This is a genomic window from Cylindrospermopsis raciborskii Cr2010 (assembly GCF_003367075.2).
GTDB lineage: Bacteria > Cyanobacteriota > Cyanobacteriia > Cyanobacteriales > Nostocaceae > Raphidiopsis > Raphidiopsis raciborskii.
This window is the reverse complement of the sequence record NZ_CP065936.1, coordinates 3,285,872-3,343,542: the sequence shown is the minus strand read 5'-3', so window position 1 is coordinate 3,343,542 and position 57,671 is coordinate 3,285,872. Positions and strand designations below refer to the sequence as shown.

General features: G+C 44.0%; 20 protein-coding genes (2 of these 20 running past the window's edge). 9 read left to right on the top strand and 11 right to left on the bottom strand.

The genetic code is table 11. The annotated features are described in order from the left end of the window. The 3 genes from glf to C6N34_RS17045 form a co-directional block, all read right to left on the bottom strand. Positions 1–105: the 5' end (the start) of a UDP-galactopyranose mutase gene (gene glf / locus C6N34_RS15140; RefSeq protein ID WP_057178999.1), read on the bottom strand. It extends 1,044 nt beyond the left edge of the window; only the first 105 of its 1,149 coding nucleotides appear in the window; the start codon lies at positions 103–105; its stop codon lies off the left edge, out of view. Between the two features lie 3 nt (positions 106–108). Further along, the gene (locus tag C6N34_RS15135; protein WP_006278303.1) at positions 109–2,022 is read right to left on the bottom strand and encodes a glycosyltransferase; all 1,914 of its coding nucleotides are present in this window, start codon (positions 2,020–2,022) and stop codon (positions 109–111) included. 257 nt (positions 2,023–2,279) lie between these two features. Further along, positions 2,280–2,402, bottom strand: coding sequence for a hypothetical protein (locus C6N34_RS17045; protein WP_006278304.1), 123 nt, complete (start codon positions 2,400–2,402; stop codon positions 2,280–2,282). 166 nt (positions 2,403–2,568) lie between these two features. On the opposite strand from C6N34_RS17045, the gene C6N34_RS15130 reads away from it, so the two are divergent. Further along, a complete protein-coding gene (locus tag C6N34_RS15130; RefSeq protein ID WP_057178997.1) occupies positions 2,569–2,805 on the top strand; it encodes a hypothetical protein in 237 nt (78 codons plus the stop codon). 32 nt (positions 2,806–2,837) lie between these two features. Here the strand turns inward: C6N34_RS15130 and C6N34_RS15125 are convergent, their stop codons facing one another. The 5 genes from C6N34_RS15125 to rpmG all read right to left on the bottom strand — a co-directional run bounded on the left by C6N34_RS15125 (position 2,838) and on the right by rpmG (position 7,385). After that, positions 2,838–3,578 (bottom strand): ABC transporter ATP-binding protein, encoded by a 741-nt coding sequence (locus tag C6N34_RS15125; RefSeq protein WP_115538144.1) that lies wholly within the window; start codon positions 3,576–3,578, stop codon positions 2,838–2,840. A gap of 82 nt (positions 3,579–3,660) precedes the next feature. Continuing rightward, entirely contained in the window at positions 3,661–4,392 is a 732-nt protein-coding gene (radC, locus tag C6N34_RS15120) for a RadC family protein (protein ID WP_006278307.1), read from the bottom strand. Between the two features lie 146 nt (positions 4,393–4,538). Next, entirely contained in the window at positions 4,539–6,593 is a 2,055-nt protein-coding gene (locus tag C6N34_RS15115) for a ribonuclease catalytic domain-containing protein (RefSeq protein ID WP_057178996.1), read from the bottom strand. Positions 6,594–6,971: 378 nt separating this feature from the next. Continuing rightward, positions 6,972–7,187: a 30S ribosomal protein S18 gene (gene rpsR / locus C6N34_RS15110; protein WP_057178995.1), complete on the bottom strand. Its 216-nt coding sequence runs from the start codon at positions 7,185–7,187 to the stop codon at positions 6,972–6,974. A 3-nt stretch (positions 7,188–7,190) separates the two neighbouring features. Then, the gene (rpmG, locus tag C6N34_RS15105; RefSeq protein ID WP_071985094.1) at positions 7,191–7,385 is read right to left on the bottom strand and encodes a 50S ribosomal protein L33; all 195 of its coding nucleotides are present in this window, start codon (positions 7,383–7,385) and stop codon (positions 7,191–7,193) included. A 365-nt stretch (positions 7,386–7,750) separates the two neighbouring features. On the opposite strand from rpmG, the gene gatA reads away from it, so the two are divergent. The 3 genes from gatA to C6N34_RS15090 all read left to right on the top strand — a co-directional run bounded on the left by gatA (position 7,751) and on the right by C6N34_RS15090 (position 11,241). After that, a complete protein-coding gene (gene gatA / locus C6N34_RS15100) occupies positions 7,751–9,211 on the top strand; it encodes an Asp-tRNA(Asn)/Glu-tRNA(Gln) amidotransferase subunit GatA (RefSeq protein WP_057178994.1) in 1,461 nt (486 codons plus the stop codon). 244 nt (positions 9,212–9,455) lie between these two features. Further along, positions 9,456–10,532 carry a helix-turn-helix domain-containing protein gene (locus C6N34_RS15095; RefSeq protein WP_057178993.1) on the top strand — a complete coding sequence of 359 codons (1,077 nt, stop codon included), beginning with the start codon at positions 9,456–9,458 and terminating at the stop codon, positions 10,530–10,532. A 31-nt stretch (positions 10,533–10,563) separates the two neighbouring features. Beyond that, on the top strand, positions 10,564–11,241 hold the full coding sequence (locus C6N34_RS15090) for a uracil-DNA glycosylase (protein ID WP_057178992.1): 678 nt from the start codon (positions 10,564–10,566) through the stop codon (positions 11,239–11,241). Here C6N34_RS15090 and C6N34_RS15085 read toward each other — a convergent pair. The 3 genes from C6N34_RS15085 to dusB form a co-directional block, all read right to left on the bottom strand. Then, positions 11,230–12,468, bottom strand: a complete 1,239-nt coding sequence (locus tag C6N34_RS15085) for a glycosyltransferase family protein (RefSeq protein WP_115538143.1) — start codon at positions 12,466–12,468, stop codon at positions 11,230–11,232. The genes C6N34_RS15090 and C6N34_RS15085 overlap by 12 nt on opposite strands. 18 nt (positions 12,469–12,486) lie before the next feature. Beyond that, positions 12,487–15,180: an efflux RND transporter permease subunit gene (locus tag C6N34_RS15080; RefSeq protein WP_115538142.1), complete on the bottom strand. Its 2,694-nt coding sequence runs from the start codon at positions 15,178–15,180 to the stop codon at positions 12,487–12,489. Between the two features lie 159 nt (positions 15,181–15,339). Next, entirely contained in the window at positions 15,340–16,362 is a 1,023-nt protein-coding gene (dusB, locus tag C6N34_RS15075) for a tRNA dihydrouridine synthase DusB (RefSeq protein ID WP_006278315.1), read from the bottom strand. Between the two features lie 223 nt (positions 16,363–16,585). Here dusB and C6N34_RS15070 point away from each other — a divergent pair, with 223 nt between their 5' ends. The 5 genes from C6N34_RS15070 to C6N34_RS15050 form a co-directional block, all read left to right on the top strand. Next, positions 16,586–24,535, top strand: a complete 7,950-nt coding sequence (locus tag C6N34_RS15070; RefSeq protein WP_236107212.1) for a beta strand repeat-containing protein — start codon at positions 16,586–16,588, stop codon at positions 24,533–24,535. Positions 24,536–24,676: 141 nt separating this feature from the next. Beyond that, the gene (locus tag C6N34_RS15065; protein WP_147290734.1) at positions 24,677–24,985 is read left to right on the top strand and encodes a hypothetical protein; all 309 of its coding nucleotides are present in this window, start codon (positions 24,677–24,679) and stop codon (positions 24,983–24,985) included. Next, a complete protein-coding gene (locus C6N34_RS15060) occupies positions 24,978–42,785 on the top strand; it encodes a cadherin domain-containing protein (RefSeq protein ID WP_236107204.1) in 17,808 nt (5,935 codons plus the stop codon). The genes C6N34_RS15065 and C6N34_RS15060 overlap by 8 nt, the downstream gene beginning before the upstream one ends. A gap of 378 nt (positions 42,786–43,163) precedes the next feature. Next, positions 43,164–56,612 (top strand): cadherin domain-containing protein, encoded by a 13,449-nt coding sequence (locus C6N34_RS15055; protein ID WP_236107202.1) that lies wholly within the window; start codon positions 43,164–43,166, stop codon positions 56,610–56,612. A gap of 158 nt (positions 56,613–56,770) precedes the next feature. Further along, positions 56,771–57,671: the 5' portion of an alpha/beta fold hydrolase gene (locus C6N34_RS15050; protein WP_102939256.1), read on the top strand. It continues 11 nt past the right edge of the window; only the first 901 of its 912 coding nucleotides appear in the window; its start codon is at positions 56,771–56,773; its stop codon lies beyond the right edge, outside the window.

The window sequence follows — 57,671 nt, the reverse complement described above, 5'->3', positions numbered from 1 at the left end:
AATTACCAAAACTTTACGATCCAGCTGTGTAGCTATACAATTTGCTAGAGTGCAACCAGCAAAACCAGCTCCAACAATCAGAAAATCAAACATTCTGTCATACATAATTTATTCTCCATATTTAGATGACTGTGGGGCTATTTCTAGATAAGTTTCCCAGAAATTAGGACTGGTAAATTTAGTAAATGAGTCTATATATTGCCGTTTAGTTCTTTCTAGTTGAATCATCATTAATAATGCCAACCACAAAGCCGATATAAAAATTCTAAAAAATTCTCTCCGGCAAAATTTAACTATGAATCCTTCCTGTGTTGTTAAGTTGTAATATAAAACTTTTTTCACCCTAAAGGTATTTAAGGGTCTACCATTATTAGATGGCACAATACTATATCCCTTATCGCTCAATGTGTCATCCTCAAAAAATAACCAATCGGGTAAAAGATGACCATTAAGGGTTAAAAGTCTCCAAAACCTATGTAATTTACTTTCGGTCTTTTCTACACTTTCCCAATATTTTTTATACACAAAGCATAGGTCTGGATTTCTACTGGTTTTTTCCTCAGATTGACAGACTTGTTTATGCTTTTCTTCGGGATGGTTAGCAACTAAAGCATGGGGACCTTTGAGGAAATCTACGGTGGCTTTGATAATACTTTTTGCTGTTTCATATCTATAGCAAAATAGTTCCCTTAACAAGGGTTTTAAAAACCATTTGATTGCTTTTATTCTACTAAATTCTTGTTCAAAATATAGACTATGGTAAATCATACTATTTCGGAAATAGTAATATTCAATAGATGGATTTTTTTTATTTTCAAATGGTTCATGCCATACACTTATACCATTTAAAATGATGATTTTTTTACCAATTCTTCGACAAAATTCTACATCGTCTACCTTGATAAAAAATGGATATGGTAGTCCATGCTCTTTGATTATGTGAACCGGAAAACAAAAAAACCACCAACCACTGTAATCAATATACTCATCTACTTCATTGAACAAGGTATCTTTTAATTTCCTTAAGTCCATATTCTGCTTGACGGGTACAAAACCTTGACTTCTGTTCCAGTATGCTCCTTTTTCATGCTGTATATATTTCTTATCTAGTCTTAACATACTACTGCCAAGACAAATTTCTTTTGCATATTTTCCATGGCATAAACTCAAGAAAACCCAGACTCTGTTAAAAATTTCTGGGTGAAAGAGAATGTCATCATCCATCAGCAGAATATGAGAGAACTGATTTGAATTTTCAATTACTTCCAGCATTCCTCTGGCAAAACCACCACTCCCTCCTGCATTTTTATTAGGTATAAGGTGAATTTTTAGGTTATTATTGATATCTTTAATATCTTCTATATTTAATGTTCTACCATTATCAATGATCCATACTTCTAATTGATTTCTATATTGGGGATTTTCTGAGAGATGTGATCCTAATAATTGAATATTTTTCTGAATATACTTTTCTCTTTTGTAAGTACAAATTACCAGTGCTATTTTTACCTGTTGCTTGGGTTGCTCGGAAGTTGAAAAGTGACCGTGACTAATCTGACACATTTCTAGAGCCAGGATTTCTAAATATATCATTCCCGTATAGGATGATATATCCAGATTTTTAAAAACTAGGATTTCCTCCAATTCCTTGGTTGTGTTACTCTTGATTATTTTTTGTGCCAAGAGGGTTTTAGTTTCACCTAATCTGTCAATGTTATAAAGACTCACTTTGCCAGTACCTTGAAACTTTAAACTGACATTTATATCTACTAAACTAGTATATTCTCGCCAATTATCCACATAAAAACCATTAAAATATGTGTCTAAACTAACAAGATTACCCGGTTTTAACTCCAGGATTTGATGCTCATAGTTAAAGATTACCTGGTCATTATTCCTAAAAAATAATTCTTCAACTGTACAAATAGTAGTTGTGGGAAAAATAATATTTTGCAGATGATGGTTCTCTATTTTCTGGCGAGGAATCTGATGGAGAGAGGGCAATTCCAGTTGATTAACCATAAATTTTTTGTTCTTTATCTAAAGGATAAACACATCCTTGTGAATATCCTGTTTGTACTGTTATGGCAAATCAATAATCAAGATGCAAACCGAATAAACACTTAATTAAAAAGTCAATATTATGTATTAATCGTAATCTTTAACCATTTTTGACTCTAGTTTTCCATCATAGTGTTGAAGTACATTAATTCCCCAATTAAGTCTGTGGGGGAGACCGGGAATCAATTCCCGATCTAAAAGCGCAGTCTTATCGCAGGTCATTGTAGGTTGGGTTGAGGAACGAAACCCAACAAACCCACGGGATATATTGAGTTTTCTCTACCTAACCGGGGTGCTTGGCGATCTCCCATTAGGGAGTGCCAGATTCTGGCATTTTTCATTTATGCTTGACAAGTCGAAAGATTTTACAAAAATTATTAATTATTTTCTATAAACTACTTGCATGTCTGTTCAAATAGTTTTATAATTAGGAAAAAGTAAGGTGATCTCTATTTCTTGGCGGAAACCTCTGATCACCTTACACCCCAACATGGAGGCACATAAATTATGGCACACACCAGAAACTTTATCAGCAATGTTGATGACTCTAGGGTGGTTTCACAAGCTGGTCACCGGGAACCGCTAAAACACCTATTGATTGGCTCGAAAAAGGCGGTTATTAGTACGATTCACTATCTACACGTGCTTGGTTATGCCAATGCAACTGATTGGAGTGATCTCACGCCAACTGGTAACCCTGGGGAGGTTATGAGTATTCTGGTAAGACATATTGTGATTAATTAGTTTCCTCGCTAACTCGTGGGTCTTCCCATGAGTTACAATCCTCCTGTACCAGTTAAATAAGACTGAACAGCATGCTGTCCATCACCCATATATTTTATCTGTCCATGATCTAACCAAATTATTCTTTGACAAGAATGTTTAACAAACTCTAAATCATGGGAGACCACTAAAACTGTTGCATCCGCATTCCAAAATCTTTCAATCCGCTGTTGACATTTATGCTTAAATCTTTCATCTCCCACAGATAAGACTTCATCTAAAATTAAAATGTCTGGTTGTACATCCGTAGCAATAGCAAAACCCAACCTTGCTACCATCCCAGAGGACAATCCTTTAACGGGAACTAAAGCATAATCTTGCAATTCGGCAAATTCTAAAATTGAATATGCTCTTGCTTTCATCTCCGATCTAGAAAATCCTAATAATACTCCGTAAAGTACAATATTATCCATAACGGAAATATCAGGATCAAAACCCGCGCCTAATTCGATTAAAGGTGCTATTTTGCCATTGATACGTACCTTGCCCTGGGTGGGTCGCAAAATGCCACAAATGATTTTTAAAAGTGTTGATTTCCCAGAACCATTAGCACCAATAATTCCAATTTTCTCCCCTTGTTTTACAACTAAATTTATATTATCTAAAACTAATTTTTTCACGGGTTTACGATATTTACCTTCCACAATGGAAAGTAGGGTTCTTTTTAAATCGTAGGAAAACTCTTCTTGTGTTCTTCTCCACAGGGAAACTTGGTTAAGCTGAATTACTTCCATTACAATAAGTACATAAATTGATTTCACCTAGCTGGAAGATAAATCCACGCCAGGGATGACATAATCATATCCTAAAGACCCACTAATTCTCCTGGGGGAAATCATCCCAAAGACTAGTAATCTCTCGCAAACTTTGATGATTGCCATTACCCAATATCAGATGGTCTAATATGGGAATATTTAACAGCTGTGCGCCTGATAGCAATTGTCTGGTCAAGTCTATATCTGCTTGGCTAGGCTCTAAATTACCCGAAGGATGATTATGGGCAATGATCATACGTGTTGCACCGTGTCGAATTACCTCTCGAAAAATGTCCCGGGGAGACGCTAAGGTTTCAGTTGCAGTACCAATGGTAATTATTTTCGTTCCTAAAAACCGATTTTTCACGTCTAATAGTAAAACTGCAAATTTTTCTTGACTTTGCCACATTAAGTCTTGACTCAGGGTAGCCGCAGCTGCTATGGGACTGTCAATAATCGCTCCCTCCGCAGGACGAGATAGAAAAACTCTTTTTCCTAGTTCCACCGCAGCTAGAATCGATGTGGCCTTTGCAGATCCCACACCGTGAATTTCAGTCAACTGAGCAGGGGTAGCATCCCGCAAAGCAGCTAGGGGATCCCCTTGATCTTTTCCCAGTTCTTGTAGTATGTGTTGACCCAAACCTACGGCGGATAGTTTACCAGGACCTTGTCCTGTTCCTAGTAGAATGGCAATCAGTTCCGCAGTAGCTAAAACCTTCGCCCCATGGGTAATTAGTCTTTCCCTCGGACGCTCATTTTCTGGTAGGTCACTTATTCTCAGACAATAGGTCATATCAGTGATTGTACGGTTGTGTGACAAAAACTTAGGGCTATTTTACAACCTACTAACCCAAAATATCCATCGTCAGATTTTCTAGGGCTAATCAATCAAATTTGCATCTCCTCTACTTGGATTATACGTAATAGTATGGACAAGACTTAATTTACAACGTCTTGATACACTATTTCTTGAAACTGGATGATATCTTTTTGCGGGTCTGCAAGAGCTACCTTGACTAATACCCTTTCACCTAATTTTACAGAGCGCTTAAACATCATTGGTAGTTGTAAACCTAGATCCTCAAATAAAATCAATGCCAGATTACTATCTTCCCTTAACCACATCAAAACTATCACCTCCCATACTTGTTCTAGATGACGACGTAGGTATTCTAAGGCGTAGTATCTGTTGGTTTGCCGTTCTACCATGGTTAATTCTTGGGTGGTATTGCTCACAGTCATCATCACCTCTCTGATTTGTTCAGCAGAAAAAGGTGGTTCTTCACCCCTTAAATGGGCTTTGAGTTGAAAGTGGGTGAGTAAGTCGCTGTAACGACGAATAGGGGAAGTAGCCTGAGTATAAGTGTCTAGTCCTAAACCTGCATGACGTAGGGGGGTTGTGCTCATCTCGCTTTTTGGCATACATCGACGTAGAGCGCAAAATCTCACAAACCCTGGAGGGAGTTGCAGTAATTCCTCTTCCGGTGGTAGTTCCGGTTGGGGTTGACCACGAAAGGGTAGGGGAATATTATGGCTTTTAGCATAACGTGCTGCTACTTCTCCCGCTAAAATCATCATTTCCGCCACTAATTGTCGAGATGGGGACTCATCCAATATGTCTATGCTGATCTCATCATTTTTGACTTTGATCATCGCTTCTGGCATAGTAATACTGATTGCTCCCTGGTTGTTCCTCCAGGTTTTCCTTTTCTGTGCTAAACCGGCGATCGCTTGAATTTCTGGTTCTGCTTGCACTGCCAAATCTAGCATTTCATCTACATCTTCGTAGGTCAGGCGATAGGTAGGTTTAATTAAGCAGGGATGAATACTATACTCTGCAACCCCACCACTATCATCTAGAATTACGCTGAAGCTGAGGGAACAACAAAGCCTTCCCTGTATCAGACTCATGGGACCTGTGGCCAACACTTCTGGAAACATGGGGATCATTCCTGTGGGTAGGTAAACCGTACTACCCCGTCTCCTGGCCTCTAGATCTAGCTCGTCTTCTGGTATTAACCACCGGGTGGGATCAGCAATATGTATCCAGACCCGTTGTCTTCCATCCTCCAGCAATTCACAACTTAAACCATCATCTATTTCTGTAGTGCTTTCATCATCAATAGTGTAGACTTTAAGATGCTTGAGGTCTAACCGGTTAACATCTAAATCCGCTGGTGGGGAATCCAAAATTTCTTGCGCCACTTCTAATATTTTGCTAGGGAACTGAATGGGAATTGAGGAACGACGCAGGAATAGGTTTTCATGGGGACTCCACCACCCTAGGTCGACCAGTAATTGCAAAGCTGCTGGGGGAGTTGCAGAACGTCCCAGCATATTCATAGTTTCTAATACGGAACCTGGAGGTGGATAGTTACGCACCAAAGATTCCGAATTTACCCCCATACGTATAATATCGGCTACTAAAGTAGCATATTTTTCCAGGGCATCTAAACGTTGACGGTCAGACTTTTGCCATTCTACTGTGTCACCTTTGAGTGCCCGTTCTACTCGGAGTAAAAATTCCTGTTGTCCTTGAGCTTTTTGGGTTTCTACTTCTATCTGGTGTTTTCTTTCTGCTACCTGGGAAGCACTACGCGGTTCATAAACTTCTCCCTTTTGCTTGAAAAATAGTTTGTCATCCGATAGTAAGCAATGGGCGGCATAACACTGGTATGGTAAGGTCTCAGAAAACAGTAGATTTGCCATTTGACTGGGGGTGACACTTTCTCCCTCAGCTACCAACAATTCCCAGGCTACCTCTAGACTAGATGGATCTAAGTACGGTTCAACCTGCTCCAAAAACCTGGGAATCTGTGTTGACTTATAACCCTCTCCGTTACTAATGATATAGGTTATTTGTCGGGGTGCCAGGCTGTGGGATTGACCCCTTTCATCCACCACAAACCAACGAGTCTTACCGTCTGGACGATCTACCACTCCCAGTCGGCGATCGCCTTGAACCCTAAATTCAACCAGCGTCCCCTTCTCCACAACCTTCTTACTTTCTAGTAATTTTAAATTTTATATCTTAACACTCGATTAGGCAATTTGACTGGACTAACAGCTGCCGCTTGTTTGTTTGTGGATAAAGCTATCTAAACTTATATAACTTAGTATAACTTGACCATATTACGTTCTAACGGCTTATAAACATCTGACTAGAGGCTTGACCTTGAACTTTTAGTTAGAAACTTGCTACCTAAGTAGTCTTACGATTGCTTACCATCCGCTTAAGGTCTTGCCCACGCCTCATGCCAACTATTTATATACTATACACTGGTTCACTCAAAATAACAAGCCTGTTTCCCAGGAAAGGCCCTCCTAGAAGCACGGCTTGTATTCTCAGCGCGGTAAAATCACCCAACAGCTTTACCCTTCGGCATTGATAAATGGCAACAGGGCTAGAATGCGGGCTCGTTTAATCGCCAAAGTTAATTGCCGTTGTTGCTGAGATGTCAACCCAGTAATCCTTCTTGGTAGGATCTTACCACGTTCTGTCATGAATTTACGCAGTAACTCAACATCTTTATAGTCTATGGGTTCTCCTGGTTTAATAGGTGACAGACGACGACGATAATAGCTCATTTTTTACTTAATTTCCTTGTGAACAGTATGCTTATTACAATGGGGGCAGAACTTTTTCAGCTCTAACCGACTGGTGGTGTTCCGACGATTCTTGGTGCTAGTATAGCGAGAAACGCCTGGAGAACGCTTGTCTGGATTTGTTCGACACTCGGTGCATTCTAGTGTCACTATTATGCGGGCACCTTTGCTCTTAGCCATAATTTTACAAACAGTAAAGCCGGGAGGAATTTAACACAAATAACTATCTTCTCACATATAGCCGCATTTTTTCAACTACTCGCTCAACTTTTTCCACAAATAGCCACAATGCTTAACTAATGCCTTTTTAAATATTAATTCCTTGGTGTTCATTAGTCAAGATACAATAGCTAAAGCGAATTTATTCTATTCAATTTGTATTTAATATATTTAAATGTGATCCACACCAGGTTTGTGGAAAATTTTTGAAGAGTTACTCAACTTTGGAAAAAATATATGTTACAGTCGGGAAATTACAATGGGTCTCCAGACTGGTCAGCTTAACAAGACCAAAGAAAATTATTGATTACTTTATTTATTTATCTATGCCATCCATTCGCCAATTACACCAACAGCTAGTCAGTAAAGAACGTTCCGCTATTGAAATTGTCCAAGACTACCTGGAACGGATTCACCTTTTAGAACCAAAGCTACACAGTTTTTTGAATATTACTGCGGAACATGCTTTAGCACAAGCTGGTAATGTAGATGGTAAGATTGCTTCAGGGGAAGAAATTAGCATTTTGGCGGGCATACCTATTGGTGTGAAAGATAACCTATGTACCAAAGGTATTGTCACCACCTGCGGGTCAAAAATTCTGGAAGGGTTTATCCCCCCTTATGAGTCAACGGTAACTCAAAAGTTAAATCAGATGGGAGCAGTGACAGTAGGAAAGACTAATTTGGATGAGTTTGCCATGGGGAGTTCTACGGAAAATTCCGCCTATCAAACCACTGCTAACCCTTGGGATATATCCACAGTTCCCGGTGGTTCCTCCGGAGGTTCAGCAGCAGCAGTAGCAGCAGCAGAATGTGTGGTATCCCTGGGTTCGGACACGGGAGGATCAATCCGTCAACCAGCTTCTTTTTGCGGTGTGGTAGGGATGAAACCTACTTATGGACTGGTTTCTCGCTACGGATTGGTTGCTTATGCTTCTTCTTTGGATCAAATAGGTCCTTTTGGTAGAACCGTGGAAGATGCAGCAATTTTGTTAAATGCGATCGCCGGTTATGATCCTCATGACTCCACCAGTTTAAAAGTGGAAATTCCCGATTACACTGCCAATTTAACCCCGGATTTAAAAGAGAAAAAACTCAAAGTGGGGGTAATTAGGGAAACCTTTGGTGAGGGTCTAGATGAGGAGGTTTCCTCAGCAGTCAACCAGGCGATCGCCCAATTAAGAGATTTAGGGGTAGAAATCCAGGAAATCTCCTGTCCTCGTTTCCGCTATGGGGTTCCCAGTTACTACATCATTGCTCCGTCAGAAGCATCAGCCAACCTTGCTCGTTATGATGGTGTGAAATATGGGATTCGCGCCCAGGATCCGGATAATTTGTTATCCATGTATAACCGCACCCGTGCCATAGGATTTGGACCAGAAGTTAAACGACGAATTATGATTGGTACTTATGCTTTAAGTGCAGGCTATTATGATGCTTATTACTTAAAAGCCCAAAAGGTTCGTACTTTGATAAAGGAAGATTTTGAACAGGCATTTACTAAAGTTGATGTTCTACTAACCCCCACAGCACCAACCACAGCATTTAAAGCTGGGGAAAAAATAACAGACCCTTTAAGTATGTATCTCAATGACCTAATGACTATTCCTGTTAATCTAGCTGGATTGCCTGCAATTAGCGTGCCCTGTGGTTTTGATAGCAAGGGTTTACCAATTGGAATGCAATTAATTGGGAAGGTGCTAAGGGAGGATCAACTTTTTCAGGTAGCCTACGCCTATGAGCAGTCAAATAACTGGCATTTAAAAACTGCCATGATATCCGAATAATTACAGTCATTTTATCGGGAGTCTTAATTGACCTAAGTAGGGAGGCACAATTATTTGTAGGACGGGTTGGCGATGGCGGGTGTTGGGTTTCACACTTCAACCCAACCTACGTTCATCTTATATTTAATTCCACCCACTTACTTAACTTAAGACCCTAGGGATAAAAATCCTGATGTGACCATTAATCCCAGAATAAACAGTATAAAAGTAATGTTCTCACAAAAAAAACTAAGAGATTCAAATCATGACTACCGCATCTGCTTACTCCCTAAATGTTCCCGGGCATCCCACTGAGCCAATCAGTAAGGAAGAATTGCGATCGCTGCTTAAAGAGGTAGAATCCCAGCTGTATCATAGCCATGCTTACCGTGCGGTTGTGGATAAAGCACAGAAACTATTTGACATATCTCATGAACAGCTCACTAATTTTAATAAGTTAATACAAGCTATTAGTAGAGAAGCGATCGCGCTAACTTTTGAGCGATTTGTCACCAAACAATCCGCTACTAGCACGGACAGTAGCAAAAATGATTCTACTGATAGTAATGATATAAAAGAACTCAGCAATCAAACGGTTAAGATATCTGAACAAGTTTTGGAAAATAGATCACAGCCAAATGATCCGAGTCCAAAACCAAAAAGCGAGCAAAAACCAGACAGGGTGAAAGGCGAAAACAAACCGGATCCACAAAAAACATTCAAAAAGTGGCCATGGCAAAATCAAAAACTTTCCAAAAGTCAACTAGTTGCAAAAAAAGCGGAGGAAGAGAGATTAGAAGCCTTACGTCAAATAGGTGCACAACTGAAAAAAGCTAGGGAATCTCAAGGGTTAACCCTACATAAACTAACTATGTATACTTATATATCACCAAATCAGATGGCAGCAGTGGAAAATGGGGAGGTGGAAAAATTGCCCGAAGATGTGTTAATTCGGGGCTTCATTAGAATTATGGGTAATGCTTTGGGATTGAATGGAGCTAATTTGGCTAATTCTTTGCCCATAAGCGACAATTGTAAATCAATTCTACCATCTTGGTATAAAAATAAAAAGCCTTCTCGATCATTGAACATGGAACTTAGTTCGACTCACTTATATTTGGGGTATACAGCTCTTGTAGCTAGTGCTCTAGGTGGGTTATCCATGATGTACGAACAGGCAAATAATCAAGGGATCAAAAATTTCCAATCAATTAATCCTTCCTTGTCATCATCATGTGGGTCAGGTGAAAAAGCCACAAATGTTAATCATCAAAGTCCCATACAGCATGGTAAAATAGGAAGTTGTTTCGGTCCTCAAATTTCCCCACCCGAGGCGCTATAGAAACTACCAGGAACAGTTGAAAGCCATCTTCATGAACAGCGACACCCAACTAAGTCTATTTAACGAATCAGTCCTTGACCAAAAGGGGCTGATTCCCACTGATGCCAAAATTCCCGTTCCCGTGGGAACCTATGTAAATGTGAACGAGTTAACACTCCACTGTGAAAATTGTCATCGGTGTGGACTGGGTAAAAATCGCACTCATGCAGTGGTAGGAAGGGGAAACCCACAAGCTAAAATCATGATTATTGGCGAAGCACCAGGACAACATGAAGATGAAACTGGCTTGCCATTTGTGGGTAAATCTGGACAGTTGTTAGATAAAATCCTGGCATCCGTGAATTTGACCACAGAGCAGGATGTGTATATATGCAACATTGTCAAATGTCGTCCACCGGAAAACCGAGTTCCTACTTCAGAGGAAAGTGATGCTTGTAGACCGTACCTATTAGAACAAATCCGCCTGATTGATCCAAAAATCATTTTATTAACAGGTGCTACTGCTGTAAAAGGGGTTACAGGTAGCAAGCTGCCAATTACGAAAATTCGCGGGCAGTGGTTAGAATGGGAAGGACGCTTATGTATGCCCATTTTTCATCCTTCCTATCTATTACGTAACCCTTCTAAAGAGCAAGGGTCCCCCAAGTGGTTAATGTGGCAAGACATACAACAAATCAGAAACAGATATGATCAAATATCAAGCAGATAACAAAGTCTCTACCAGTTGAACCAAACGTTTCCCAGCGCCACTTTTACCCCTAGTTATTAGCAATTGGTGTTTCATTTGAGCCAATTTGAGAGGATTTTCTAACAGGTCTAAAACCATTTCTCCCACCGCGTGAGGTGCCAAGTTACCAACCAATTCCGGGACAATTTCTCGCCCCGCCCAAATATTAGGCCAGGCCAGTAAACCCTTATTTCGGAGGAACCACCAATTAATCAATTTTGCCAAACTGGAACCCACAACGGGTAAATTTGCCAGCAGTCCCGGTAGACCATCCCAAGAGCGCATAGCATCTAATTGTTGGGTAGGTAATAACACAATCATTGGTACACCTAAAGCTCCCAGTTCAGCAGTGTTTGCTCCCACCGTAGTTAAACAAATAGCACAGGAAGATAACAAGTGATAAGCGGGGTTTTCTTGAGTCAATTCTACCATTAACCCCTCAGAAGTTTCTAGATAATTATCCTTTAAGTATGCACCTTGAAAACCAAAGGATTGGGCAAACTTGTTTTTTTGAGGATTGGCAAAACTGGCCAAGGTCAGTAAATCTAGAGTCGGTGCTACGGGTATAAAAAACTTGGTATGGGGTCTTTTAGCATAAATATATTCGGCTATAGCTAATTCTAGGGGCACACCCTGAGTCAACTTAGCAGGTTTGGATCCGGGCAAAAGTCCAACCAAGGGGGTTCCAGTATCTAAACTAGGGGACTTTGAAGTTACATAATCCTTATTAGCAGCTTCTAACATCAAGTCGCCCACAACATGAAACTTATGAATATGCTTGGGTGAAACATTTTTCATCACCTGGGAGTTCATAACTGCAAAACAGTCAATTAGACCATGCCATCTAGCTTCCCATTCCGCATAAACTAGGGTTTTGTATCCCAACCTTCTGCCAACAATTACAGAGAAAACCTGATCTCCCCCCAGAAATATCACCACACCTTTTTTACGCCAATCCCAATTTTCCGCAGTTTTGCCCGTGAATACAAACTCCCAGAAGTGTTCAGGAGCTTGAACCCTATTCACCTGTGGATAGGACTTAGCGATCCTAGCTTCCTTACCAGTAGCATGGGGACAGGGTGATAAAATCACAGAAATTCTCACCTGAGAAATATCATTGCCCAATTGTTCTCTGAGAGCTATGACCACAGGACGTACCCAAGTTGTTACTTCTCCTGGTCCATTAGAAAGAATTAGAATATCAGTCATATCTTTAGTTCTGGTAGTTCAATTCATACTCTTCCTGGGAAACCAATCATCTAAAATGGCATAAACAACTGGTACAACAACTAGACTGAGAATAGTAGAAGTAACCAAACCTCCAGCGATCGCAATTGCCATGGGGGATCGTAACTCAGAACCTGCGCCAAAGCCCAAAGCAATAGGTAACATTCCCAAAATGGTGGAAAAAGTAGTAATCATAATTGGTCTAAGTCTGACAGGTGCTGCTTGCAAAATAGCTTGTGTGCGTTTCATTCCAGCTCGGCGTAGTTGGTTGATATAATCTACCAACAAAATTGCATTTTTATTTGCCTGTCCTAGCAAAAACACAAATCCGATTAGAGAGATCATACCAAAATCACTCTTAGTGAATAATAAGGCCAACATAGCTCCTACTAATGCCAAAGGTAAGGAAGCACCAATAACCAGAGGATCTACCCAACTTTTGAACAATAAAACCAAGACCAGAATAATACACAAAGCTGATAAGAGTAAGGTTGACACAAAACTACCCACCACCTCATTTTGTCTAGCAGAGTCTCCTCCTAAATCTAGAGTTACACCAGCAGGTAAAAGAGATTTGGCTTCCGTCACAATTCTATCAGTAGCATCACCAAGAGTTAAATTGCCACCCAGATTAGCACTGATATAGACCACTCGCTGCTGATTAAGTCGTTCGATTTGCAAAACTTGGTTCCTTGGATTGCCATCTCCCGTCACCGTCACATCAGCAAATCCGGGTAGGTTAATAATACGTTCTTTAATCTTTTTAGATACTGAACTTAAAGTTGCTAAATCGTTGCCGCGCAGGGCCACTTGTAATGGCTTATCTCCTCCAGTATCTACAAATTGAATATCTTCCACACTAGTATTTACACCAGGAATTTTAGGTAAAGTTTGTCGTAATTGATCCTGTAGTTGGGCAGTTTTCAGCTGGCGGTCTTTTTTTAATTTCACATAAAGATTGCCCTTATTGGGCTCACCTCCACGGGAACCAACTGTAGTAAATACTGTTTCTACATCTGGGTATTTTCTCACAACTGCTTCCAGTTTTTTTGCCACTGTTAGGGAATCTTGAAGCGGATTAGGGAGGGCAATTAGGGGTTCGGTAGGATCCTGAGCAGTTCTTAACTGCTGTAATGCTGACAAATCAGGGATTTTTGGTAGTGGTGCAGTATAGCTAATATTAAACTCACCTCGGTCTAACTTGGGTATAAAACCTTTGGGAATAAACGGGATAATAGCAAGACCGGCCACAAAACTCAGTATAGCCAATAGGATGACAATTTTTCGGTGATTGAGAGACCAGTACAGTAAATTGGCATAGGATTGGTTAACATAGTCCCCCACATTCGTCAAACTTGATAATAAATCCTGTTTTTTACCTCTCATTGGTCCCAGGGAGTAACTTTTTTTAGGCGGTTTAAGCCAGTAAATGGATAATACCGGTGAGAGAGTACGCGCTACCAATGTAGAAGCAATATAAGCTGCAGAAACAGTAATTCCGAACGGTTTGAAAAATTGTCCAACCACACCCCCCATTAAACCAATGGGTAAGAAAACAGCTATAGCTGTAGCAGTTGCTGCTACTACTGTTAGACCGATTTCATCAGTAGCTGAGTGTGCCGCTTCTTTTGAACTTTGACCATTTTGAATATGACGTAGTATGTTTTCTACATCAATAATAGCATCATCAATTACACTACCAATGATTAAAGCTAAAGCTAACAAGGTAATTGTTTCTAAGTTAAAGCCAAAATAGGCCATCACAATCAATGTAGCTAGTAAAGATATGGGAATTGCTAAAGCAGAAATTAAAGTAGCTCGCCAACTCCATAAAAAGGGAAAAATGACCACAACTGCTAGGATGATAGCTTCTATTAACGCATTTATAGTTGATTGGGTAGCTTCGCGAATATAGTCTGCTTGAGTAGCTGCTAGAGTGAATGTGACATTTTTCAGACTAGAGCGTAGCTTGTTGACTTCTTGTTCCACTTTATCTACTACTTCTAAGGTATTGGCGTCTCCACGTTTTACCACCTGAAATGCTAATACATCTTTGCCATTAAATCTGATTAAATTTCCATTGTCTGAAATTAAGCTGCTAGTGTTCGGTAAAGCGGATTTTGGTGCAGCGCCCAATAGTGAGACCTTGAGTACCCCCGCTAGGTTTTCAATTGTCGGTACAATTTTTGTTTTTGCCAATTGATGCAAGTCATCTAAGTTTTGAGATTCATCTTCAATGGTATAACTTACTACCGAAGACTCATTTAGATTCAAGGGAATAATTTTATAACTTGCTCCTGCTGGTAGTTTTACGCCCTTGAGTACACTTGTAGTTTTTTGAGTAGAACCTTCTAAATTTGTGCCAACTGCAAATAAAAGGCTAATAGCACTTTGTCCTGGATATGTAGAAGAACGAATATTATCAATTCCTGGTATAGATTTTAAACTTGTTTCTATTGGTTTAGTTAACTTTTCTTCTGTTTCCATAGCTGAAGTGATTGGTGCTTGAGCATTTACCACAACCACAGGGAAATTAATATCTGGGAAAAGTGCGTATTTTAGGGAACTGAAAGCTAACAGACCTGCTGCTGTTACCCCAATCCAGAAGCATACCGTCAGCCATGAAAATTTAATCGCCCACCTGGAGATATTAAAAATCTCCCGTGGGGATTTTGAGTGGTTATTTTTTACCATTAGGAGTTATGTAGCTAGGACAATTATCTAGCTATATTACATTAAACCACCGATCATTCGTTCAAAATTTATCTTAACCCGCGAGAATACCCCAGATTTATCGGGGAGTCATGCACGCTCACCCCACCTACCCAGATTGTTAAGGTCTGAGTGGTTTGGTTAGACATTAATGAGCGGTAGGATTCTGAGACCTTCTATAGCTTTATCAATTAGGTCTAACCCCTGTTGTACAGTTTCTATAGTGCTTAACTTCCCTCGTAAGTCTGCTGCTCCCATAAAATCTTTCGCATACCAGGTAAGATGTTTACGAGCTTGACGTACCCCGCGATCGCCCTTATATTCCCACAAAGCATACAAATGTTCTCTAGCACATTCTAGGCGTTGAGTGGGAGTAGGGGGAGGTAATAATTCCCCAGTTTTTAAAAAATGATCCACCTCACCTACTAGAAAGGGGTATCCCAAAGTTCCACGGGAGCACATTACACCATCTGCTCCAGTTTCTGCCAAACATTTAACAGCAGCAGCAACAGAAAAAATATCCCCATTAGCAATCACTGGAATAGAAAGTATTTGTTTAACCTTAGCTATCCATTCCCAACGAGCATTACCATTATAACCCTGGGCACGAGTTCTACCATGGACAGTAATCATTTTTGCCCCCGCATCTTCCATCCGTTTGGCAAAATCTAGAATAGTAATTTCTTTATCACTCCAGCCAATACGAGTTTTCACCGTAACCGGGACATTTACCGCTTTGACCACTTCCCTCACAATAGCTTCTGCTACCTCTGGTTGTCGTAATAAAGATGACCCGCCACCATTTTTAGTGATTTTATTCACCGGACAGCCCATATTAATATCCACAGTGTCTGCACCCTCTGCTACTGCTTTCACTGCTGCTTCTGCTAAAAAATCAGGACGACAATCAAATAACTGAATACTAATAGGGCGCTCATTAGGGTCCACCTCCATGATTTTGGGTAGTTGTTTAACATAATGTAAACCCGTAGCATTAACCATTTCAGTGTACATCATGGAATCCGGCGCATAGCGACGCACCAAGCGACGAAACACTAAATCCGTCACCCCAGACAAGGGGGACTGTAGAACCCGGCTTTTAACCTCAAAGGAGCCGATTTTTAAAGGTTGAGAAAGGCGAGATTTTAGATCAGGGGAAAGCATGGGAGGGATAGAAAATGGGAAGAGCGCATTCGTTAATCCTACAGGGTATCTTACTCCACTATATCAAAACCGCAAGCGATCGCTCTTTTTCCGGAATCATGTACAGGCGATCGCATTTCTCCTAAACTTAAGTGGGTGGAATTAAATACAAGACCAACGTAAGTTAGGTTGAAGAAACCTATTGTTGATATTTTGCAGTTTACTAGCCAGGGAGGATAAAAAAATGAGTCAGCAAAATCAGGTCAGGAACAAATTAAATAATGCGTTAACCTCACTAATTGAGACCCTGCAAGAATTTGCCGGGCAGTCCAACTTTTGGAAAATATTTGACACAGCCTTTGGGCAAACATACAATCAGCTGCGGGTAAAAGAACTGCGTACTCAATGGAGACTAGGAGATAAGGGAGCATTACCGCTAGTAGAGATAGTCAACCAGGAGGTACTGGGCATCAGTTTAGGAGCATATAGTATAGATACAGATAAAATATATATGTCAGAGCAGTTTGTGGTAGCTGCTAAACTTGCTGATTTAGTGCTAGTGCTGTTAGAAGAATATGGTCATCACATTGATGCCCAGGTGAATGCCAAAGATAGCCCCGGGGATGAGGGAGAAATTTTTGCAGCCCTGGTCTTGGGTAAAACTCTGGATGATGAGAGTTTGAGAAACCTAAGAGCAGAGGATGATTCTGCTGTTATAGCTCTAGGTGGTGAAGTGATTAAAATTGAGCAAGCAACCTTCACTGGTACTAACAGCAATGATAGGCTAGAATTGTTAGGGAGCGCATTAGTAAGTAACGATACATATGATGGTGGAGGTGGTATAGACACCCTAATTGCGGATTATAGCAGTGCTAGTTTTGGATATTTAAATTACGCTGGCTATGGGGTAACTAACATGTATACCGATAGTTTTGAAGCTTTATTGCCTAGGTTGTTGGGTTGGAACCGTGAGATATTGGTAAACTATAGCAATATAGAGATATTTGAGATTACGGGGACAGCTTATGCCGATTATATCAGAGGCTATGGTGGAGATGACAAGCTGATTGGGGGTGAGGGAAATGATGATATTGCAGGAGGAGATGGCAATGACCTCATCAGGGGTGGAGATGGCAACGACATCCTGAAAGGGGAAGGGGGAGACGATGAAATTGAGGGTGGGCATGGTAACGATACCATTGATGGTGGCACAGGTCGTCAGGTTATTAACGGGGGAACAGGGGATGACATAGTAGTCAGTGCTAAAGCTGGGGACAGTATTGACGGGGGAGAGGGTAGTGATACCCTACAAAGCCTAGACCTAACTAGTTTAGAAGTAGATTTAGTATTGGATTTAAGAGCCACAGAACAGATAAGTGGAGATAATAACACCCGCATTAACAATTTTGAGAGCATATCATCTGTGACCCTAGGCAGTGGTTATGATACTATAATAGCTACTGGTAATTTATTAGTAAGCAATGGCAGCATTAATAGTGGGGGTGGTATAGACACCCTAATTGCGGATTATAGCAGTGCTAGTTTTGGATATTTAAATTACGCTGGCTATGGGGTAACTAACATGTATACCGATAGTTTTGAAGCTTTATTGCCTAGGTTGTGGGGTTGGAACCGTGAGATATTGGTAAACTATAGCAATATAGAGATATTTGAGATTACGGGGACAGCTTATGCCGATTATATCAGAGGCTATGGTGGAGATGACAAGCTGATTGGGGGTGAGGGAAATGATGATATTGCAGGAGGAGATGGCAATGACCTCATCAGGGGTGGAGATGGCAACGACATCCTGAAAGGGGAAGGGGGAGACGATGAAATTGAGGGTGGGCATGGTAACGATACCATTGATGGTGGCACAGGTCGTCAGGTTATTAACGGGGGAACAGGGGATGACATAGTAGTCAGTGCTAAAGCTGGGGACAGTATTGACGGGGGAGAGGGTAGTGATACCCTACAAAGCCTAGACCTAACTAGTTTAGAAGTAGATTTAGTATTGGATTTAAGAGCCACAGAACAGATAAGTGGAGATAATAACACCCGCATTAACAATTTTGAGAGCATATCATCTGTGACCCTAGGCAGTGGTTATGATACTATAATAGCTACTGGTAATTTATTAGTAAGCAATGGCAGCATTAATAGTGGGGGTGGTATAGACACCCTAATTGCGGATTATAGCAGTGCTAGTTTTGGATATTTAAATTACGCTGGCTATGGGGTAACTAACATGTATACCGATAGTTTTGAAGCTTTATTGCCTAGGTTGTGGGGTTGGAACCGTGAGATATTGGTAAACTATAGCAATATAGAGATATTTGAGATTACGGGGACAGCTTATGCCGATTATATCAGAGGCTATGGTGGAGATGACAAGCTGATTGGGGGTGAGGGAAATGATGATATTGCAGGAGGAGATGGCAATGACCTCATCAGGGGTGGAGATGGCAACGACATCCTGAAAGGGGAAGGGGGAGACGATGAAATTGAGGGTGGGCATGGTAACGATACCATTGATGGTGGCACAGGTCGTCAGGTTATTAACGGGGGAACAGGGGATGACATAGTAGTCAGTGCTAAAGCTGGGGACAGTATTGACGGGGGAGAGGGTAGTGATACCCTACAAAGCCTAGACCTAACTAGTTTAGAAGTAGATTTAGTATTGGATTTAAGAGCCACAGAACAGATAAGTGGAGATAATAACACCCGCATTAACAATTTTGAGAGCATATCATCTGTGACCCTAGGCAGTGGTTATGATACTATAATAGCTACTGGTAATTTATTAGTAAGCAATGGCAGCATTAATAGTGGGGGTGGTATAGACACCCTAATTGCGGATTATAGCAGTGCTAGTTTTGGATATTTAAATTACGCTGGCTATGGGGTAACTAACATGTATACCGATAGTTTTGAAGCTTTATTGCCTAGGTTGTGGGGTTGGAACCGTGAGATATTGGTAAACTATAGCAATATAGAGATATTTGAGATTACGGGGACAGCTTATGCCGATTATATCAGAGGCTATGGTGGAGATGACAAGCTGATTGGGGGTGAGGGAAATGATGATATTGCAGGAGGAGATGGCAATGACCTCATCAGGGGTGGAGATGGCAACGACATCCTGAAAGGGGAAGGGGGAGACGATGAAATTGAGGGTGGGCATGGTAACGATACCATTGATGGTGGCACAGGTCGTCAGGTTATTAACGGGGGAACAGGGGATGACATAGTAGTCAGTGCTAAAGCTGGGGACAGTATTGACGGGGGAGAGGGTAGTGATACCCTACAAAGCCTAGACCTAACTAGTTTAGAAGTAGATTTAGTATTGGATTTAAGAGCCACAGAACAGATAAGTGGAGATAATAACACCCGCATTAACAATTTTGAGAGCATATCATCTGTGACCCTAGGCAGTGGTTATGATACTATAATAGCTATTGGTAATTTATTAGTAAGCAATGGCAGCATTAATAGTGGGGGTGGTACAGACACCCTAATTGCGGATTATAGCAGTGCTAGTTTTGGATATTTAAATTACGCTGGCTATGGGGTAACTAACATGTATACCGATAGTTTTGAAGCTTTATTGCCTAGGTTGTGGAATTGGAACCGTGAGATATTGGTAAACTATAGCAATATAGAGATATTTGAGATTACGGGGACAGCTTATGCAGACTACCTAAGGGGCTACAGTGGAGATGATAAGCTAATTGGGGGTGAAGGAAATGATGATATTGCAGGAGGAGACGGCAATGACCTGATTATATTAGTCAATCCCAATATCGCCAAACCAGGTTTAGGTACGGTAGATACGGTCACCGGGGGAGCAGGGCTGGACACTTTTATTCTGGGCGATGCCACAGGTTGGGTTGGATATGATGACTATAATCTTACCAATGCAGGTGAAATTGACTACTTGAACATCAAAGACTTTAATCCCCAGGAAGATATCATTCAGCTTTTGGGTTCCAGTAGTGATTACACGACCACAGTGTCAGGTAATAATATTAACCTCTACATCAACAAGCCTGATAGCGAACCTGATGAACTAATTGCTGTTTTAGAAAACACCCAAGGTTTAATCAATCCATCACAATTCAGCCTAAATGGTAGCTATTTCAAATATGTGACCAGCGATGTAGTTTTAGATATTACTAGTACATCTGGTATGCAAACGGAGGGTAACTCAGGTAACAAATCATTTATATTTACTGTTAATAGAACAGGAGATACCAATGATATAAGTACGGTAGATTGGTTTGTTACTGCATCTGGTGATAACCCCGTTAACTCCACGGATTTTGGTGGAGCAATTCCACCAGGAGAAACTCTGACCTTTCTACCTGGAGAAACCTCAAAAGAAATCAGATTGAGGGTCAGAGGAGACAGCACCATTGAACCCAACGAAACCTTTACAGTGTATTTGTCTACAGCTACAAGAGCTACTATTGGTACTCGCACTGCTACAGGGACGATTTTAGATGATGATGGTAGTCAACCAACAACCTTGGCAATTGCTCCTAGTAGTGCTGTTCAACTAGAGGGAGATACAGGAACCAAAGCTTTTACCTTCACTGTTACCCGCAGTGGAAACACTACTGGTACTAGCAGTGCTAATTGGGCAGTCACCGGGTCTGGCACTAACCAAGCAGATGCAACTGATTTTGGTGGAACTCTGCCAAGTGGCACAGTGAATTTTGCAGCAGGCGAAACCGGTCAAACCATCACGGTAAATGTGTCGGGAGACACCATGGTTGAATCCGATGAAGGGTTTACAGTTACGCTCTCTAACTCAAATAATGCCACTATTACCACTGTTACTGCTACAGGAACAATTACCAATGATGACATCCCCTCCATCACCCTAGCAGTTTCTCCTAGCAGTGTTGCAGAGGATGGCACTACAAATCTAGTCTACACCTTCACCCGCACTGGTCCCACAACTAACACCCTTGCGGTAAACTACACCATTGGGGGAACAGCAACTAACGGTAGTGACTACAATAATATTGGTACAATCGTCACTTTTGCAGCTGGATCATCCACCGCTACAGTTACAGTTGACCCCACCGCTGACACCACACCGGAAAGTGATGAAACAGTCATCTTCACCCTAGCATCTGGCACTGGTTACACCATTGGAACCACCAGTGGGGTCACAGGGACAATTACCAATGATGACACTCAAGTTACCTTAACTGTTTCCCCTACCAGTGTTACAGAAGACGACACACCCAATCTAGTCTACACCTTCACCCGCACTGATTCCACCACTAACACCCTTGCGGTAAACTACACCATTGGGGGAACAGCAACTAACGGTAGTGACTACAATAATATTGGTACAATCGTCACCTTTGCCGCTGGATCATCCACCGCTACAGTTACAGTTGACCCCACCGCTGACACCACACCGGAAAGTGATGAAACAGTCATCTTCACCCTAGCATCTGGCACTGGTTACACCATTGGAACCACCAGTGGAGTCACAGGGACAATTACCAATGATGACACTCAAGTTACCTTAACTGTTTCCCCTACCAGTGTTACAGAAGACGGCACACCCAATCTAGTCTACACCTTCACCCGCACTGGTTCCACCACTAACACCCTTGCGGTAAACTACACCATTGGGGGAACAGCAACTAACGGTAGTGACTACAATAATATTGGTACAAGCGTCACCTTTGCCGCTGGATCATCCACCGCTACAGTTACAGTTGACCCCACCGCTGACACCACACCGGAAAGTGATGAAACAGTCATCTTCACCCTAGCATCTGGCACTGGTTACACCATTGGAACCACCAGTGGGGTCACAGGGACAATTACCAATGATGACACTCAAGTTACCTTAACTGTTTCCCCTACCAGTGTTACAGAAGACGGCACACCCAATCTAGTCTACACCTTCACCCGCACTGATTCCACCACTAACACCCTTGCGGTAAACTACACCATTGGGGGAACAGCAACTAACGGTAGTGACTACAATAATATTGGTACAAGCGTCACCTTTGCAGCTGGGTCATCCACCGCTACAGTTACAGTTGACCCCACCGCTGACACCACACCGGAAAGTGATGAAACAGTCATCTTCACCCTAGCATCTGGCACTGGTTACACCATTGGAACCACCAGTGGAGTCACGGGGACAATTACCAACGATGACCTAGGGGATAATCAACAAATTACCAGCACATCTAACAGACTAAGAGCCACACCTAGTGCAACTCTAACCGTTCCCCTTTTATATAATACGTCTAATTCTAACAATTCTCTCAATGGCATTGGCATTCGTCTTCATTATGACTCCAGTGACCTATCTTATCAACAGGTGACGAATCTATTATCAACCAATCTATTTGGAGCTGTTAGTGATAATTTAGATAACCAAAACTTTGATAAAGATAATACTACAGACCGCTATATTCAAATCCAATACTTTGCTACCAATGGTAACTGGCCCAATAAGTCGCTTCCAGTGAAATTGGGAGATTTTGCTTTCACCACTAGCACCAATTTTCAAGAAACTCAACTCAATATTACTAGTGTTAGCGCTGCTCCTGGCTATACCCTTGAAGCTGCTCCCATAGAAATATATAAACAAAACTGGACTCTAGATGTAGATGGTAACTATACTTCAGATGCCTTATCTGATGGCATCATGATTATGCGCTACTTGTTTGGCAACTTTCCTGGAGATGCCCTGACAAGAAATGCGATCGCACCTAATGCAACCCGCACCCCCAGTGAGATTAGAACCTACCTAGGAGAAGCAGGGAGCATACTGGATATAGACGGTGATGGTGCAGTTCGCCCTCTCTCCGATGGGATTATGGCAGTACGTTACTTGTTTGGCAATTTCCCTGGAAATGCTTTAATCAATGGGGCCATATCTCCCAATGCTACTCGTAATCTCAGCCAGATTGAATCCTATCTAGCAAGTATTAGCGGTACTTCCTCAGCTTCCCCGTTGGTTCCCCAACAAACTACCTTCTTACCCCTATTTGCCCAGACCTTTAACGCTACTTCCTCCTCAAAGCAAATTATTGACCTAACTACTTCTAATTCCTCCCTTACCCCTGGCGCTCCTGTTTCTATAGGGGTTACCTATAATGTGGATAGTGGTGACAATACCCTAACAGGTATAGGAATACGTCTTCACTACAATTCTAATCAAATCTCTTACCAAGGTGCTAGTAACCTACTGTCAACAGATTTATTTGGTGATGTAACTGACAACCTGGATGAACAAGATTTGGATGGAGACACTTCTACTAACCGTTATATTCAAATTCAATATGCAGATTTTAGTGGCAATTGGCCCAATCAAAATCTGCCAGTGAAAATAGGAGATTTTGCCTTTAATACTGTTTCATCCTTCCAGCAAAGCAAGGTAAATGTGACAGCGGTAGATGTAGCACCGGGATATACCCTGGAAGCTAGACCACTGACTTTAGCAGGAGATGGTCAACCCAAGGTAATATCTGGCACAGACCAAGGAGATGATATAAATGCCACCAGGGGTCAAACCACGGTAATGCCCGGAAAAGGAGATGACATTATTAGGGTAAATAGTGCGAGTGTGGTGATTATTGAACTACCGAACGAAGGTAATGACACTGTATTTTCCAGTATTAACTATAATCTAGCTTCCCTACCACAGATAGAGAACTTAACCCTCTGGGGTACGGAGGATATCAATGGCATAGGTAACAGGAAGGACAATGTAATCACGGGAAACAGTGGTCAAAACGTGCTGACAGGACTACAAGGAAACGACACCTTTGTGTTTAACCTTGGGGATTCCGTAGTGGGTAAACCAGATAGAATAGGGGATTTTCAATTTGGCAAGGACAAGATAAGGGTGAATGGGGTGTCACCAAGTGTATTAACCCGTGCTGGCAATAGCGGTGCTAGTACATTGAGTAGTGTGGTGGATAGTGTGTTTATTGATGCGAATGGAGCAACAAGTGGCAATCAAGGTTTGGGGACTAACAGTGCAGCATTGGTGGTATCAACAGCACAAGGAATAGGTGGCACTTATTTAATAGTGAATGATGGGATAGGAGGGTTTAATACTGCTACAGATTTGGTGATTAATCTGACGGGATATAGTAGTAATTTACCGGGTTTAGGAAATATAGCAGTGGGTAGTTTGTTTGTGTAGAAATAGATCATGTGACTCACCCACATATTATTCATACAAATCTTAACCAACCTAACCCATACCAATAAAAACCAGATCATAAAATATTTTTATCATTCAATCTAAAACTGTTGCCAATTTATCTTTTGTCATGATAAACTGGTGGCATGTAATTGTAGGGTGACCCTAGCTACAGTTACAGTTGACCCCACTGCTGACAGCACAGTAGAAAATGATGAAACAGTCATCTTAACCCTAGCATCAGGTACTGGTTACACCATTGGAACCACTACTGGAGTCGCAGGGACAATTACCAATGATGACAATCAACCCAAAGTAAGATCCGGCACGGACCAAGGAGATGATATAAATGCCACCACGGGTCAAACTACGGTAATGCCAGGAAAAGGAGATGACATTATTAGAGTAAATAGTACGAGTGTGGTAATTATTGAACTACCCAATGTATGAAACGCCTACAGATGTGGGTCGCAATAATATCTATGATATCCAGGTAAGCGTATTTGATGGTCAAAATACGGTAAATCAGAACATAGCAGTTACCGTTACCGATGTAAATGACCGAACTTTACTAGGAGGCATTTTAAGCGACAACAATGACCCGGATGGGCATGGTACTCATGTATCCGGCATTATTGGAGCAACAGACCCAAATATTGGCGTAGCCAACAACGTGGATTTGATCGGACTCCGGGTACTGGGGGAAGGTCAAGATGGATCGGAAGTTGCCCAGGCATTGCAATGGGTTCTAGACCATCGATCAGAGTACAACATCGTTGCTGTCAATATGTCCCTGGGTATTCCCTCCGCGTTCTATACCCAACCCCCAGAAGGTCAGGATGATCCAGTTTACAATTCATGGGGACGTTTGATCCAAGAGCTAGAACAGGCGGGGGTTACCGTGGTTTCCGCAGCAGGTAACAGTTACGCCCAAAATCATCAAAACCCCAGTCTCCGGGAAAATGTCTCTATTCCTGCTATTGCCAGTACGGCCGCAGTTGGGGCCGTATGGCAAGATGGTACTGTTAGCAATGCTAGATGGAGTGGTAGTAGAGATAATACAACCGGTGCTGATAGGTTGGTGAGCTTCAGTCAGCGACTCAGTACATATCCTGGTATGCTTTTCGCCCCAGGGGCAATTATTGAAAGCACCTTGCCTGGAAATCAAATAGGGGGCCTTGCTGGTACTAGTATGGCCACACCTATGGTCTCTGGAGTGGTTGCCTTGATGCAAGATGCCGCCCTTACCTTCGGCGATCGCCTTTTGACACCTAATGAGATTCGTCGAATTTTACTGGATACTGCTGATAGAATTGTGGATGGCGATGATGAAGACACCAATGTTACCCCCACAGGGTCCACCTATCTACGCATTGATGTTTATGATGCCGTACAAGCAGTAGATAGTCTATTTACCTCCCCTCCTCCTCCCAGAGATGGTACCTCCCAATTTTTCCGATTTGTCTTCAACTCTAATCAACAGACTGAAGACTTCTACCAAGGCTATGGTTATGCAGCTGCTAATACTTATACATTAGGACAAAGCATTACACCCACTGGATCTCTAGGAAGTTATACAATCACAGAAGTAATTAATGATCAATCAGGTACGGTAGGAGAAGTTGCAGTCACTGATTACTACGATGGCAGCACTGGTTTTGGTTATGCCATCTATGTAGATGCTAGTGGTAGTGCAGGACTGGGCAGTGAATCTGGTTTCGCCTATAACAGTAATTTTGGGGGGCCTGATACTTCCTTTAGTAGCTCTGACACGGCCGACCTCCAAGAACTCGTGGTTACATACCAACTTTATTACTTCACCTACAATTATAATAACGACGACCCAACCACCACGAATGTCGTAGAAGGCGACTTCTACCAAGGCTATGGTTATGCCCCTACTGGTACTTACACTGTAGGTCAGCGCATCAATCAGTCATCACCCAATGAAACAGGGAATAATGGTTACTACACCATTGATTCAGTTTCCGAGGGTAACTATGGTTTGCTCGACGCCGTAAGTGTTTATTCTTACTACGACGGTGCAGATGGTAATGGAAGTGACCTTGGCGGTGCTTATGGTTATGCCTCCTACGTTTCTGGAACTGGCTACGGAGGGCTGGGAACTGAAGAAGGCTATGCCTACGACTATAATTACGCTAGTGCTGATTCCTACTTCTCCAAACATAATGAAGCAAATCTATCCGATGGAGTAGTAGTTAATCCCCCCGTTCAGCTCTACTATTTTACTTACACCTATGGTAATGGTGATTCCTATCAAGGTTGGGGTTATGCCAATGCCAATACTTATCAATCAGGACAAGTTATTGCGGCTACCGAAGTTAGATCAAGTAATTTAAATGAAGTAGGGTTGGCTGGTCAGTATGTCATAGATTCAGTTTGGGAAAGTTATGGTCTTGTTAATCAGGTGACCATTAATTCTTACTATGATGGTGCTGATGGCAATAATACTGACCCCGGCGGCAGTTATGGTTCTGCTTACTATGTTTCCGGATCCGGTTACGGCGGTCTGGGATCAGAATCGGGCTATGCCTACGACTATAACTATCAAAGTACTGATACTTACTTCGACAACTTTTACGAAGCTAACCTTATCACCCAACAACCGGGCAGCCAGCTTTATTATTTCACCTACTACTATGGCAATGGTGACTTCTATCAAGGTTATGGCTATGCTGTGGCGGGTACTTATACTCAAGATCAGCGCATTAACCAAACATCTCTAAATGAAACTGGTCAGACAGGTTACCACATCATTGATTATGTCTACGACAGTACTTATAGTTATGCCTCCGACTATGTGTATGTCACCACCTACTATGATGGTTTAAATAGCGCTGGTGATAGTGGTTATGGTTATGCCCACTACGTTTGGGGTAATGGCTATAGTGGTCTAGGTTCTGAGTCTGGTTATGCCTACGACAATGCATATCAAAGTACTGATACGTCATTTAGTACCTTTAATGAAGCCAACTTAGTTACGAGTAACAGTGGAGACAGACAACTTTACTACTTTACTTACAACTATGGTAATGGCGATTATTACAAGGGCTATGGTTATGCAGCTGCTGATACTTACACACAAGATCAAAGTATTCCTGAAACTTCAGCCAATGAAACTGGTGAGATAGGTTACTACGATATCACCGCTGTCTATAGTGATTCCTTTGGCTATCTTAACTCCGTTTTCGTCGATTACTATTATGATGCGGATACTGGCTACGGACCAGCAATCTATGCCTATGGTTCAGGCTATGATGGTCTGGGTTCTGAATCTGGTAGTGCATACGATGCTAACTATTTAAGTGCAGACACATACTTCTCCAAGTTTTACGAAGTTGATCTTGTCGTACCCAGTAATGACAAGCAGCTCTACTACTTCACATATTACTATAACGATGACCGAAACACTACGGGTGTAGAAGGTGACTATTACCAAGGGTATGGTTACGCTACTTCTGGTACTTATACTCAAGATCAGCTTATTGACCAAACTTCCCCTAATGAAACTGGTGGAACAGGTTACTACCAAATTGCCTCTATCTCTAGTGTTACATACGGCACTGTCGGTGAGGTCTCCGTTTTCCACTACAATGATGCTGATACGAACTACGGACCAGCTTACAGCGTTTGGGCTCAAGGGTATAGTGGACTAGGGTCAGAATCAGGTTATGCTTACGACTACTACTACTCCAGTCCCGATAACTACTTCAACAACTATTATGAGGCGGATCTAGGCAATTCTAGTAGAGTTGACCTGTACTACTTCACATATTACTACAACGATGACCCAAACACTACGGGTGTAGAAGGTGACTATTACCAAGGGTATGGTTACGCTACTTCTGGTACTTACACACAAGATCAGCGCATTAACCAAACTTCCCCTAATGAAACTGGTGGAATAGGTTACTACACAATTGATTCTGTATATGCCAACTCGAACTACTCCTCTGCCAACATGGTTTACGTCTATAACTACTATGACGGTGACACAGGCTATGGCTGGGCATGGAACGCTTGGGGACAAGGAACTGTTGGTCTTGGATCTGAGTACGGATATGCCTACGATTATAACTACATCACAACGGATCCAATATTTGGAAATGGCGGCTCGACCTTCTATGAAGCGGATCTTATAAGCAGTTATGGTGCGGACACCAACGCCACCTTGGCAACAGCCACCAATTTGGGTGTGATCAATCAGCGAACTTTAAGTATCCTCACCAGTCCAGATACATCGTCATTCAGTGTGGGAACTGACCCAGGTTCCAATAATCTAGTTCCAGCGGATGTGGACATGTACCGTTTTGAACTGAGCCAACCTGGTACTATTAGCCTAGAGACCTCTCGTCCGCAGAACGGTGTAGACATGGATACCATTCTGCGCTTGTTTGATGTCTACGGGAATGAACTGGGAACGGATGATGATACGGGACCTAATTTCTACTCTCGTCTCAACGCCTATTTAGAGGCAGGCACCTATTACTTTGGTGTCAGTGGTTATGCCAATTTCTCTTACTCTCCCAATAGTGCCAACAGTGGGGTTGAAGGTAGTAATGGAGATTATGCCATCAGCATTGCCTTTAATCCCAATGCCACACGCTTTGTGGGTGACCCCAATGGTACGGCGACAGGGTCACGGGATATAGGTGCTTTAAGTAATTTTGCCACTGCTGGCGGTGCTGATGTTCCTTCAATCATTGGGCTAGATACAAACCTACCGGGTGTTGACCCCACACCGGAAAATCTCATTGCGGTAGGAGACAAAGATGTGGACCTGATCAAGTTCACCGTCGATCCCGGTTTGGTTATCTTCCAAACCAGTGATTATGTCCCTGACTACATTGGGAAATTTGGACAGACACGCGGTCAAGCCTATTTAGACCTATTAGATTCCGATGGCAATGGAAGTTTTGATGACTCAATAGACACTGTGCTGCGTTTATTTGATGCCAGTGGTAATCAGTTAGCCATTGATGATGACGGTGGGGAAGGATTACTGTCTCGTCTGGAATATGTTTTCACCACAGCAGGTACATACTATTTAGGAGTGAGCGGTCATGGTAACTCCACTTACAACATCAATACCTTGCCTGATGCTGTTGACAATGACTCAAGCCGTCGCTCGGGTAGTACAGGTTCATCTCTGTTGAGCATCATTCTGCAACCCAACACTGCTCCTCAAGACCCCAACGGTGTTTTCTATGGTGCCATTCCCGTTGATCTCCTCTATGGCTCTAACTTAACCCTTTCTGAGCAGATTGGCACTGACATCTTGGCGGATACAACAATTAGTGTTACAGGCGGTGATGTAGATTTATATCGCTTTGTAGCCAATGAAAGTGGGGTAGTGCTGATTGACTTAGACACAGCCACTGGTAATAGCCTGAATACCTACCTACGGATTTTTGATGGCAATGGTATTGCCCTTCCCAGTCCCTACTTTAACGACGACAGTACGGCTCAGGGCTTTAACCGGGACTCACTTACAGAATTGGGCAACAATTCTACTGATAGTTTTGTTCGGTTAGATGTGACCGCTGGCAGTACCTATTACATTGGCGTATCCGCCAGCGGTAACCAGACCTATGATGTGAACAATTTGAATGGCCGCACAAACCCATCTGCGGGAGATTACCAAATCAATCTGCAGTATGGTGGAGGCGCCACTACTGCAACAGATGCAGATGGATATATCCACGCTAACTTACCCAGTTTTAATCTAACTCAGACTAATACTGGCAGCAGTAACCTCACTTCCCTCCAGCGCAACATTGGTAACGATGATCAGGTGGCGGTTGGTGCAACTGATGTGGATTTTGTGAAAGTCAATTTCGAGGGAACTGGCACAACAACACGTATCTTAACGGCCACAGCTCGGGGAATAGGTACAGGACAAAGTGCCCTGGTGCCTACGGTCTATGTGTTTAACGGACAGGGCGATCGCCTATCAGCCTCCACGTCTAGCAGCAGTCCTAATACGGTACAAATCTCCCTTAATCCTGGTACTGACTACTATGTAGGCGTTGCTGGCTATGGGAACGAAAACTTCAATCCTCTCATTATGGGCAGCGGAACATCCGCTAATACGGGCAACTACACCCTTGATTTGAGCCTTTCTGGTAGCGATCGCCAGTTATTAAGTGGTATTCTCAATGCTGCTAACCTGAAGGGAAGTCTTTATGGTAACTCCCTAGACTTTGACATTGATCTGTTTGGACAGGGAACTCCCCGCACTTACACTCTTGACTCTACCCCCCGCACCATCCTTGCTAGTCTGGGTGAAGATATAGACCAAGCTGGTGCCACAGCGGAAGAAAGTAATGCCTTTGGTCGTATTTACATTGAAGCTCAAGGATTAACAGGTAATGCTGCTAATGTGACAGCTACTAGCTCCGATGTGGGTGCTGATGATGTGGATATTTATCCAATTAGCATTACTGAATCTGGTGCTTATCGCTTCACTACCAGTGGCACAGGTATTGCGATCGATGATGCTCGCCCAACCTTAAAGCTTTTTGATTCTCAAGGTGCCCCAGTTACCGTAAATGACTATGGTCCACAAGGACTTGTAACGGGTAACGTGTTAGCAAATCTAACACCTGATAATTATTACTTCGTGGTAATGTCCACTGGTACTGGCACTGACCAGTTTGACTTCGGGAATGACCCAGGGTTTAGCCCCGCTTTAACTGAAGCCCAACTGCGAGAGTTTTATCAAAACACTGGCAATTATCAATTGGATATGGTCAAGGCATCTCTTGATCAACCTAATACCTGGATTGATCGAGGCACATCTTTCGCTCAAAGGTTTAGTCTTCCCCTAGATGTGGCCAGTCTGCAACTCTATGGTGCGAGTGGTATTACACCTAGCTTGAGGGTTAATGGTCCCAGTGGATCTGTGGCAGGTTCGCTAGTGTATGATGAAGATAATAACACACTGCGTTTTGTTCCCACCAATCCCATCTTGGCAGCAGGTGACTATACCATTACCTATACTGACCCATCTGATTTCAAAGCGGAAGGTGCCAATTTAACCGCTGGTAACTTGCAGTCGGCTACCTTTAATGTTCCAGCTGCTGGGCCTGTGGTCTATTTGCCTAGCTTTGCTCGTGGACCAGGTCAACCAGTAAATATTAATGGTACTGGTATACCAGTAAAAATATCCGATACTGATGGGCTGACTAATATTCGGATTACGGTGGACTACGATCCTGATGCACTAAATATTACTGATGCTCAACTTCCCGATGCCTTAAAAGATACTTGGGAAATTGTGGGTAGGCCAACTATTGCCAGTGGAAGGGTGACAGTTGATCTACGGGATAAGCTTAATGATGGGGTCAGTAGCCCTCTACCTTCTGGGGATAGAGAAGTGATTCGCCTAATTGCTGATGTTCCCACAAGTGCAGTTTTTAATTCTGCGGAAGTGTTAGAGATAAGTGCTGGTGCTCGTGCTAGCTCGCGATCTGTAACTATTTCCGATAGCACTGCTGTACAGAAAGTTGCTTTCTTTGGAGATACTAATGCCAATGGAAGAGTTAACTCCGCTGATGCTGTTAGCGTTTTACGATTAGCCGCAGGACTGAGTGATGGTTTTGATCCCTTTGATTTAGTAGATCCTAATCTGATTGCGGATACGAACAACAATGGTCGAACTAATTCAGCTGATGCGGTTAACGTACTGCGGTTTGCTGCTGGAATAAGTACCCCGTCTATTCCCATTGTCACAAATCCTTCTCTTGCTGTTCCAGGTCTGGACCCAACAATTACTGTCTCATCCACCAGTGGTAATCCGGGAGACATCGTCGGCGTCACTCTTTCAGTAACCTCAACTGAAGATGGGGCCAATGATATAGCGTCTTATGGCTTGCGAATTGTCTTTGATACCAACATCTTGGATATTACTTCCGCTACTGGTAATTCTTCAGATGTGACCCCTAATACAGCGGCAGGTTTCACCACAGTTGAGAATGTTAATGATTCCCAGGGATTTGTTATTATCACGGGAGCGAACGCTACCGGTACTAACATTAGTTCTGGGTTACCACTCAATTTGGCAACGATTAATTTCACAATTAAATCCTCCGCTTCTGCTGGAACTACTCCCCTTACTTTGAGTTTGGCTCCTAACAACGATATAACTGACTCAAGTGATAATATCCTGACTCTAACCCCAGTCAATGGAACGATAACTATTAATAGTACTACTGGTGGAGGAGACACCACCGCCCCGGTGGTAAGCGCCAACCAAACGTTCTCCTATGCAGAAGGAAAAACGGCTAACTTCCAAGTGGGAACAGTCACAGCTACGGATGCAGTAGGAGTCACAAGCTTTGCGATCGCATCTGGAAATGATTCCGGGTTCTTTGCCATTAATAACAGTGGAGTAATTACCCTCACAGCAGCAGGTGCAGCTGCATCAGCCGCGTCCAATGACTTTGAGACTACTCCAAATACGTTTACATTAGGAATAACTGCTAGTGATCCTGCTGGTAACACATCTACTTCTACCAACATTACTATTAACGTCACTGATGTAGATGAGTTTGATGTAACTGCACCAACAGACACCAATACAGCTGCCAACACCATTGCTGAAAATGCAGTTAATGGCACTGGGGTGGGTATTACTGCCAACGCTACAGATGGTGATGGTTCTAATAATACTGTTACCTACAGTCTCACAGACAATGCTGGTGGACGTTTTGCCATTGATGCCAATAGTGGGGTGGTCACCGTTGCTAACAGCTCCTTACTTGACATTGAAACCACCACTTCTCACTCCATCACGGTTCAATCCACCAGTAGTGATGGGTCTACCAATACCCAAATCTTCTCCATTGCGGTGACGGATGTAGATGAAGCACCCATCATCACCAGTGCAACTACAGCCAACTTTGCTGAAAATGGCACTGGTACTGCTTACACCGTTCTAGCTACAGACCCAGAGGGAACTGCTCTTACTTATAGTCTGTCAGGAACAGACGCAGGACTATTTAATATAAACAGCACCACGGGAGCAGTTACCTTCCAAACCGCACCCAACTTTGAAACTCCCGGTGATACTGGTGGTAACAATGTTTATGACATCACCGTTAGTGCTAGTGATGGCAGTTTAAGCGCATCCCAAGCAGTGGCAATCACAGTAACTGACGTCAATGAAGCACCCACTATTACCAGTCTAGCTGCAGCCAACTTTGCTGAAAATGGCACTGGTACTGCTTACACCGTTCTAGCTACAGACCCAGATGCTGGAACTGCTCTTACTTATAGTCTGTCAGGAACAGACGCAGGACTATTTAATATAAACAGCACCACGGGAGCAGTTACCTTCCAAACCGCACCCAACTTTGAAACTCCCGGTGATACTGGTGGTAACAATGTTTATGACATCACCGTTAGTGCTAGTGATGGCAGTTTAAGCGCATCCCAAGCAGTAGCAATTACAGTAACTGATGTCAATGAAGCACCCACATTAGCGATCGCATCTACTAATGCCAACCAAAGTGAAGGTAACTCAGGTACAAAAGCTTTCACCTTCACCGTTACCCGTAGTGGAGATACCACTGGCACTAGCAGTGCTAATTGGGCAGTAACGGGTTCTGGCACTAACCAAGCCGATGGCACTGATTTTAGTGGAACTTCTGGTACGGTGAGTTTTGCAGCGGGTGAAACCACTCAAACTATTACGGTTAATGTGTCAGGAGACAACACGGTTGAACCAGATGAAGGGTTTACAGTTACTCTCTCCAGTCCCACCAATGCCACCATTACTACAGCGACTGCTACGGGAACCATTAATAATGATGATCTTCTTCCCACAGTCAGTTTATCCCTCAGGTCACCCAGCACAGTTACCGAAGATGGACCCCAAAGCCTATTTTATGTATTTAGTCGCACCGGGGATACCACTAATTCCCTAACTGTTAACTTCAACGTGAGTGGAAGTGCCACCTTAAACGACGACTACGTGCAACGGGGAGCCACCAGTTTTGGAACGACTACTGGTAGTGTGACCTTTGCAGCAGGGTCTAGTGTGGTTATTCTCAGTTTAGACCCCAGTTCAGATGTGGTTAGTGATGGGAATGAAACTGTGGCACTGACCTTGGCAGCGGGGACGGGATATGCGGTAGGTAGTAGTAGTGCGGTGACAGGCACCATTTTGGATAACGATGTGGCGCCGGGGACTGTGGTAAGGGGGAGTATTGCAAAGAGTGTAATGTATAAAACACGGCATGAGTATCGTAATGGTACTGCATTTGCGGCGCTAAAAAGCGATGGCTCTGTTGTTACCTGGGGTGACCCTAGTAATGGAGGGAACAGCAGTAGTGTGAGCAGCAGTCTCACTTCCGGTGTCACCCAGATTTTCTCTACTCTTCTTGCATTTGCGGCGCTAAAAAGCGATGGCTCTGTTGTTACCTGGGGTGACTCTACATTTGGAGGGAACAGCAGTAGTGTGAGCAGCAGTCTCACTTCCGGTGTCACCCAGATTTTCTCTACTCTTATTGCATTTGCGGCGCTAAAAAGCGATGGCTCTGTTGTTACCTGGGGTGACTCTAGTAATGGAGGGAACAGCAGTAGTGTGAGCAGCAGTCTCACTTCCGGTGTCACCCAGATTTTCTCTACTGATACTGCATTTGCGGCGCTAAAAAGCGATGGCTCTGTTGTTACCTGGGGTGACTCTAGTAATGGAGGGAACAGCAGTAGTGTGAGCAGCAGTCTCACTTCCGGTGTCACCCAGATTTTCTCTACTGATACTGCATTTGCGGCGCTAAAAAGCGATGGCTCTGTTGTTACCTGGGGTTCCTCTAGTAATGGAGGGAACAGCAGTAGTGTGAGCAGCAGTCTCACTTCCGGTGTCACCCAGATTTTCTCTACTAATACTGCATTTGCGGCGCTAAAAAGCGATGGCTCTGTTGTTACCTGGGGTTCCTCTAGTAATGGAGGGAACAGCAGTAGTGTGAGCAGCAGTCTCACTTCCGGTGTCACCCAGATTTTCTCTACTAATACTGCATTTGCGGCGCTAAAAAGCGATGGCTCTGTTGTTACCTGGGGTTCCTCTAGTAATGGAGGGAACAGCAGTAGTGTGAGCAGCAGTCTCACTTCCGGTGTCACCCAGATTTTCTCCACTGAATTTGCATTTGCGGCGCTAAAAAGCGATGGCTCTGTTGTTACCTGGGGTTCCTCTAATTGGGGAGGGGACAGCAGTAGTGTGAGCAGCAGTCTCACTTCCGGTGTCACCCAGATTTTCTCCACATTGTATGCATTTGCGGCGCTAAAAAGCGATGGCTCTGTTGTTACCTGGGGTTCCTCTACATTGGGAGGGGACAGCAGTAGTGTGAGCAGCAGTCTCACTTCCGGTGTCACCCAGATTTTCTCTAATAATAATGCATTTGCGGCGCTAAAAAGCGATGGCTCTGTTGTTACCTGGGGTGACTCTAGTAATGGAGGGGACAGCAGTAGTGTGAGCAGTCAATTAACCAGTGGAGTGGTGTCCTTCGCTGACCCATTTAATGACGATCGCCTGGTTTGGACTGGATTAGCGATCGCATCTACTAATGCCAACCAAAGTGAAGGTAACTCAGGTACAAAAGCTTTCACCTTCACCGTTACCCGTAGTGGAGATACCACTGGCACTAGCAGTGCTAATTGGGCAGTAACGGGTTCTGGCACTAACCAAGCCGATGGCACTGATTTTAGTGGAACTTCTGGTACGGTGAGTTTTGCAGCGGGTGAAACCACTCAAACTATCACAGTAAATGTGTCAGGAGACAACACGGTTGAACCAGATGAAGGGTTTACAGTTACTCTCTCCAGTCCCACCAATGCCACCATTACTACAGCGACTGCTACGGGAACCATTAATAATGATGATCTTCTTCCCACAGTCAGTTTATCCCTCAGGTCACCCAGCACAGTTACCGAAGATGGACCCCAAAGCCTATTTTATGTATTTAGTCGCACCGGGGATACCACTAATTCCCTAACTGTTAACTTCAACGTGAGTGGAAGTGCCACCTTAAACGACGACTACGTGCAACGGGGAGCCACCAGTTTTGGAACGACTACTGGTAGTGTGACCTTTGCAGCAGGGTCTAGTGTGGTTATTCTCAGTTTAGACCCCAGTTCAGATGTGGTTAGTGATGGGAATGAAACTGTGGCACTGACCTTGGCAGCGGGGACGGGATATGCGGTAGGTAGTAGTAGTGCGGTGACAGGCACCATTTTGGATAACGATGTGGCGCCGGGGACTGTGGTAAGGGGGAGTATTGCAAAGAGTGTAATGTATAAAACACGGCATGAGTATCGTAATGGTACTGCATTTGCGGCGCTAAAAAGCGATGGCTCTGTTGTTACCTGGGGTGACTCTACATTTGGAGGGAACAGCAGTAGTGTGAGCAGCAGTCTCACTTCCGGTGTCACCCAGATTTTCTCTACTCTTCTTGCATTTGCGGCGCTAAAAAGCGATGGCTCTGTTGTTACCTGGGGTGACTCTACATTTGGAGGGAACAGCAGTAGTGTGAGCAGCAGTCTCACTTCCGGTTCCGGTGTCACCCAGATTTTCTCTACTGATACTGCATTTGCGGCGCTAAAAAGCGATGGCTCTGTTGTTACCTGGGGTTCCTCTACATCTGGAGGGAACAGCAGTAGTGTGAGCAGCAGTCTCACTTCCGGTGTCACCCAGATTTTCTCTAATAATAATGCATTTGCGGCGCTAAAAAGCGATGGCTCTGTTGTTACCTGGGGTTCCTCTACATCTGGAGGGAACAGCAGTAGTGTGAGCAGCAGTCTCACTTCCGGTGTCACCCAGATTTTCTCTACTAATAATGCATTTGCGGCGCTAAAAAGCGATGGCTCTGTTGTTACCTGGGGTTCCTCTACATCTGGAGGGAACAGCAGTAGTGTGAGCAGCAGTCTCACTTCCGGTGTCACCCAGATTTTCTCTACTAATACTGCATTTGCGGCGCTAAAAAGCGATGGCTCTGTTGTTACCTGGGGTTCCTCTAGTAATGGAGGGAACAGCAGTAGTGTGAGCAGCAGTCTCACTTCCGGTGTCACCCAGATTTTCTCTACTAATACTGCATTTGCGGCGCTAAAAAGCGATGGCTCTGTTGTTACCTGGGGTTCCTCTAGTAATGGAGGGAACAGCAGTAGTGTGAGCAGCAGTCTCACTTCCGGTGTCACCCAGATTTTCTCCACTGAATTTGCATTTGCGGCGCTAAAAAGCGATGGCTCTGTTGTTACCTGGGGTTCCTCTACATTGGGAGGGGACAGCAGTAGTGTGAGCAGCAGTCTCACTTCCGGTGTCACCCAGATTTTCTCTACTGATACTGCATTTGCGGCGCTAAAAAGCGATGGCTCTGTTGTTACCTGGGGTGACTCTACATTGGGAGGGGACAGCAGTAGTGTGAGCAGCAGTCTCACTTCCGGTGTCACCCAGATTTTCTCTACTAATACTGCATTTGCGGCGCTAAAAAGCGATGGCTCTGTTGTTACCTGGGGTGACTCTAGTAATGGAGGGGACAGCAGTAGTGTGAGCAGTCAATTAACCAGTGGAGTGGTGTCCTTCGCTGACCCATTTAATGACGATCGCTTGGTTTGGACTGGATTAGCGATCGCATCTACTAATGCCAACCAAAGTGAAGGTAACTCAGGTACAAAAGCTTTCACCTTCACCGTTACCCGTAGTGGAGATACCACTGGCACTAGCAGTGCTAATTGGGCAGTAACGGGTTCTGGCACTAACCAAGCCGATGGCACTGATTTTAGTGGAACTTCTGGTACGGTGAGTTTTGCAGCGGGTGAAACCACTCAAACTATCACAGTAAATGTGTCAGGAGACAGCACGGTTGAACCAGATGAAGGGTTTACTGTTACTCTCTCCAACCCCACTAATGCCACCATTACTACAGCGACTGCTACAGGAACCATTACCAATGATGACACTACCCCGGTGGTAAACCCCAACCAAACCTTCTCCTATGCAGAAGGAAAAACGGCTAACTTCCAAGTGGGAACAGTCACAGCTACCGATGCAGTAGGAGTCACAAGCTTTGCGATCGCATCTGGAAATAATTCCGGGTTCTTTGCCATTAGTAACAGTGGAGTAATTACCCTCACAGCAGCAGGTGCAGCTGCATCAGCCGCGTCCAATGACTTTGAGACTAATCCAAATACGTTTACACTGGGAATAACTGCTAGTGATGCTGCCAACAACACCTCTTCTCCTGTAAACGTGACCATCAACGTCACGGATGTGGATGACACCGCCCCCGTTGTAAACACCAACCAAGCGTTCTCCTATGCAGAAGGAAAAACGGCTAACTTCCAAGTGGGAACAGTCACAGCTACCGATGCAGTAGGAGTCACAAGCTTTGCGATCGCATCTGGAAATAATTCCGGGTTCTTTGCCATTAGTAACAGTGGAGTAATTACCCTCACAGCAGCAGGTGCAGCTGCATCAGCCGCGTCCAACGACTTTGAGACTACTCCAAATACGTTTACACTGGGAATAACTGCTAGTGATGCTGCCAACAACACCTCTGCTCCTGTAAACGTTACTATTAACGTCACGGATGTGGATGACACCGCCCCCGTTGTAAACGCCAACCAAGCGTTCTCCTATGCAGAAGGAAAAACGGCTAACTTCCAAGTGGGAACAGTCACAGCTACCGATGCAGTAGGAGTCACAAGCTTTGCGATCGCATCTGGAAATAATTCCGGGTTCTTTGCCATTAGTAACAGTGGAGTAATTACCCTCACCGCAGCAGGTACAGCTGCATCAGCCGCATCCAATGACTTTGAGACTACTCCAAATACGTTTACACTGGGAATAACTGCTAGTGATGCTGCCAACAACACCTCTGCTCCTGTAAACGTGACCATCAACGTCACCGATGTGGATGACACCGCCCCCGTTGTAAACGCCAACCAAACGTTCTCCTATGCAGAAGGAAAAACGGCTAACTTCCAAGTGGGAACGGTCACAGCTACCGATGCAGTAGGAGTTACAAGTTTTGCGATCGCATCTGGAAATAATTCCGGGTTCTTTGCCATTAGTAACAGTGGAGTAATTACCCTCACCGCAGCAGGTACAGCTGCATCAGCCGCATCCAATGACTTTGAGACTACTCCAAATACGTTTACACTGGGAATAACTGCTAGTGATGCTGCCAACAACACCTCTGCTCCTGTAAACGTGACCATCAACGTCACCGATGTGGATGACACCGCCCCCGTTGTAAACGCCAACCAAACGTTCTCCTATGCAGAAGGAAAAACGGCTAACTTCCAAGTGGGAACGGTCACAGCTACCGATGCAGTAGGAGTTACAAGTTTTGCGATCGCATCTGGAAATAATTCCGGGTTCTTTGCCATTAGTAACAGTGGAGTAATTACCCTCACCGCAGCAGGTGCAGCTGCATCAGCCGCGTCCAATGACTTTGAGACTACTCCAAACACGTTTACATTAGGAATAACTGCTAGTGATGCTGCCAACAACACCTCTGCTCCTGTAAACGTTACTATTAACGTCATGGATGTGGATGACACCGCCCCCGTTGTAAACGCCAACCAAACGTTCTCCTATGCAGAAGGAAAAACGGCTAACTTCCAAGTGGGAACAGTCACAGCTACCGATGCAGTAGGAGTCACAAGCTTTGCGATCGCATCTGGAAACAATTCCGGGTTCTTTGCCATTAGTAACAGTGGAGTAATTACCCTCACAGCAGCAGGTGCAGCTGCATCAGCCGCGTCCAATGACTTTGAGACTACTCCAAATACGTTTACACTGGGAATAACTGCTAGTGATGCTGCCAACAACACCTCTGCTCCTGTAAACGTGACCATCAACGTCACCGATGTGGATGACACCGCCCCCGTTGTAAACGCCAACCAAACGTTCTCCTATGCAGAAGGAAAAACGGCTAACTTCCAAGTGGGAACGGTCACAGCTACCGATGCAGTAGGAGTTACAAGTTTTGCGATCGCATCTGGAAATAATTCCGGGTTCTTTGCCATTAGTAACAGTGGAGTAATTACCCTCACCGCAGCAGGTGCAGCTGCATCAGCCGCGTCTAATGACTTTGAGACTACTCCAAACACGTTTACATTAGGAATAACTGCTAGTGATGCTGCCAACAACACCTCTGCTCCTGTAAACGTTACTATTAACGTCATGGATGTGGATGACACCGCCCCCGTTGTAAACGCCAACCAAACGTTCTCCTATGCAGAAGGAAAAACGGCTAACTTCCAAGTGGGAACAGTCACAGCTACCGATGCAGTAGGAGTCACAAGCTTTGCGATCGCATCTGGAAACAATTCCGGGTTCTTTGCCATTAGTAACAGTGGAGTAATTACCCTCACAGCAGCAGGTGCAGCTGCATCAGCCGCGTCCAATGACTTTGAGACTACTCCAAATACGTTTACACTGGGAATAACTGCTAGTGATGCTGCCAACAACACCTCTGCTCCTGTAAACGTGACCATCAACGTCACCGATGTGGATGACACCGCCCCCGTTGTAAACGCCAACCAAACGTTCTCCTATGCAGAAGGAAAAACGGCTAACTTCCAAGTGGGAACGGTCACAGCTACCGATGCAGTAGGAGTTACAAGTTTTGCGATCGCATCTGGAAATAATTCCGGGTTCTTTGCCATTAGTAACAGTGGAGTAATTACCCTCACCGCAGCAGGTGCAGCTGCATCAGCCGCGTCTAATGACTTTGAGACTACTCCAAACACGTTTACATTAGGAATAACTGCTAGTGATGCTGCCAACAACACCTCTGCTCCTGTAAACGTTACTATTAACGTCATGGATGTGGATGACACCGCCCCCGTTGTAAACGCCAACCAAACGTTCTCCTATGCAGAAGGAAAAACGGCTAACTTCCAAGTGGGAACAGTCACAGCTACCGATGCAGTAGGAGTCACAAGCTTTGCGATCGCATCTGGAAACAATTCCGGGTTCTTTGCCATTAGTAACAGTGGAGTAATTACCCTCACAGCAGCAGGTGCAGCTGCATCAGCCGCGTCCAATGACTTTGAGACTACTCCAAATACGTTTACACTGGGAATAACTGCTAGTGATGCTGCCAACAACACCTCTGCTCCTGTAAACGTGACCATCAACGTCACCGATGTGGATGACACCGCCCCCGTTGTAAACGCCAACCAAACGTTCTCCTATGCAGAAGGAAAAACGGCTAACTTCCAAGTGGGAACGGTCACAGCTACCGATGCAGTAGGAGTTACAAGTTTTGCGATCGCATCTGGAAATAATTCCGGGTTCTTTGCCATTAGTAACAGTGGAGTAATTACCCTCACCGCAGCAGGTACAGCTGCATCAGCCGCATCCAATGACTTTGAGACTACTCCAAATACGTTTACACTGGGAATAACTGCTAGTGATGCTGCCAACAACACCTCTTCTCCTGTAAACGTTACTATTAACGTCACTGATATCCCCAATGATGTACCCACCGTAACAATTGCTGCTACAGATCCCTATGCTGCTGAAATTCAAACACCTAGAGTCAACAATGGTAAATTCACATTTACCTTGTCAGAAGCGGCTCCAGTAGGAGGAATTGCCGTCAACTACACGGTCAGTGGGACAGCTATTGGTGGGGAAGATTACACACTTCTACCTGGCACAGTCACAATTGCTGGTGGACAAACTACAGCGGTTGTTGATGTCTTGCCGATAAATGATGCTGTTGTAGAAGGTAATCAAATCGTTATTCTCAGTCTCACAGATGGAGTTACCTATGACCTGGGTGCTACCACCGGAGCTACTGTAACCATAGCTGATGGTGCTATAGGGGACATTGATGGTAACGGGGTCTTTACTGGATCCGATGCATTCCTAATTAACCAGTTTTTAGCAGAACGGAATAATCCTAACCGTAACTCCATCTTAGAAACTACCTTCGCTCGTTTCCCCAGTGAAACCGTGGGATCCACCAATACTACCGGAGCTACACTTGCCAATGGGATTGAAGCACAGTTAAGCCTCTTTGATATTGACGGAAATTCAACAACTTCGCCAGGAGATATCTTCTTGATGAACCAATACTTGTTATTGGGGAGCAACCCGAACCGCAATCAAATCTTTCAGCTGGTTGCATCTGCTTTTGGATCAGAACTCAATGGTCCTAATAATACAGGCGACGAACTCAATCAAGCTTTAAGTAACTTAATAGGGACTAACACCTAGAATTTGATTTTTTGTGGGTGTAAGTTCCTAAAGTTGGCAGGTTGCTGACCGTATTAAGTCTCCATAAAAAGCCAAAACCTATCTTCGTCCAGTTTCAACTAGGTTTGGGTAGGTTTTGGTAAGTTTATAAGAGCGGATTTTGTGGTTTTACAATGTAAACAAATAATAAAATTAACACCACATTCTCTGGAAATGCTACCATAGTTCTGTTAATGCTGCAATAATGATATCCGAAACCTTATATACCCATGTGTAGTCCGTACACACTATAATCTTGGAAACATTAGTTTGCTTAGACTATATTCCTAGAGACTGGCAAGTTGTGTTATGCTTGTGCTGATTTGTTACGATAACCCCTAAATAATACACTGGAGATTTATGTCTACACCAAAACTTGTAATCACACCGAAAATTCAGAGCATTTCACCACGTAGTGGAAAGATTAATCTCGACTATCGACTGGAAAACTTTACAGATCCGGCTGTGTCTTCAGCAAGTATAGAGGTTTACTTTAGCAATGAACTTCAAATTGATGTAGATGCTATCACTATTGGTGATAATACAGGTACTGTTCCCTTAGGTGGCAGAATAACAGGTGCTGATACTAACAATGCTGATGGTAATGGCAGCACGGGGAATTTTGTGCTGCTAACCTTTCAAAATTTAACTACATCTGTAACTAATAAATCATTTATTAATATTCCCTTTGTAACAACCAGTACATTTGATGGCCAGGCAACAGTTAATTTTATTGCTCGTAGCAGTAATCCTAGCCTCACAGTAGATCCTATTGCTCCGGTTGCCATCAATAACCAGGTCACCGCTATTCTGGAAGTTGGACCCGGTCAAACTTATACAACAATTCAAGCAGCCATTGATGCTGCCAGCAACGGTGATGTAATTAGGGTGCTATCCGGTGTATACAATGAAAACGTGACTATAAATAAGTCGGTTACACTGGAAGGTCCCAATAAAGGAATTAGACCAACTATACCGGATATTAACTTAACTGGTGGTATTAATATCAATCAGGGATACCGTACTAACCCAGAAGCTTGGATTAAGGGCACTGTTACTGTAACAGCAGACAATGTTACTATTGATGGTTTCCGACTCAGAAATGAAAACGGTCCTTTGCAATGGACTAGTACACCAGATAACTTTAAACTACTCAACAACTACGTTACCGGGTATAACGCCAATAAGGGACCCCGTTTCGGAGATGCTAACAGCAACAACCCAACCGATCAAGTTACCGGTTGGCAGATTGATGCCAACTACATTGGTGGCTTATTGGGCGGTGGTGGCACGGGCGGGTCTATGTACTTAGCCGGACTCAGTAATTCAAGTATTAATAATAACACTTTTTGGCGCCCTCGTGCTGCCCACCTATACCTGGCATCTCTCACCAATGTTACCATAGATGGTAATAAGTTCTATCACGGACTGCACGCTGGTGGTGCCGATTTTGACGGATTTGGGAAATTTTTTAGCGGGACTGGCTATGGTTACGGTGGCTATGGTGGCTATGGTGGTAGTTATGGTGGTGGCTATGGTCGTAACTATTGGTTAGAACTCAAGGGGAGAAATGATACTGTTAATATCAAAAATAATAGTGGTCAGTTTAACAGCGGTGGTATCCAGCTTTATGGTGAAGTGAATGATCCCTTCCTATTCAATAATGTCACTATAGAGAAGAATACTTTTCCTGCTAACAACTTTGTTAATGCTTATACTCAAGCCTCTACAAATAATTTATCCGGTCTGATTCCTGCTGTCATGGCAACCGCTAAGGTTGTGACTGGAGGTCCTTCCGGTAGTAATTTAGTGATCCGTGACAATGAGATCACAATGGATCTAGCTCAACTCAAATATACTACAGACCACAAATCTTCTTTAGAGGTGCGGGGTAACTTCAACGGTGTGACCATTGAAGACAACACTTTAACTCCAACAGGTACCAATGGCGGTGTTAATTTAATCACGGGTCTGAACCTTTACGGTAGTTTGCCGGGACTGGTATCGGTCAAAAATAACGAGTTTTTCGGTGAAGGTGGAACTCATCAAGCTGCTAGTTATTACGGTATTGATGTAATTCCCACTTTCACTGACTATGGAACCTATAATAGCAATCTCAACATCCAAAACAACACCATTAGAAACTGGGAAGTTGGGGTTGTCTTACGTGACGCAGCCCAGATTACTGCAAACAGTATTACTATAGCGGGAAATAACTTTAGTAGTAATTCAAGGAACGTCTTCGATGGTATTAACCCCACGATAACAACTCAAGTCCTATCCTACCCAGAAAATAAACTGCAGGGAGCCACCTTAGGAACAGTATCAGCAAGTGACAACTTGCCCAATACAGATAACGTAGGTATTAGACAGTATAGCATTTCCAGTGGAAATGAAAGCGGATTTTTCAGCATTAATTCTAGTAGTGGACAAATTACCTTGACAGCAGCAGGTATATCAGCTGCTGCTAACAACTTTGAAAGTTTACCTAACACCTTCACCCTTGGGATCACAGTCACAGACGGAGGTGGACTAACTGCCACTAACACAGTGACCCTAAGTGTTAACGACGTTAATGAAGCACCCGCAGACCTGACTCTATCAGCTACTAGCATTGCAGAAAATCAAGGAATTGGCACAGTGGTGGGTAACTTCTCTACCACAGACCCAGATACTGGCAACACCTTCACCTATAGCCTAGTTACGGGAACAGGTTCTATCGATAATAGTTCCTTCACCATAGATGGTGGTCAACTGAAAACTGCTGCTGCCTTTGATTTTGAAACCAAGAACAGCTACAGCATTAGAGTTCGTAGCACGGACCAAGGTGGACTGTCTTTTGAGAAACAGTTAACCATTGGTGTAACCAACATCAATGAAACACCCACAGACCTGACTCTATCAGCTACTAGCATTGCAGAAAATCAAGGAATTGGCACAGTGGTGGGTAACTTCTCTACCACAGACCCAGATACTGGCAACACCTTCACCTATAGCCTAGTTACGGGAACAGGTTCTATCGATAATAGTTCCTTTACCATAGTTGGCAACCAGTTAAGAACTGCTGCTGCCTTTGATTTTGAAACCAAGAACAGCTACAGCATTAGAGTTCGTAGCACGGACCAAGGTGGACTGTCTTTTGAGAAACAGTTAACCATTAATGTTACCAATGTTAATGAAGCACCCGCAGACCTGACTCTATCAGCTACTAGCATTGCAGAAAATCAAGGAATTGGCACAGTGGTGGGTAACTTCTCTACCACAGACCCAGATACTGGCAACACCTTCACCTATAGTCTAGTTACGGGAACAGGTTCTATCGATAATAGTTCCTTTACCATAGTTGGCAACCAGTTAAGAACTGCTGCTGCCTTTGATTTTGAAACCAAGAACAGCTACAGCATTAGAGTTCGTAGCACGGACCAAGGTGGATTGTCTTTTGAGAAACAGTTAACCATTAATGTTACCAATGTTAATGAAGCACCTAGCTTTGCTAATGGCACTACTACCTTCTCCACAGCGGAAAATAGCACCACTGTAGGAACAATTTCTGCTGCTATAGATCCAGATGCAGGTGATACCCTTACCTACACCCTTTCTGGTGCAGATGTGGCCAAGTTCAACATTGATAATACAACCCGGTCATTAACCTTTAAAACTGCCCCTGATTTTGAAGCACCAGGTAGTGCAGCAGGAACCAACACTTACAGTGTGACCGTTACCGCCGCCGATGATGGGGGCCTAACTGCTACCCAAACAGTTACTGTTAATGTCACTAATGTGGTGGAAGTCGGTAATCCGCCGGTAATCACTAGTAGCTCCACCTTCTCCGTGGCAGAAAACAGCACGGCAGTGGGAACTATTACTGCCACTGATGCGGATGCTAATACCCTGACCTACAGCATTAGCGGGGGAGCAGACCAGAGCTTATTCACTATCAATGCCAATACGGGGGTTTTGAGCTTTGTTACTGATCCTAACTTTGAATTACCAACAGATGCAGGAATCAATAACGTTTATAACCTGCAAATCCAAGTTACCGATGGTAATAATCCAGTTACCCAGGACTTGATTATCACTGTTACCAATGTTAATGAAGCACCCGCAGACCTGACTCTATCAGCTACTAGCATTGCAGAAAATCAAGGAATTGGCACAGTGGTGGGTAACTTCTCTACCACAGACCCAGATACTGGCAACACCTTCACCTATAGTCTAGTTACGGGAACAGGTTCTATCGATAATAGTTCCTTTACCATAGTTGGCAACCAGTTAAGAACTGCTGCTGCCTTTGATTTTGAAACCAAGAACAGCTACAGCATTAGAGTTCGTAGCACGGACCAAGGTGGATTGTCTTTTGAGAAACAGTTAACCATTAATGTTACCAATGTTAATGAAGCACCTAGCTTTGCTAATGGCACTACTACCTTCTCCACAGCGGAAAATAGCACCACTGTAGGAACAATTTCTGCTGCTATAGATCCAGATGCAGGTGATACCCTTACCTACACCCTTTCTGGTGCAGATGTGGCCAAGTTCAACATTGATAATACAACCCGGTCATTAACCTTTAAAACTGCCCCTGATTTTGAAGCACCAGGTAGTGCAGCAGGAACCAACACTTACAGTGTGACCGTTACCGCCGCCGATGATGGGGGCCTAACTGCTACCCAAACAGTTACTGTTAATGTCACTAATGTGGTGGAAGTCGGTAATCCGCCGGTAATCACTAGTAGCTCCACCTTCTCCGTGGCAGAAAACAGCACGGCAGTGGGAACTATTACTGCCACTGATGCGGATGCTAATACCCTGACCTACAGCATTAGCGGGGGAGCAGACCAGAGCTTATTCACTATCAATGCCAATACGGGGGTTTTGAGCTTTGTTACTGATCCTAACTTTGAATTACCAACAGATGCAGGAATCAATAACGTTTATAACCTGCAAATCCAAGTTACCGATGGTAATAATCCAGTTACCCAGGACTTGATTATCACTGTTACCAATGTTAATGAGGCACCCACAGACCTGACTCTATCAGCTACTAGCATTGCAGAAAATCAAGGAATTGGCACAGTGGTAGGTAACTTCTCTACCACAGACCCGGATGCTGGTAATACCTTCACCTATAGTCTAGTTACGGGAACAGGTTCTATCGATAATAGTTCCTTTACCATAGTTGGCAACCAGTTAAGAACTGCTGCTGCCTTTAATTTTGAAGCCAAGAACAGCTACAGTATTAGAGTTCGTAGTACCGACCAAGGTGGACTGTCTTTTGAGAAACAGTTAACCATTAATGTTACCAATGTTAATGAAGCACCTAGCTTTGCTAATACCACTGCTACCTTCTCCACAGCGGAAAACAGAACTACTGTAGGAATCATCACTGCTACCGACCCAGATGCAGGCGACACCCTTACCTACAATCTCTCCGGTGCAGATGCGGACAAGTTCAACATTGATAATACAACCCGGTCATTAACCTTTAAAACTGCCCCTGATTTTGAAGCGCCAGGTAGTGCAGCGGGAAACAACACTTACAGTGTAACGGTAACCGCCACCGATGGAGGGGGCCTAACTGCTACCCAAGCAGTTACTGTTAACGTCACCGATGTGGATGATACCCCTCCTGATGCTCCCCAAATTATCAATTTCAGAGATGATGTGGCGCCAGTTACAGGAACCTTTGGCAACGGTATTACCACAGATGATCTCACCCCGACCCTGAATATCAAAGCGGAAGCAGGCAGTTCCGTACGGGTGTTCCGTAATGGTCTTACCTATGGTGACGCTACTGCTGCCAACACTCCTGGGGATTATACCTTCACCACTGCTAACCTAGCTCCAGGAACTTACGATTTCACTGCCCAGGCTACGGATGCTGCGGGTAATGTCAGCTCTCTTTCTAACCCATTTACTCTGACTGTTGGTCTACCTGGCTATCAGCGGTATAACTTTACTTACCGCTACGGTAATGGTGATAGCTATAGTGGTTATGTGTATGCTCCAGTGGGAACCTACACCCAGGGTCAAAACATACCTGTTTCCAATACTAATGAAACTGGTCAAACAGGATCCTACACCATTGACTCTTTTGGAGAAATTACCACTAACATTTCCTTTAACAACCTGGTTTACCTTACCAGCTACAATGACGCTGATACAGGATTTGGACCAACAACTAATATATGGCCGCCACAGGGTACAGTTAGTGGTTTCTCTGGTTTGGGTTCAGAATATGGTTTTGCATACGATCCTAACTTTTTCAGCTCTGACCCTTATTTTAGCAACTTCTTTGAAGCCGATATAAGAAGTAATAATGTCTTCTTTGAATTTACTTATTATTATGGCGAAGACACAAATAATGACTATTACAAGGGCTATGGCTATGCCAGTCGAGATTACATTAACGCTCCAGGGCGATACCTTGCTATAAATTCAAAACCCAATGATACGGGTAAGACTGGTTATTATCAAGTCACTTCTGTTCAGAATAGCTTCGATTTTGGTTTAAGGAACATTAACACTTATATTTGGGTTAATGAGTATTTTGATATTCAAACTGACCAAGATGGAATTGGCACAGGGGGCTATGGAAAAGCCAATTATATTTGGTCCTATGGTGGTAACAGGGGTTTAGGTAGCGAAGAAGGCTATGCCTATAATTTAGGATTTGAGGGTGGTGATAATCAGTTTAATCATATCAATTCCGCAGATATTGCTACCACCAAGACTTTTCTTTCTATTCGTAACCCAGGGAATGCATGGCTGCAAACTCGTTTTGAAGGCAATCAAGGAACCCCCACAAACTACACCTTTGAAGTTGTCCGCCAGGGTAACCTGAATTCAGCCCTGAGTGTCAACTGGAATACTCAAAGCTTCTTCTTCCCCAATGCTGATGGTAACGATTTTGTCGGTAGCACATTCCCCTCAGGAACGGTTAATTTTGCACCGGGGCAATCCACTGCTCCTTTGACTATCAGCGTTCAAGGGGATAATACCCGTGAATTTGCAGAATGGTTTCAAGCTGTTATTAACAACCCAGATCCTGCATCGATCTCGCTTTCACAAAATTCCGCCCAGGCGCGGATTTTAAATGATGATGGTCTATTCTGGGGTTGGGGTTTTGGAGATCCTCACTTGGTAACCCTAGATGGACTGGCCTATGACTTTATGGCAGTGGGCGAATTTGTCCTAGTGGAAACAACCCCTGGGTCCGATAACCCCTTCCAGGTGCAAGTCCGCTATGAACCGTATCCTGGTTCGGAAGTGGTGTCTATTACTACTCGTATGGCTGTTAAACTCGGTGAAAGACGGATTGAGTTGCAGCTAGGGTCAGACCAGCTCTTGGTGGATGGAGTAATTGTATCCATTGACCCTGCAGATATAAATGGCGATGGTAATATTGACCCTGCAGAGGGAGGTGTGGATATAAATGGTGATGGTAATTTTGATATACAGCGGAGGGCAATTACTAATGGCAACGAATACACCATTACCCTAAACGATTTAGGAGAGCAGGTTAGAGTAGAGATTTACGATGCCTTTATGGATGTAAATGTCTTAGTTGCTGAAAGTCCTACAGGTAGTACTCGAGGATTTAGAGGATTACTGGGCAATCGGAACAACGATAGGACAGATGATCTAACCGGGCGAGATGGCACTCTCTATTCTCAGCCAGTCAGGTTTGAGAATCTTTATGGAGCCTTTGCCAATAGTTGGCGGTTAGATGCGGTAGGTACAAACAATGGTAAGGATTCCCTTTTCTCCTATGGTGTGGGAGAAAGATTTGGCGGTTTTGACCGCAGTAATTTCCCTCAAGGCGTTATTGACCTGAACCAAGTTCCTGCAGATTTATTAACAGCAGCACGCACTGCTGCTGAAGGAATTACCGATCCTGTATTACAGAATGCAGCCATTTATGATTACCTCTTAACGGGAGAAAGATCTTTTATTCAAGGTGCGCAGGCGTCTCCAGATGAACCTGAAGGGAAGACTGCTCCAGCAGAAGCTCCAGTTATTACTTCCGTTGGTGTAGGGGCTACTCCATTATCTATTACAGAAGGAAACAGCGCTTCACAAGATGTTACCTTCCGGGTATGGCGCACCAACCCCAGCGGTAATCTCACAGTGGACTACAGATTGGAGGGGTCCATTAATGCTGATGATTTATCTCCTGGTACTCCATTGTCTGGTTTAATCAACTTTGCAGATGGGGAAACGGAAAAGCTGGTGAAGGTCACCGTATTAGGAGACACTCTCATTGAAACTGATGAACAGTTAGTAATGAGGATAGAGACTCCTAATATAGGCTCAGTAATGGTAGCAGCGGGACAAGCAGCAACAACTATTATTAGTGATGACTTGCCACCAGTAACCATTGGAGTCATTGCTGGAAATGACATTTTGAATGCAGCCGAAAAAGCAGCGGGTGCTGTTATTACGGGAACTGCAACCGGACTAGCTCAGGTACAAGTCACCATTGCTGGACAAAGGAAAACAGTAAACGTCAATGGTGGAAACTGGACTGCTAATTTTACACCCCAGGAGTTGCCAGGAGATGGTTCATACAGTGTTGAGGCCATTGGCATTGCTCAGTCCGGATCCCAAACCATCGCCGCTTCTCGCACTCTGTTATTAGATACCACCCCACCCAACGCCCCTGTCATTAATCCGGTTACAGGTGACGATATCATCAACCCTGCAGAAAGATCAAGTGGCATTACCATTACAGGAACTGCAGAGGCCAACTCCCGAGTTCGATTGACCTTTGGTAATGTGACACGCACGGTCACCGCTATTAATGGCCAGTGGTCAGTGAATATTAGCGCGGGTGAATTACCTAGTGAAGGAATACTTTCTTTACTGGCAACTGCCACAGATACTGCTGGTAATACCAGTGCAGCGATCGCACGGGAAGTGAGATTTAATAGGGCTCCCAGCTTTGCCAATGCCACTGCTACGTTCTCCACTGCAGAAAACAGCACTAGGGTGGAAATAATTACCGCTGCTACCGATCCAGATGCGGGAGATACCCTCATTTATACCCTTTCTGGAGCAGATGGGGACAAGTTTAACATAGACTCTTCTACCCGCTTACTCAGCTTTAAAACTGCCCCTAACTTTGAAGCGCCAGGTAGTGCAGCGGGAACTAATGCTTATAGTGTAACAGTAACCGCCACCGATGGTGGGGGTCTAACTACCACCCAAGCAATTACCGTGAATGTCACAGATGTCCCAGAAGTTGGCAACCCACCGGTGATAACTAGTAGCTCCACCTTCTCCGTGGCAGAAAACAGCACGGCAGTGGGAACTATTACTGCTACTGATGTAGAACTTAGCACCCTTAATTACAGCATTAGCGGGGGAGCGGATCAAAGTTTGTTCGCCATCGACCCCACCACAGGAGTTCTGAGATTTGTTGCAGCGCCTAACTTTGAAGCCCCGTCCGATGTGGGATCTGATAATCGCTACAACCTGCAAATCCAAGTCAAAGATAGTGATAATAACACGGTTACCAAGGACTTGATTATCACTGTTACCGACGTTAATGAAGCGCCCAGCTTTAATACCCCTACTGCTACCTTCTCCACAGCGGAAAACACAATCCTTGTGGGAAGTGTGGCTGCCACTGATCCGGATAGGGGAGATACCCTCACCTACACCCTTTCCGGTGCAGATGCAGGCAAGTTCGATATTGATTCTACCACCCAGTTTTTAAGCTTCAAGACTGCTCCTAATTTTGAAGCACCAGGTAGTAATACTTACAGCGTTACTGTTATCGCCAGGGATGCTGCTGGCTTAACCACTAACCAAGCAGTTACCATTAATGTTATCGACGTTAATGAAGCACCTAGGTTTGCTAATCCCACTGCTACGTTCTCCACTGCAGAAAACAGCACTAGGGTGGAAATAATTACCGCTGCTACCGATCCAGATGCAGGCGACACCCTTACCTACACCCTTTCCGGTGCAGATGCAGGCAAGTTCAATATAGACTCCTCGACCCGCTTACTCAGCTTTAAAACTGCCCCCAACTTTGAAGTACCGGGTAGTACAGCGGGAACTAATGCTTACAGCGTGACCGTCACCGCCACTGATCGTGGGGGCCTAACCACCACCCAAGCAGTTACCGTTAACGTCACCGATGTGGCAGAAATTGGCAATCCACCGGTGATAACTAGTAGCTCCACCTTCTCCATTGCAGAAAACAGCACGGCAGTGGGAACTATTATTGCCACTGATGCAGATGGTAATACCCTGACCTACAGCATTAGCGGGGGAGCGGACCGGAGTTTGTTCACCATCAATGCTAATACGGGAGCTTTGAGCTTTGTTAATGCTCCTAACTTTGAAGCACCGGGAACTGATAACATTTACAACGTGCAAATCGGAGTTACGGATGGCGTCAATCCTGTTACCCAGGACTTGATTATCACTGTCACTAACGTTAATGAAGCACCCAGCTTTGCTAATCTCACTGCTATCTTCTCTACACCTGAAAACAGCACTACTGTAGAAACCATTGCTGCTGCTACCGATCCAGATGCAGGCGACACCCTTACTTACACCCTTTCTGGAGCAGATGGGGGCAAGTTTAATATAGACTCTTCTACCCGCTTGCTCAGCTTTAAAACTGCCCCCAACTTTGAAGCACGAGGTAGTGCAGCGGGAACCAATGCTTACAGTGTAACGGTAACCGCCACCGATGGTGGGGGCCTAACCACCACCCAAGCAGTTACTGTTAACGTCACCGATGTCCCAGAAGTTGGCAATCCACCGGTGATAACTAGTAGCTCCACCTTCTTCGTGGCAGAAAACAGCACACAAGTGGGAACTATTATTGCCACTGATGCGGATGCTAATACCCTGACCTACAGCATTAGCGGGGGAGCAGACCAGAGCTTATTCACTATCAATGCCAATACGGGGGTTTTGAGCTTTGTTACTGATCCTAACTTTGAAGTACCAACAGACGCAGGAATCAATAACGTTTACAACCTGCAAATCCAAGTTACCGATGGTAATAATCCAGTTACCCAGGACTTGATTATCACTGTTACCAATGTTAATGAGGCACCCACAGACCTGACTCTATCAGCTACTAGCATTGCAGAAAATCAAGGAATTGGCACAGTGGTGGGTAACTTCTCTACCACAGACCCGGATGCTGGTAACACCTTCACCTATAGTCTAGTTACGGGAACAGGTTCTATCGATAATAGTTCCTTTACCATAGTTGGCAACCAGTTAAGAACTGCTGCTGCCTTTAATTTTGAAGCCAAGAACAGCTACAGTATTAGAGTTCGTAGCACGGACCAAGGTGGACTGTCTTTTGAGAAACAGTTAACCATTAATGTTACCAATGTTAATGAAGCACCTAGCTTTGCTAATACCACTGCTACCTTCTCCACAGCGGAAAATAGCACTAATGTGGGAACCATCTCTCCTGCTACCGACCCAGATGCGGGGGATATTCTGAACTACACCCTATCGGGAGCGGACGCAACCAAGTTTAATTTTAATACCATTACTCGCGCCCTTAGCTTTAAAACTCCCCCTAATTTTGAAGCACCAGGTAGTGCAGCGGGAACCAACACCTACAGTCTGACCATTACCGCCACCGATGTTAGGGGTTTAAACGCTACCCAGACAGTTACCGTTAATGTTACCGGTATTAATGAAGCACCCAGCTTTGCCAATCCGACTGCCACTTTCTCTACAGCGGAAAACAGCACTACTGTAGGAACCATCGCTCCTGCTAACGATCCGGATGCGGGTGACACCCTTACCTACAGCCTTTCCGGTGCAGATGCGGGCAAGTTCAACATTGATAATACGACCCGGTCACTGACCTTTAAAACTCCCCCTGATTTTGAGGCGAAAGGTAGTGCAGCGGGAACCAATGCTTACAGTGTGACCGTCACCGCCACCGATAGTGGGGGCCTAACTGCTACTCAAGCAGTTACCATTAATGTCACCAATGTGGATGAAATTGGCAATCCACCGGTAATAACCAGTAGCTCCACCTTCTCCGTGGCGGAAAATAGCACGGCAGTGGGAAATATCACTGCCACTGATGCAGATGGTAATACCCTGACCTACAGCATTAACGGGGGAGCAGACCAGAGTTTGTTCAACATCAATAGCACTACGGGAGCTTTGAGCTTTGTTACCGCTCCTAACTTTGAAGCCCCAACCGATGTGGGAGCTGATAATCGCTACAACCTGCAAATCCAAGTTACGGACGGTAATAATCCAGTTACCCAGATTCTGATTATCGATGTCACCAACGTTAATGAAGCACCCACAGACCTGACTTTATCAGCCACCACTATTGAGGAAAACCAAGCAAGTGGCACAGTGGTGGGTAACTTCTCTACCACAGACCCGGATGCTGGAAACACCTTTAGCTATAGTCTAGTTACGGGAACAGGTGCTACCGATAACAGTTTCTTTACCATAGATGGTGGTCAACTAAAAACTGCTGCTGCCTTTAACTTTGAAACCAAGAACAGCTACAGCATTAGAGTTCGGATCACCGACCAAGGTGGACTGTTCTTTGAGAAACAGCTGACTATTGGTGTTAGAGACGTTAATGAACCACCTGTTTTCTCTGCTGTCTCCTTCAAGGTCTCTGAAAATAGTAAATCAGTCGGTAGAATCAGTGTTCAAAATCCGGAACCGGAAGATGTTATTACCTTTGCCCTAGCAGGAGTTGATGCTAAATTACTGTCCATTGATTCCCAAGGTAACTTGACGTTTAATCGAGAACCAGACTTTGAAAAACCCGAGGATGCGGATAAGAATAATATTTACCAAGTACAAGTCACGGTCGGAGATGGTAAAACCCCTGTAATCCGAGATATCGATATCAAGGTTGAAGATGTCAATGAAGCACCTACTGCTATTGGTGACTTTTTAGCCATTGTTGGAGATACTAGCGGATCCATTGAACCTTTGAAGAACGATACTGATCCTGATAGCGCTGATCAACTGAAAATTATTGGCGTAACTGACGGTAAACAAGGTAAGGTGGAAATTATTGGCAATCAGCTAAAATACACCCTCTCGGATGCTGCATATATAGGAGATGATGTTTTTAGCTATACTATCTCTGACCAAGGAAATTTAACAGCAACTGCAAACGTCAAGGTTAATGTGACCGGAACAAAAGTTGTGGTAAACCCAGATGTAACCAATGTTAACCCCGGTGATCCCTTAATTCCTTCAGAAGCTGGTTCCCTGTCTGGTATTGTTAATAATGTGTCCTTCAATTTCCGTGCTGGCTATAATCCAACTCAATCCAGGGATATTCTGCAAAGAACTTTAGGTCGTACTGATGCGGCTTTTAATAACCTGTTTGGTCTTTATGAAATAGATGATGCTACAGGTACAGTTAATGGCATTGCCCCAGGACAATCTGGCTATGCTAGGGCTGCTTTAAACAGAGCAGTATCTAGTTTTGCAGTACGAGCTGGGGGTTCGGGAAATGGCATAACTGGAAATGTGGTTGTGGGCGGGGATAAATTTTACGCTCCCTTCGTTATTGCCAATGGTGGTAACTTGTTCGGTAGCATGCAGGATGCTATTAACACCTTCTTCCAACTTAATGCTGATAATAGTCGAGCCACCGCTGAAAACTATACCTCTTTCCCAGTTGCTTACTTTAGCTTTGGTGCGGCCAACCCAGATGGTGCAGCTCACATCAGGAGCTTTGGCAATAATGTCTTTGGATTCGAAGATTTACCCGCTGGTGTAGGGGTCAATGATTACGACTTCAATGACACCGTCTTCTCCTTTGGTTAATATGTCAATTTTGGGTTTAATATTAAACTCAACCTACGATCACCCGACTTTGGCTTTCAGACAGGGAATTCATTCCCTGTCTCCCCCACGGACAGTCTCTTGACATTTGCTGTAGACCAAGTCATAATGTTATGGGTTAAATATAAGCAAACTCACCTGTGACAACAGCTTTATCTTGGCAAAAACGAGTCGGTAATCAAAGGGACTGGGTATGGAGAGGTTGGCAAATCCGCTATACTTTTATCCGCCCTGTGAATCACCACCAAACTGCAACTCCTTTAATCTTGCTACATGGCTTTGGTGCTTCTATTGGTCATTGGCGACATAATTTAGAGGTGTTGGGAAAACACCACACGGTTTATGCTCTGGATATGCTGGGTTTTGGCGGTTCTGAAAAGGTTCCCGCTAATTACAGTGTCAATCTGTGGGTGGAGCAACTTTATGATTTTTGGCAGACTTTTATCCATCATCCTGTAATATTAATAGGTAACTCTCTTGGTTCCCTAGTTACCCTAGTAGCAGCAGCAGTTCATCCCGATATGGTTCAGGGTATGGTGATGATGAGTTTACCCGATCCTAATCTGGAACAGGAGGTTTTACCACCTTTTCTTCATCCCCTGGTGAGGGGAATTAAGGGTATATTCGCCTCTCCGCTGTTGCTCAAACCCCTATTCAATTTCATTCGTCAACCAGCTGTGCTCAGACGCTGGGCTGGTCTTGCTTATGCCCACCCCCAAGCTATCACGGATGAGTTAATTGATATTTTGGCAGGACCACCCCAAGATAGAGGTTCTACTCGTGCTTTTATCGCCCTGTTTAAAGCCTCTATTGGTGCGGAATTTAGTCCTAGCGCTAAGACTCTATTACCCAATTTAACCATTCCTATGCTGTTGATTTGGGGAGAAAAGGATAGATTTATCCCACCTAAATTGGCTTCTGAATTTGCTAAATATAATGATAAGTTAGAAGTGTTATATTTACAAGAGGTGGGTCATTGTCCCCATGATGAGTCACCTGAACTGGTTAATCAGGTGATTTTAGGTTGGATTGGACATAATT

Bases quoted from the DNA above. Each gene is read 5' to 3' on its own strand.
- C6N34_RS15135 (WP_006278303.1), bottom strand. From the start codon at position 2,022: ATGGTTAATCAACTGGAATTGCCCTCTCTCCATCAGATTCCTCGCCAG.
- C6N34_RS17045 (WP_006278304.1), bottom strand. From the start codon at position 2,402: ATGAAAAATGCCAGAATCTGGCACTCCCTAATGGGAGATCGCCAAGCA.
- C6N34_RS15130 (WP_057178997.1), top strand. From the start codon at position 2,569: ATGGCACACACCAGAAACTTTATCAGCAATGTTGATGACTCTAGGGTG.
- C6N34_RS15125 (WP_115538144.1), bottom strand. From the start codon at position 3,578: ATGGAAGTAATTCAGCTTAACCAAGTTTCCCTGTGGAGAAGAACACAA.
- radC (WP_006278307.1), bottom strand. From the start codon at position 4,392: ATGACCTATTGTCTGAGAATAAGTGACCTACCAGAAAATGAGCGTCCG.
- rpsR (WP_057178995.1), bottom strand. From the start codon at position 7,187: ATGAGCTATTATCGTCGTCGTCTGTCACCTATTAAACCAGGAGAACCC.
- rpmG (WP_071985094.1), bottom strand. From the start codon at position 7,385: ATGGCTAAGAGCAAAGGTGCCCGCATAATAGTGACACTAGAATGCACC.
- gatA (WP_057178994.1), top strand. From the start codon at position 7,751: ATGCCATCCATTCGCCAATTACACCAACAGCTAGTCAGTAAAGAACGT.
- C6N34_RS15095 (WP_057178993.1), top strand. From the start codon at position 9,456: ATGACTACCGCATCTGCTTACTCCCTAAATGTTCCCGGGCATCCCACT.
- C6N34_RS15090 (WP_057178992.1), top strand. From the start codon at position 10,564: ATGAACAGCGACACCCAACTAAGTCTATTTAACGAATCAGTCCTTGAC.
- C6N34_RS15085 (WP_115538143.1), bottom strand. From the start codon at position 12,468: ATGACTGATATTCTAATTCTTTCTAATGGACCAGGAGAAGTAACAACT.
- C6N34_RS15080 (WP_115538142.1), bottom strand. From the start codon at position 15,180: ATGGTAAAAAATAACCACTCAAAATCCCCACGGGAGATTTTTAATATC.
- dusB (WP_006278315.1), bottom strand. From the start codon at position 16,362: ATGCTTTCCCCTGATCTAAAATCTCGCCTTTCTCAACCTTTAAAAATC.
- C6N34_RS15070 (WP_236107212.1), top strand. From the start codon at position 16,586: ATGAGTCAGCAAAATCAGGTCAGGAACAAATTAAATAATGCGTTAACC.
- C6N34_RS15060 (WP_236107204.1), top strand. From the start codon at position 24,978: ATGTATGAAACGCCTACAGATGTGGGTCGCAATAATATCTATGATATC.
- C6N34_RS15055 (WP_236107202.1), top strand. From the start codon at position 43,164: ATGTCTACACCAAAACTTGTAATCACACCGAAAATTCAGAGCATTTCA.